Annotated in this window: 56 protein-coding genes (1 of these 56 cut by a window edge); 33 read left to right on the top strand and 23 right to left on the bottom strand. The window is 71.8% G+C overall.

Features of this window, described 5'->3' with window-relative positions; all coding sequences use genetic code 11:
• Positions 1–98 precede the first annotated feature (98 nt).
• Positions 99–755 carry a TetR/AcrR family transcriptional regulator gene (locus GPA10_RS27410; protein WP_058848785.1) on the top strand — a complete coding sequence of 219 codons (657 nt, stop codon included), beginning with the start codon at positions 99–101 and terminating at the stop codon, positions 753–755.
• 43 nt (positions 756–798) lie between these two features.
• Here GPA10_RS27410 and def read toward each other — a convergent pair whose 3' ends face one another.
• Entirely contained in the window at positions 799–1,344 is a 546-nt protein-coding gene (def, locus tag GPA10_RS27405; protein WP_157167806.1) for a peptide deformylase, read from the bottom strand.
• Between the two features lie 148 nt (positions 1,345–1,492).
• Between def and GPA10_RS27400 the strand changes: the two genes are divergently transcribed.
• The 5 genes from GPA10_RS27400 (at position 1,493) to GPA10_RS27380 (ending at position 6,368) form a co-directional block, all read left to right on the top strand.
• Positions 1,493–2,740 carry a MurT ligase domain-containing protein gene (locus GPA10_RS27400; RefSeq protein WP_058848787.1) on the top strand — a complete coding sequence of 416 codons (1,248 nt, stop codon included), beginning with the start codon at positions 1,493–1,495 and terminating at the stop codon, positions 2,738–2,740.
• A 164-nt stretch (positions 2,741–2,904) separates the two neighbouring features.
• Positions 2,905–3,636 carry a type 1 glutamine amidotransferase gene (locus GPA10_RS27395; protein ID WP_058848788.1) on the top strand — a complete coding sequence of 244 codons (732 nt, stop codon included), beginning with the start codon at positions 2,905–2,907 and terminating at the stop codon, positions 3,634–3,636.
• 381 nt (positions 3,637–4,017) lie between these two features.
• Positions 4,018–5,043, top strand: a complete 1,026-nt coding sequence (locus GPA10_RS27390; RefSeq protein ID WP_058848789.1) for a 6-phosphofructokinase — start codon at positions 4,018–4,020, stop codon at positions 5,041–5,043.
• A gap of 112 nt (positions 5,044–5,155) precedes the next feature.
• Positions 5,156–6,115, top strand: coding sequence for a cytochrome c oxidase assembly protein (locus tag GPA10_RS27385; protein WP_058848790.1), 960 nt, complete (start codon positions 5,156–5,158; stop codon positions 6,113–6,115).
• Positions 6,116–6,209: 94 nt separating this feature from the next.
• Positions 6,210–6,368, top strand: coding sequence for a hypothetical protein (locus GPA10_RS27380; protein ID WP_107450297.1), 159 nt, complete (start codon positions 6,210–6,212; stop codon positions 6,366–6,368).
• A 126-nt stretch (positions 6,369–6,494) separates the two neighbouring features.
• On the opposite strand, the gene GPA10_RS27375 is transcribed toward GPA10_RS27380, so the two are convergent.
• Positions 6,495–6,896, bottom strand: coding sequence for a subtilase-type protease inhibitor (locus GPA10_RS27375; RefSeq protein ID WP_157167805.1), 402 nt, complete (start codon positions 6,894–6,896; stop codon positions 6,495–6,497).
• A gap of 332 nt (positions 6,897–7,228) precedes the next feature.
• Here GPA10_RS27375 and GPA10_RS27370 point away from each other — a divergent pair, with 332 nt between their 5' ends.
• Entirely contained in the window at positions 7,229–7,972 is a 744-nt protein-coding gene (locus tag GPA10_RS27370) for a lysophospholipid acyltransferase family protein (protein ID WP_058848792.1), read from the top strand.
• Positions 7,973–8,054: 82 nt separating this feature from the next.
• Here the strand turns inward: GPA10_RS27370 and GPA10_RS27365 are convergent, their stop codons facing one another.
• The 8 genes from GPA10_RS27365 to GPA10_RS27330 all read right to left on the bottom strand — a co-directional run bounded on the left by GPA10_RS27365 (position 8,055) and on the right by GPA10_RS27330 (position 15,304).
• Positions 8,055–9,671, bottom strand: coding sequence for an alpha/beta hydrolase (locus tag GPA10_RS27365; protein ID WP_157167804.1), 1,617 nt, complete (start codon positions 9,669–9,671; stop codon positions 8,055–8,057).
• 191 nt (positions 9,672–9,862) lie between these two features.
• Complete coding sequence (locus GPA10_RS27360) at positions 9,863–10,630, bottom strand: urease accessory protein UreD (RefSeq protein WP_343041380.1); 768 nt, start codon at positions 10,628–10,630, stop codon at positions 9,863–9,865.
• The gene (gene ureG, locus GPA10_RS27355; protein ID WP_058848794.1) at positions 10,627–11,316 is read right to left on the bottom strand and encodes an urease accessory protein UreG; all 690 of its coding nucleotides are present in this window, start codon (positions 11,314–11,316) and stop codon (positions 10,627–10,629) included. Before ureG ends, GPA10_RS27360 begins: the two co-directional genes overlap by 4 nt.
• 145 nt (positions 11,317–11,461) lie before the next feature.
• Positions 11,462–12,136 carry an urease accessory protein UreF gene (locus GPA10_RS27350; RefSeq protein ID WP_157167803.1) on the bottom strand — a complete coding sequence of 225 codons (675 nt, stop codon included), beginning with the start codon at positions 12,134–12,136 and terminating at the stop codon, positions 11,462–11,464.
• A gap of 14 nt (positions 12,137–12,150) precedes the next feature.
• Entirely contained in the window at positions 12,151–13,872 is a 1,722-nt protein-coding gene (locus GPA10_RS27345) for an urease subunit alpha (RefSeq protein ID WP_157167802.1), read from the bottom strand.
• Positions 13,865–14,257, bottom strand: coding sequence for an urease subunit beta (locus tag GPA10_RS27340; protein ID WP_157167862.1), 393 nt, complete (start codon positions 14,255–14,257; stop codon positions 13,865–13,867). Before GPA10_RS27340 ends, GPA10_RS27345 begins: the two co-directional genes overlap by 8 nt.
• Before the next feature lie 108 nt (positions 14,258–14,365).
• Positions 14,366–14,668, bottom strand: coding sequence for an urease subunit gamma (locus GPA10_RS27335; protein ID WP_343041379.1), 303 nt, complete (start codon positions 14,666–14,668; stop codon positions 14,366–14,368).
• 297 nt (positions 14,669–14,965) lie between these two features.
• Positions 14,966–15,304, bottom strand: a complete 339-nt coding sequence (locus tag GPA10_RS27330; protein ID WP_157167801.1) for a type II toxin-antitoxin system Phd/YefM family antitoxin — start codon at positions 15,302–15,304, stop codon at positions 14,966–14,968.
• Between the two features lie 207 nt (positions 15,305–15,511).
• On the opposite strand from GPA10_RS27330, the gene GPA10_RS27325 reads away from it, so the two are divergent.
• From GPA10_RS27325 to GPA10_RS27310, 4 genes are all read left to right on the top strand, one after another.
• Positions 15,512–16,180, top strand: coding sequence for an ATP-dependent Clp protease proteolytic subunit (locus GPA10_RS27325; RefSeq protein WP_157167860.1), 669 nt, complete (start codon positions 15,512–15,514; stop codon positions 16,178–16,180).
• A gap of 7 nt (positions 16,181–16,187) precedes the next feature.
• Positions 16,188–16,517 carry a hypothetical protein gene (locus tag GPA10_RS27320; protein WP_157167800.1) on the top strand — a complete coding sequence of 110 codons (330 nt, stop codon included), beginning with the start codon at positions 16,188–16,190 and terminating at the stop codon, positions 16,515–16,517.
• A gap of 799 nt (positions 16,518–17,316) precedes the next feature.
• Positions 17,317–17,802: a C40 family peptidase gene (locus GPA10_RS27315; protein ID WP_058848798.1), complete on the top strand. Its 486-nt coding sequence runs from the start codon at positions 17,317–17,319 to the stop codon at positions 17,800–17,802.
• A 100-nt stretch (positions 17,803–17,902) separates the two neighbouring features.
• Complete coding sequence (locus tag GPA10_RS27310; RefSeq protein WP_246259835.1) at positions 17,903–18,541, top strand: DUF6328 family protein; 639 nt, start codon at positions 17,903–17,905, stop codon at positions 18,539–18,541.
• Positions 18,542–18,584: 43 nt separating this feature from the next.
• Here GPA10_RS27310 and GPA10_RS27305 read toward each other — a convergent pair whose 3' ends face one another.
• The gene (locus GPA10_RS27305; protein WP_058848800.1) at positions 18,585–19,016 is read right to left on the bottom strand and encodes an ATP-binding protein; all 432 of its coding nucleotides are present in this window, start codon (positions 19,014–19,016) and stop codon (positions 18,585–18,587) included.
• A gap of 262 nt (positions 19,017–19,278) precedes the next feature.
• Here GPA10_RS27305 and GPA10_RS27300 point away from each other — a divergent pair, with 262 nt between their 5' ends.
• Together GPA10_RS27300 and GPA10_RS27295 are read left to right on the top strand one after the other, a co-directional pair.
• Entirely contained in the window at positions 19,279–20,139 is an 861-nt protein-coding gene (locus GPA10_RS27300) for a helix-turn-helix domain-containing protein (protein ID WP_157167799.1), read from the top strand.
• Between the two features lie 9 nt (positions 20,140–20,148).
• Entirely contained in the window at positions 20,149–20,373 is a 225-nt protein-coding gene (locus tag GPA10_RS27295; RefSeq protein WP_157167798.1) for a DUF397 domain-containing protein, read from the top strand.
• A gap of 57 nt (positions 20,374–20,430) precedes the next feature.
• Here GPA10_RS27295 and GPA10_RS27290 read toward each other — a convergent pair whose 3' ends face one another.
• Positions 20,431–21,567: an 8-amino-7-oxononanoate synthase gene (locus GPA10_RS27290; RefSeq protein WP_157167797.1), complete on the bottom strand. Its 1,137-nt coding sequence runs from the start codon at positions 21,565–21,567 to the stop codon at positions 20,431–20,433.
• 196 nt (positions 21,568–21,763) lie between these two features.
• Between GPA10_RS27290 and bioB the strand changes: the two genes are divergently transcribed.
• The 4 genes from bioB to GPA10_RS27270 all read left to right on the top strand — a co-directional run bounded on the left by bioB (position 21,764) and on the right by GPA10_RS27270 (position 25,868).
• Complete coding sequence (gene bioB / locus GPA10_RS27285) at positions 21,764–22,918, top strand: biotin synthase BioB (RefSeq protein ID WP_058848804.1); 1,155 nt, start codon at positions 21,764–21,766, stop codon at positions 22,916–22,918.
• 133 nt (positions 22,919–23,051) lie between these two features.
• Entirely contained in the window at positions 23,052–24,299 is a 1,248-nt protein-coding gene (locus GPA10_RS27280; RefSeq protein ID WP_246259871.1) for an adenosylmethionine--8-amino-7-oxononanoate transaminase, read from the top strand.
• A complete protein-coding gene (gene bioD, locus GPA10_RS27275; protein WP_343041378.1) occupies positions 24,296–25,003 on the top strand; it encodes a dethiobiotin synthase in 708 nt (235 codons plus the stop codon). Before GPA10_RS27280 ends, bioD begins: the two co-directional genes overlap by 4 nt.
• A gap of 163 nt (positions 25,004–25,166) precedes the next feature.
• Positions 25,167–25,868 (top strand): class I SAM-dependent methyltransferase, encoded by a 702-nt coding sequence (locus GPA10_RS27270; protein WP_157167796.1) that lies wholly within the window; start codon positions 25,167–25,169, stop codon positions 25,866–25,868.
• Positions 25,869–25,877: 9 nt separating this feature from the next.
• Here the strand turns inward: GPA10_RS27270 and GPA10_RS27265 are convergent, their stop codons facing one another.
• The 3 genes from GPA10_RS27265 to GPA10_RS27255 form a co-directional block, all read right to left on the bottom strand.
• The gene (locus tag GPA10_RS27265) at positions 25,878–26,240 is read right to left on the bottom strand and encodes a VOC family protein (protein WP_157167795.1); all 363 of its coding nucleotides are present in this window, start codon (positions 26,238–26,240) and stop codon (positions 25,878–25,880) included.
• A gap of 123 nt (positions 26,241–26,363) precedes the next feature.
• A complete protein-coding gene (locus GPA10_RS27260) occupies positions 26,364–26,702 on the bottom strand; it encodes a fic family toxin-antitoxin system, toxin component (protein ID WP_157167858.1) in 339 nt (112 codons plus the stop codon).
• Between the two features lie 36 nt (positions 26,703–26,738).
• Entirely contained in the window at positions 26,739–26,966 is a 228-nt protein-coding gene (locus GPA10_RS27255; protein WP_058848807.1) for a hypothetical protein, read from the bottom strand.
• Between the two features lie 187 nt (positions 26,967–27,153).
• On the opposite strand from GPA10_RS27255, the gene GPA10_RS27250 reads away from it, so the two are divergent.
• The 6 genes from GPA10_RS27250 (at position 27,154) to GPA10_RS27225 (ending at position 34,964) form a co-directional block, all read left to right on the top strand.
• Positions 27,154–28,152, top strand: coding sequence for an ABC transporter ATP-binding protein (locus GPA10_RS27250; RefSeq protein ID WP_246259833.1), 999 nt, complete (start codon positions 27,154–27,156; stop codon positions 28,150–28,152).
• Between the two features lie 11 nt (positions 28,153–28,163).
• Complete coding sequence (locus tag GPA10_RS27245) at positions 28,164–30,731, top strand: ABC transporter permease (RefSeq protein WP_343041377.1); 2,568 nt, start codon at positions 28,164–28,166, stop codon at positions 30,729–30,731.
• Positions 30,732–30,894: 163 nt separating this feature from the next.
• The gene (locus GPA10_RS27240) at positions 30,895–31,845 is read left to right on the top strand and encodes a TIGR03621 family F420-dependent LLM class oxidoreductase (protein ID WP_157167794.1); all 951 of its coding nucleotides are present in this window, start codon (positions 30,895–30,897) and stop codon (positions 31,843–31,845) included.
• Positions 31,846–31,933: 88 nt separating this feature from the next.
• On the top strand, positions 31,934–32,359 hold the full coding sequence (locus tag GPA10_RS27235; protein WP_157167793.1) for a GNAT family N-acetyltransferase: 426 nt from the start codon (positions 31,934–31,936) through the stop codon (positions 32,357–32,359).
• A 254-nt stretch (positions 32,360–32,613) separates the two neighbouring features.
• Complete coding sequence (locus GPA10_RS27230) at positions 32,614–33,954, top strand: hemolysin family protein (protein ID WP_058848811.1); 1,341 nt, start codon at positions 32,614–32,616, stop codon at positions 33,952–33,954.
• Positions 33,951–34,964 carry a hemolysin family protein gene (locus GPA10_RS27225; protein ID WP_058848812.1) on the top strand — a complete coding sequence of 338 codons (1,014 nt, stop codon included), beginning with the start codon at positions 33,951–33,953 and terminating at the stop codon, positions 34,962–34,964. The genes GPA10_RS27230 and GPA10_RS27225 overlap by 4 nt, the downstream gene beginning before the upstream one ends.
• Positions 34,965–35,172: 208 nt before the next feature.
• Here the strand turns inward: GPA10_RS27225 and GPA10_RS27220 are convergent, their stop codons facing one another.
• Complete coding sequence (locus tag GPA10_RS27220; protein ID WP_058848813.1) at positions 35,173–35,421, bottom strand: holin; 249 nt, start codon at positions 35,419–35,421, stop codon at positions 35,173–35,175.
• A gap of 42 nt (positions 35,422–35,463) precedes the next feature.
• A complete protein-coding gene (locus tag GPA10_RS27215) occupies positions 35,464–36,489 on the bottom strand; it encodes a LysR family transcriptional regulator (protein ID WP_157167792.1) in 1,026 nt (341 codons plus the stop codon).
• 70 nt (positions 36,490–36,559) lie between these two features.
• Here GPA10_RS27215 and GPA10_RS27210 point away from each other — a divergent pair, with 70 nt between their 5' ends.
• Complete coding sequence (locus GPA10_RS27210) at positions 36,560–37,261, top strand: maleylpyruvate isomerase family mycothiol-dependent enzyme (RefSeq protein WP_157167791.1); 702 nt, start codon at positions 36,560–36,562, stop codon at positions 37,259–37,261.
• On the opposite strand, the gene GPA10_RS43465 is transcribed toward GPA10_RS27210, so the two are convergent.
• Entirely contained in the window at positions 37,248–37,373 is a 126-nt protein-coding gene (locus GPA10_RS43465; protein WP_281364846.1) for a hypothetical protein, read from the bottom strand. The two genes, GPA10_RS27210 and GPA10_RS43465, sit on opposite strands and share 14 nt — an antisense overlap.
• A gap of 23 nt (positions 37,374–37,396) precedes the next feature.
• Between GPA10_RS43465 and GPA10_RS27205 the strand changes: the two genes are divergently transcribed.
• Both GPA10_RS27205 and purB read left to right on the top strand, forming a co-directional pair.
• Positions 37,397–38,242, top strand: a complete 846-nt coding sequence (locus tag GPA10_RS27205; protein ID WP_058848815.1) for an SGNH/GDSL hydrolase family protein — start codon at positions 37,397–37,399, stop codon at positions 38,240–38,242.
• Between the two features lie 318 nt (positions 38,243–38,560).
• Complete coding sequence (gene purB / locus GPA10_RS27200; RefSeq protein WP_343041376.1) at positions 38,561–40,003, top strand: adenylosuccinate lyase; 1,443 nt, start codon at positions 38,561–38,563, stop codon at positions 40,001–40,003.
• 224 nt (positions 40,004–40,227) lie between these two features.
• Here the strand turns inward: purB and GPA10_RS27195 are convergent, their stop codons facing one another.
• Positions 40,228–41,028 carry a DedA family protein gene (locus GPA10_RS27195; protein ID WP_157167790.1) on the bottom strand — a complete coding sequence of 267 codons (801 nt, stop codon included), beginning with the start codon at positions 41,026–41,028 and terminating at the stop codon, positions 40,228–40,230.
• A 221-nt stretch (positions 41,029–41,249) separates the two neighbouring features.
• Between GPA10_RS27195 and GPA10_RS27190 the strand changes: the two genes are divergently transcribed.
• Positions 41,250–42,401, top strand: a complete 1,152-nt coding sequence (locus GPA10_RS27190; protein ID WP_198351719.1) for a sensor histidine kinase — start codon at positions 41,250–41,252, stop codon at positions 42,399–42,401.
• Complete coding sequence (locus GPA10_RS27185) at positions 42,401–43,036, top strand: response regulator (RefSeq protein ID WP_198351725.1); 636 nt, start codon at positions 42,401–42,403, stop codon at positions 43,034–43,036. The genes GPA10_RS27190 and GPA10_RS27185 overlap by 1 nt, the downstream gene beginning before the upstream one ends.
• Positions 43,037–43,118: 82 nt before the next feature.
• Here GPA10_RS27185 and lysA read toward each other — a convergent pair whose 3' ends face one another.
• Complete coding sequence (lysA, locus tag GPA10_RS27180; RefSeq protein ID WP_425505820.1) at positions 43,119–44,540, bottom strand: diaminopimelate decarboxylase; 1,422 nt, start codon at positions 44,538–44,540, stop codon at positions 43,119–43,121.
• A 260-nt stretch (positions 44,541–44,800) separates the two neighbouring features.
• Positions 44,801–45,238 (bottom strand): SAV_915 family protein, encoded by a 438-nt coding sequence (locus tag GPA10_RS27175; RefSeq protein WP_058848819.1) that lies wholly within the window; start codon positions 45,236–45,238, stop codon positions 44,801–44,803.
• A 396-nt stretch (positions 45,239–45,634) separates the two neighbouring features.
• Here GPA10_RS27175 and GPA10_RS27170 point away from each other — a divergent pair, with 396 nt between their 5' ends.
• Positions 45,635–46,468 carry an endonuclease/exonuclease/phosphatase family protein gene (locus GPA10_RS27170; RefSeq protein WP_343041375.1) on the top strand — a complete coding sequence of 278 codons (834 nt, stop codon included), beginning with the start codon at positions 45,635–45,637 and terminating at the stop codon, positions 46,466–46,468.
• A gap of 251 nt (positions 46,469–46,719) precedes the next feature.
• Here the strand turns inward: GPA10_RS27170 and GPA10_RS27165 are convergent, their stop codons facing one another.
• Positions 46,720–47,409 (bottom strand): response regulator transcription factor, encoded by a 690-nt coding sequence (locus tag GPA10_RS27165; RefSeq protein ID WP_157167787.1) that lies wholly within the window; start codon positions 47,407–47,409, stop codon positions 46,720–46,722.
• An 877-nt stretch (positions 47,410–48,286) separates the two neighbouring features.
• Between GPA10_RS27165 and GPA10_RS27160 the strand changes: the two genes are divergently transcribed.
• From GPA10_RS27160 to GPA10_RS27145, 4 genes are all read left to right on the top strand, one after another.
• Positions 48,287–50,248 (top strand): methylmalonyl-CoA mutase family protein, encoded by a 1,962-nt coding sequence (locus tag GPA10_RS27160; RefSeq protein WP_157167786.1) that lies wholly within the window; start codon positions 48,287–48,289, stop codon positions 50,246–50,248.
• Positions 50,245–52,566: a methylmalonyl-CoA mutase gene (gene scpA / locus GPA10_RS27155; RefSeq protein WP_157167785.1), complete on the top strand. Its 2,322-nt coding sequence runs from the start codon at positions 50,245–50,247 to the stop codon at positions 52,564–52,566. The genes GPA10_RS27160 and scpA overlap by 4 nt, the downstream gene beginning before the upstream one ends.
• 12 nt (positions 52,567–52,578) lie before the next feature.
• A complete protein-coding gene (gene meaB / locus GPA10_RS27150; RefSeq protein ID WP_157167784.1) occupies positions 52,579–53,586 on the top strand; it encodes a methylmalonyl Co-A mutase-associated GTPase MeaB in 1,008 nt (335 codons plus the stop codon).
• A 274-nt stretch (positions 53,587–53,860) separates the two neighbouring features.
• Positions 53,861–54,934 carry an enoyl-CoA hydratase/isomerase family protein gene (locus GPA10_RS27145; protein WP_157167783.1) on the top strand — a complete coding sequence of 358 codons (1,074 nt, stop codon included), beginning with the start codon at positions 53,861–53,863 and terminating at the stop codon, positions 54,932–54,934.
• Here GPA10_RS27145 and GPA10_RS27140 read toward each other — a convergent pair.
• Positions 54,912–55,317, bottom strand: partial view of a hypothetical protein gene (locus tag GPA10_RS27140; protein ID WP_157167782.1) — the 3' portion only. The gene runs 107 nt beyond the window's last position; the window shows 406 of its 513 coding nt (coding positions 108–513); the start codon falls outside the window, past its right edge; it ends in the stop codon at positions 54,912–54,914. The two genes, GPA10_RS27145 and GPA10_RS27140, sit on opposite strands and share 23 nt — an antisense overlap.

The following is a 55,317-nucleotide window of genomic DNA, read 5'->3' as shown; positions in this document are numbered from 1 at the left end:
GCCGATGTCAACTCCCGGCAGCCCGTTCGATGCGCACCCGCGCGCGAGTGTTACGTTGCGCGTGCGTCAGGCAACTGGACGGGCGGAGAGAGCACCTCATGGAGACCACGCAGCGGACCGATCAGCAACGGTCCGCCGAGCAACGGCGGCGCGAACTTCTCGAGGCGGCCGACCGCGTCGTCCTCCGTGAGGGACCCGGAGCCTCGATGAACGCCATCGCCGCCGAGGCGGGCATCACCAAGCCCATTCTGTACCGGCACTTCGGCGACAAGGGCGGCCTGTACGCGGCCCTGGCCAAGCGGCACACCGACGCGCTGCTCGCCTCGCTGCGGGACGCCCTGGACGCCCCCGCGGAGCGCAGGGAGCGGGTGGAGGCGACGCTCGACACCTACCTCGCGGCCATCGAGGCCCGTCCGCAGGTCTACCGCTTCCTGATGCATCCTTCGGAGGCCGCCCAGCCCGGCGAGCAGAGCGGCGAGAGCGGCTTCGACGTCGGCCTGCACTCCGCGCCGCTCCTGCGCAGGCTCGGCGAGGAGCTGGCCGAGGTGATCGAGGAGCGGGTCGACCTCGGCCCGCAGAGCACCCAGCTCGCGCGCGTGTGGGGGCACGGCATCGTCGGCATGATGCACGCGGCCGGGGACTGGTGGCTCGGCGAACGGCCCTGCTCCCGCGCCGAATTGGTGCAGAGCCTCGCCGACCTGCTCTGGGGGAGGCTCGCGGCGGCGGGCAACCGCGTGGGCGGGCCCGGCTTCTGAACCGGCACCGGCGCCGCCCGACGCCGTGGCAGCCGCGCGAAGCTCAGGCGGTCGCCGCCCAGGGCGCCCGCGCCGCCTGCCGCAGCACCCTGCGCCGGCGCCACCCGGTGACGTGGTCGGTGTACACGCCGCCCTCCAGGTGGTCGTACTCGTGCTGGAGGCAGCGCGCGAAGAACCCGGTGCCGTGCACCCGCACGGCCTCCCCGCGCAGTGTGACTCCTTCGAGGACCGCGTGGTCGAAGCGCGGGGTCGCCGCCTCCAGACCGGGCAGCGAGAGACACCCCTCGGGACCGCGGACGCTCACGCCGTCCACGTCGACGAGGCGCGGGTTCACGAGGTGCCCGAGGTGGCGCACGTCCTCGTCGTCCGGGCAGTCGTACACGAACACCCTGAGGCCCTCGCCGATCTGGTTGGCCGCAAGGCCGACGCCGTTCGCCGCGTACATCGTGGCGAACATGTCCTCCACGAGCGCGGCGAGGCCCGGACCGAAGTCGGTCACCTCGTCGCAGGCGGAGTGCAACCCGGGGTCGCCGAGCAGGGTCAGGGGTCGTACGCGCCCTGAGGCGCCCGGGATCGAGCCGTGTCGCATGGCGGCAAGAGTACGGTCCAGAGGACACCAGGGGGCATTCGCGCCCGTGCACAGGAGGTGTGATTCGGGCTTGTCAGTCGATCTCGATAGGCTGGCCCGACACGATGCCGGGCAGGCGCGGTGCCGTACGCAAGGAGGATCCAGAACGATGGCAGGACACCCTGGCAGTGGAGACCCGCTGTCGCCTCGGGCCAAGCTGGCCGTGACGGCGGGCAAGGCGGCCGCGGCGGTGTCGCGCGTGGCAGGCCGCGGCAGCGGTTCGGTGATCGGCGGCAAGGTGGCCCTCAGGCTCGACCCGGAGCTCCTGGGACGCCTGGCCACGCACCTGGACGTGGTGCTCGTCTCGGCCACGAACGGCAAGACGACCACGACGCGGTTGATCGCCGAGGCGCTGCGGGCCAGCGGCCCGGTCGTCTCCAACGCCCTCGGCGCGAACATGCCCGCCGGGATCACCTCCGCGCTCGCCGGCGGCTCCGACGCCCGGTTCGGCGTGATCGAGGTCGACGAGAAGTACCTCGCGGGTGTCGCCCGTGACGTCTCGCCGAAGGCGATCGCGCTCCTGAACCTCTCCCGCGACCAGCTCGACCGCGCCGGTGAGACCCGCATGCTCGCCGAGAAGTGGCGTGAGGGCCTCGCCGGTTCCAAGGCTGTCATCATCGCGAACGCCGACGACCCGCTGGTCGTCTGGGCCGCCTCCTCCTCGCCGAACGTGGTGTGGGTCGCCGCGGGCCAGGCGTGGAAGGACGACGCCTGGTCCTGCCCGGCCTGCGGCGGCGTCATGCAGCGCCCCGGCGACGACTGGTACTGCGGCGAGTGCGGCTTCCGCCGCCCCCAGCCGAGCTGGGCACTCTCCGGGGACTACGTACTCGATCCGCACGGCTCGGCCTGGCCGATCCACCTCCAGCTCCCCGGCCGCGCGAACAAGGCGAACGCCGCCTCGTCCGCCGCCGTCGCCGCCGTCTTCGGGGTGCCCCCGCAGGTCGCCCTGGAGCGGATGTACCAGGTGCAGGCGGTCGCGGGCCGCTACGACGTCGTGCAGTTCCAGGGCCGCGATCTGCGGCTGCTCCTCGCGAAGAACCCGGCGGGCTGGCTCGAAACGTTTTCGCTGATCGACCCGCCGCCGGCCCCGGTGCTCCTGTCGGTGAACGCCCGCGGCGCGGACGGCACGGACACCTCCTGGCTGTGGGACGTGGACTACACCCGGCTCGCCGGGCACCCGATCTTCGTCCTCGGCGACCGCAAGCTGGACCTCGCGGTCCGCCTGGAGGTCGCGGGCCTCGACTTCCGGGTGTGCGAGACCCTCGACGAGGCCGTGCAGCTCGCTCCGCCCGGCCGCATCGAGGCGATCGCGAACTACACCGCGTTCCAGGACCTGCGCCGCCGCGTCGGCAACTGACGCCACGGAACACCTCGGAGCACCACGGAGCACCGCGGAATGCCACCGCGGAGCACCGCGGACCTCCCGGTACTCCGAGCACGTCATCCGGCACTCCGAGATCTTCGTCCGCCACTCCGAGACCTTCGTCCGGCACTTCGAGACCTTCGTAGGGACCAATGAGCATGAGCGACAACAGCCTGCGGCTGGTGTGGGTCTACCCCGACCTGCTGAGCACGTACGGCGACCAGGGCAACGCCCTCGTGGTGGAGCGGCGCGCCCGCCAGCGCGGTTTGCAGGTCGAGCGGTACGACGTCCGCAGCGACCAGCCCGTGCCGACCTCCGGTGACATCTATCTCATCGGCGGCGGCGAGGACCGTCCGCAGCGTCTGGCCTCCGAGCGGCTGCGCCGCGACGGCGGCCTCCAGCGGGCCGTGGGCAACGGCGCCATCGTCTTCTCGGTGTGCGCGGGCTACCAGATCCTCGGCAACGAGTTCATCAACGACCTCGGCCAGCGCGAGCCCGGCCTCGGCCTGCTCGACGTGGTGTCCACGCGCGGCGAGGGCGAGCGCTGCGTGGGCGACGTCCTCGGGGACATCGACCCGCAGCTCGGCCTGCCCGAGCTCACCGGCTTCGAGAACCACCAGGGCATCACGCATGTCGGCCCCGGCTCGCGCCCCTTCGCCCGGGTCCGTCTCGGCAAGGGCAACGGCACCGGCGACGGCACGGAAGGCGCGTACAACGGCACGGTCTTCGGGACGTACATGCACGGTCCCGTGCTCGCCCGCAACCCGCTCGTCGCGGACCTGCTCCTGAAGCTGGCCCTCGACGTGAACGCGCTGCCGCCCACGGACGACCGCTGGTACGAGGCTCTGCGCGGGGAGCGGATCTCCGCCGCCCAGCAGCAGCCCGCGTAGCGCCTCCGGCGGGGTGGGCGGTCCCTTGGTTGTGCGGGGCGGGCGGCTTGCCGTTTGTCGCGCTGCGCGCTCGTCCTCAAACGCCGGACGGGCTGGAATCTCCCGTCCGAACGCCGGACCGGCTGGGATCCCCCGTCCGAACGCCGGACCGGCTGGAATGCTCGTGCACCGTCCGCCGGACGGGCTGGAAGCTCGTGCACCGTCCGGCGGGTGGCTGCGGGACCGAAGGGAGTGCACGCCGTCCGGCGGTCGGCTCCAGCGATGCTCTGTCCACCTGGCGGGCGGGCCTGTGGCTGTGGGGCTCCCGCCGGTAGGGTGGGCGAGATCCAGCCGGACGACGTGGTCCGGTCACCGGCCCACGTAGCAAAGGTATTCCGCGCTATGCGCATTGGTGTCCTGACCTCCGGCGGCGACTGCCCCGGCCTGAATGCCGTCATCCGCTCGGTCGTCCACCGCGCCGTCGTCGACCACGGCGACGAGGTCATCGGCTTCCACGACGGCTGGAAGGGCCTGCTGGAGTGCGACTACCGCAAGCTGGACCTGGACGCGGTCGGCGGCATTCTGGCGCGCGGCGGCACGATCCTCGGCTCCTCGCGGGTGCAGCCCGCCCACCTTCGTGACGGCGTCGAGCGCGCCAAGGGCCATGTCGTCGACCTCGGCCTCGACGCGATCATCCCGATCGGCGGCGAGGGCACGCTCAAGGCCGCCCGGCTCCTCTCGGACGCGGGCCTGCCCATCGTCGGCGTGCCGAAGACCATCGACAACGACATCGCCGTCACCGATGTGACGTTCGGCTTCGACACGGCGGTCGGTGTCGCCACCGAGGCCCTCGACCGCCTCAAGACCACCGCCGAGTCCCACCAGCGCGTCCTGATCGTCGAGGTCATGGGCCGGCACACCGGCTGGATCGCGCTGCACTCCGGCATGGCGGCAGGCGCCCACGCCATCGTCGTACCGGAGCGGCCCTTCGACATCGAGGAGTTGGCGGCGAAGGTCGGCGAGCGCTTCGAGGCGGGCAAGAAGTTCGCGATCGTCGTGGCCGCCGAGGGCGCCAAGCCGCGCGAGGGCACCATGAAGTTCGACGAGGGCGCCAAGGACGTCTACGGCCACGAGCGGTTCGCGGGCATCGCCCGCCAGCTCTCCCTCGAACTGGAGCAGCGCCTCGGCAAGGAGGCCCGCCCGGTGATCCTCGGCCACGTCCAGCGCGGGGGCACGCCGACGGCGTACGACCGGGTGCTCGCCACCCGCTTCGGCTGGCACGCCGTGGAGGCCGTGCACCGCGGCGAGTTCGGCAACATGACCGCGCTGCGCGGCACGGACATCGCGATGGTGCCGCTCGCCGAGGCCGTCGAGACGCTGAAGACGGTGCCCGACGAGCGGTACGCGGAAGCGGAGTGCGTGCTCTGACGCCCGCCCCACCGAAGCCCTGGAACCGCCCCCGGTCGCCGACGCGGCCGGGGGCGGTTCTACGCTGGTGCCGACACACAGCGCACAATCGGCACGAAACAGGAGCCAGCGGATGGATCACAGCGGGCACGGCATGCATGGCATGAACATGGATCTGCCGCCGTTCACGCTGGGGCGCGGGCTCGAACCCTCGGCCGACCCCTTCTTCCTCATCGGCTGCCTGGTGGCCCTCGCCCTGTACGGGTGGGGGGTCGTGCGCCTGGTGCGGCGCGGCGACAAGTGGCCGGTGGGCCGCACGGTGTCCTTCGTCATCGGCGTCCTGACCGTGCTGCTCGTGATGTGCACCAAGCTCAACGATTACGGCATGGTCCTGTTCAGCGTGCACATGGTGCAGCACATGGTGATCAGCATGCTGTCGCCGATCCTGCTGCTCATGGGCGCGCCGATCACGCTCGCGCTCAGGGCGCTGCCGGTGGCGGGCCGCGGCCGCAAGGGCCCGCGCGAGCTGCTCCTCGCCCTGCTGCACAGCCGGTACGTACGGATCATCACGCATCCGGCGTTCACCATTCCGCTGTTCATCGCGAGCCTCTACGCGCTCTACTTCACCCCGCTGTTCGACACCCTGATGGGCTCCAAGGTCGGCCACATCGGCATGATGGTCCACTTCCTCGCCGTCGGCCTGGTCTTCTTCTGGCCGATCATGGGTGTGGACCCGGGGCCGCACCGCCCCGGCTATCTGATGCGGATGCTGGAGCTGTTCGCGGGCATGCCGTTCCACGCGTTCTTCGGCATCGCCCTGATGATGGCGTCCGAGCCGATGGTGGGAACGTACAAGAATCCCCCGGCGTCCCTCGGTGTCGAGGCGCTGGCGGACCAGAACGCCGCGGGCGGCATCGCCTGGGCGTTCAGCGAGATCCCCTCGGTGCTCGTCCTGCTCGCTCTGCTCTTCCAGTGGTACCGCTCCGACCAGCGCGAAGGCCGTCGCAAGGACCGTGCGGCGGACCGGGACGGAGACAAGGAGCTGGAGGAGTACAACGCCTATCTGGCCTCACTGGCGGCACGCGGACGCTAGCGGCAGAGCCGCATCGCGGGTGAGGATGGCCTCAGGCCACGGTCACGGCGCTCCGGGAACCGGACGCCCGACCTGCGTTTGAGGAGGCAGGGCGATGCCTGGTTCTACGAAGACGATGGGCGCGTTCACCATCGGGGGTCTGGTGATGGTGACCGCCTACACGGTGGTGCTCGGGAGCAACGGCTGGCTGTGGTTCGGCTGGGTGGTGCTCGGGCTGCTCACGGTGGCGATGGTGTTCGCGCGGGCGTCCTGAGGTGGGCGCGCGCGGGAGTCCGGAAGCGGGCGCGCGCGGGCGTCCGGAGGGGGCGCGCGCCGGAGGGGCGTGGTTGAGCGGCGGGGACAGTGGCAGCGGCAGCCCCAGCCGCAACCGCGAACGGGCTCAGAAGCGGAAGACGTGCCCCGTGCTCGCGCCCAGCTCGCACGCGTTGCCGTAGGTCTTGCGCCACCCCACGGGCCTGCCGCGGTGCTCCCCTTCGGCGGTGACGGTGACGGGCGCGTACTCCTTGGTGCAGAGCTGGTCCCGTGCGACCGGCAGGGAGTCGAAGTCACCGCCTGCCGCGTCCAGCTCGGCGCAGGCGCGCGCCGCGTGCGGGTGATGCCCCGACGGCTCGGGCGCGCACCGCAGCACGAGGCCTCGGATCCAGGTGTTCGCGTCGCCGGAGACGGTGAGGAGGAGGCCGCCCCGCCGCTCCGGGGCCCCGGTGCCGGGAGCCGCCGCGGCCGGCGCGACGGCCGCGGCGAGCGCGAGCAGGGTGGCCGCGGTGACAGTGATCGGGCGCATGGGACCTCCGGGGGCAGCGACGGCCGCCGGTCACGGACGGTGGTGTAGGGAGCGTCGGCGGTGACGTCGGGCGATTGACAGCGGGCACGGGCCAGAGCACCCGCACGGCCCCGGCTCGGGCAAGCCGCCACGCCGCCGGTTCCCCCACATGGGCGCACGAGGCCCACAAGCGTCCGTACACCTCACCCGTATACGCCGCACCCGTACGGGCCATCGGCCCGCCGGGGATCACATGCACGCACGATCGACAAGGACCCGAACGGGCTCTCGCGTCCGCGCCGCCGATTGACTACTGTGCGTGGGCACCACCCCCGGGGGAAGGCGGCGCCCGCATGTTCTACCTACTGCTCAAGTATGTGATCCTCGGGCCACTGCTCCGGTTGATGTTCCGGCCCAGGATCGAGGGCCTGGAGCACATCCCGGAGCACGGCGCGGCCATCGTGGCCGGCAACCATCTGTCGTTCTCCGACCACTTCCTGATGCCCGCCATCATCAAGCGGCGCATCACGTTCCTGGCGAAGGCCGAGTACTTCACGGGCCCCGGCATCAAGGGCCGGCTCACCGCCGCGTTCTTCCGCAGTGCCGGGCAGATCCCGGTCGACCGCTCCGGCAAGGAGGCGGGCCAGGCCGCGATCCGCGAGGGCCTCGGTGTGCTGCGCAAGGGCGAGCTGCTCGGCATCTACCCCGAGGGCACCCGCTCGCACGACGGGCGCCTGTACAAGGGCAAGGTCGGGGTCGCCGCGATGGCGCTGCGGGCGCAGGTGCCGGTGATCCCGTGCGCCATGATCGGCACGTTCGAGGCGCAGCCGCCGGGGAAGGTCGTACCGCGCTTCCGGCGTGTGACGATCCGCTTCGGCGAGCCGCTGGAGTTCTCCCGCTATGCCGGGATGGACGGCGAGAAGGCGGTCCTGCGCGCGGTCACGGACGAGCTGATGTACGCGATCCTCGGCCTGTCCGGACAGGAGTACGTGGACAAGTACGCCGCCGTGGTGAAGGCGGAGGAGGAAGCGGAGCGGGCGGCGGACGGCGGACGCCGCGTACAGGACCGGAAGTTCCCGAGGATGCCGCTCAGCTGAGCCCCCGTACTCCTGCTGCTGGGGGATCGCACCAGACCGGGCCTGGTGCGATCCCCCAGCAGCGAGGGTTGTCAGTCGCCTGTTACGGCTTGGGGGTGGCGTGCGGGGCGCACGTCACGTCGCGGCTGTCCAGCTTGCCGTCGAGCAGGTAGGAGTCCACGCGCTCGTTGAGGCAGGGGTTCACCAGGTTGGTGATGCCGTGCGACCCCGCGTCCTTCTCCGTGATCAGACGCGAGCCCTTGAGGCGCTTGTGCAGCTCGACCCCGCCCGGGTACGGCGTGGCGGCGTCACGGGTGGCCTGGGCGATGAGGACGGGCGGCAGGCCCTTGCCGGTCCTGACCTCGACGGGCTTGTGCTGCTTGCTCTTCCAGGTCGCGCACGGCAGGTTCATCCAGGCGTTGGCCCAGGTCATGAACGGGTGGTCCTTGTGGATGCGGGTGTTGTCCCGGTCCCACTTCTTCCAGCTCGTGGGCCACTTGGCGTCGGCGCACTCGACGGCGGTGTACACGGCGTTGCTGTTCTCCGACGCCTTGTTGCCCGCGATGTCGGACAGGTCGGGGCTCGCGGCCTCGATCAGCGGCTTGGTGTCACCGGCGACGTACTTGCTCCAGTTGGTCGCGATGGAGACCCAGGTGGAGTCGTAGTAGGGCGCGTTCTGGAAGTAGGCGACGAGCTCGGCCGGGCCGACGACGCCGTTCAGCGGGTTCCGCTTCGCCGTCGCGCGCAGCTTCTCCCACTGTCCGCGCACCTTGTCGTAGGTGTCGCCGAGGTGGAAGGTCGCGTCGTACTTGGCGACCCAGGTCATCCAGTCCTTCAGCCGCGTCTCGAAGGCGACGTCCTGGTCGAGGTTGGCCTCGTACCAGATCTTCTCCGTGGACGGGTTCACGACCGAGTCGAAGACCATGCGGCGCACGTGTGAGGGGAAGAGGGTGGCGTAGACGGCACCGAGGTAGGTCCCGTACGAGACACCCACGTAGTTGAGCTTCTTCTCACCGAGCGCGGCGCGGATGACATCCAGGTCACGGGCGGTGTTGGGCGTCGTCATGTGCGGCAGCATGGCGCCGCTGCGCTCCTTGCAGCCCTCCGCGTACTCGGCGGCGAGCTTGCGCTGGGCGCGCTTGTCGGCCGCGGAGTCGGGGACCGGGTCCAGCTTGGGCGCCTTCACGAACTCCTGCGGGTCGACGCAGGAGATGGGCGCGGAGTGGCCGACGCCGCGCGGCTCGAATCCGACGAAGTCGTAGGCCTTGGCGGCCTTCTCCCACAGCTTGTTCTTCGCGGTGACGCGGGTGGGGAAGCGCAGGCCGGAGGCGCCGGGGCCGCCGGGGTTGTAGAGGAGCGCGCCCTGGCGCTCGTCCTTGCTCCCCGTGTTGCCGATGCGGTCGACGGCGAGCTTGATCTGCTTGCCGTACGGCTTGGCGTAGTCGAGCGGCACGGTGACCCAGCCGCACTGGATGGGCTTGGCGAGCCCCCAGTCCTCCGGACAGTCCGCCCAGTCGATGCCCTTCTTGGCGGCCCGCAGAGCGGCGACGGCGGCACCGGCCTGCTCCCGGTCCTTGGCGGACGCGGCATGGCCGCGCCCCTGCTCAGCACTGGCATCGGCGCTCGCGGCCGGCGCGGCGAGCGCCCCCGCTATCAGCGTCGCCACGACGAGTGTGCCCGCGGATCCGAACGTCACCGTCCGTCTGGTCCGCGTGGTCATCGGGGTACGACTCAAGTGGGGCCTCCCGCACATCGATTCGGTCGTTCGCTCGGTACGGGGATACTTGCGTCTGCGTGGTCCCTGACAACAGGGGGGTCGGCTGTTTTTTGCCAATCCGATAAACGGATCGGCCAGTACCGGTGAGCGGCGCGGAGCGAGGCGGTAGGGGTTGGCCCGGGGGCGTGGGGCGGTCAGGGCAGGTGGTGGAGGGCCTCGTCGAGGGTGTGGCGGAGGTGGAGGGCGTTCGGGGAGAGGGCGGTGATCAGGGCGCCGGGGCCGGGGAGGGGGGTCAGGGACGCGTGAGGGGTGAGCATCGTGGGCGTGGGGGGCTTTTCGGTGAAACCGGGGTCGATCAGGATCAGTTGGCCGAGGGCTCTGTGGCCGCCCAGGACCGCCGGGCCGTCCCAGCCGCCAGGAGCGCCTGGGCCGCACGTCAGCTCCTGGTCCAGGAGGGGGCGGCCCCCAACGCGTACCGTGAGGCGGCTGCGGAGCAGGCCGGGGTCCTCGTCGGCCCGGCCGAGGACCTGCTCCTCACGCAGGACGAGGCGTCCGCCGGCCTCGACGTCCGCCACCGTCGTGACGCGCAGCTCGCTGCCCTGTACCGAGATCAGCTGTTCCGGTAGCCAGCGCAGCTCCGCCCCCGCGGCCACGGTCAGGCGCACGTCGTACGCGGCCGGCGCCCCGTCCTGGCCCGGCAGCGCGATCGTGGCCGCCGCCGAGCCCACGCCCAGGCTCGCGCCCGCGCCGACGTCCGCTTCGACGGTGAGACGGTCCCCGCCGAGCGGGCCGCTCATCGCCCCCACCAGCGTCACCTGCGCCGCGCGACCCGTCGCCCGCGTGCGGCGCAGGGCGAGGGGTGCCTCTCCCTCCAGGACCGGCAGAACCGTACGCCCGTAGCGGTCTGAGCGGGCACCGATGCGGGCACGGGCCCGCACCCCCGCCGGACTCGCCGGGTTCACTTCGCCGGTGCTCCCGCCCACGCCGCGAGCTGCTCGCGCACCCACTCCGCGACCGCGGACACATGCTCGTCGGACCGCAGCGACTGGAACACCACCGGGAGTTCCGCGCGCTGCGCCTTCGCGTCGGCGGCCATCCGGGCCAGGTCCGAGCCCACGTACGGGGCAAGGTCGGTCTTGTTCACCACCAGCAGGTCCGCCGTCGTGACACCGGGGCCACCCTTCCGCGGGATGTCGTCGCCTCCAGCTACGTCGATGACGAAGATCTGCGCGTCCACCAGGCCCCGGGAGAACGTCGCCGTGAGGTTGTCGCCGCCCGACTCCACCAGGACCAGGTCGAGCGGGCCCACCTCGTCCTCCAGGTCCTCCACCGCCTCCAGGTTCGCCGAGATGTCGTCCCGGATCGCGGTGTGCGGGCACGCGCCCGTCTCCACCGCGGTGATGCGCTCCGGCGGGAGTACGGCCTCACGGAGCAGGAACTCCGCGTCCTCACGGGTGTAGATGTCGTTCGTCACGACAGCCAGTGACAGTTCGTCGCGCAGGAGGCGGCAGAGCGCGGCCACCGTGGCCGTCTTCCCCGATCCCACCGGGCCGCCCAGACCGATGCGCAGGGCCCTGCGGGTGCCGTCGGCGCGGTGTGCGTCCGCGCTGACGGCGGCCGACTCGTCGTGGGTGTGGTCTAGGTGCATGACTCTCCCCTTGTGTTCGTGTGATGAGTTTTGCGATTTTTGGTGGATTGTGGAGGTTGTGACGATTACGGGGCTTGTGCCGATTACAGAGGTTGTGGGGGTTGTGGGGTTCTTTGTGGTCTTTGGGGTTCGTGGGGTGGCTCGGCTATGACGCGAACAACCGCACGTCCCACCCGGCGTGCCCCTCCGCCCCCACCTCGAGGAGTGGCGCCGACGCCGCGGGCAGTGTCTCGGGGCCCTCGTCCCGAGCCCGACGTGCCGCCTCCGCCGCCTTGCGGGCCACCTTGTCCATGTCGGGGGCGAGCCGGGCCAGCACGGCCGTGGCTTCGAAGGGGTCGAGGCTCAGGAGGCGGACCACCGCGGTGGCGGGGCCGCTGACGTTCTCGTACGCCGCGCAGTGGGCGGCGTCCTCCGCGCCGAGGCCGGCCGCCCGCGCCGCCGTGCCGAGGACGACCGGCTGGTGCGCGCCCTTGGGGAACCGCGCCGCCAGGGCGTCCAGTTCGGGCGAAGGCCAGGCCACCCGCGCGGCCCGCAGCAACTGCCGCCCGAGCTTACGGGCCGCCGTGCGCAGCGCGACGGACGGCGTGCGCGCGTCCGCCGCCTCGTCCAGGGCCACCGGGTCGACGCCGAGCGCGGCCGCACCCGCGAGCGCCGCGGACACCGCGCCCGTCGTGTGCAGCCGTCCCCGGCAGAACTCCTCCAGGGACCGCGCCCCGGTGATCCGGCCCGCCTTGACGGCCGCCTCCGCGCCCCCGGAGTGCGCGTGTCCGCCCGCGGGGAAGCGCCCGTCGGCGAGGACCAGCAACGCGGCCCGTGACATGTTCGCTCACCGCCTCAGAACAGGAAGTACCGCTGGGCGAGCGGAAGTTCGGCTGCTGGTGACGGTTCGACGAGTTCGCCGTCGATCCGGACGGCGAAGCTGTCGGGGGCGACCTCGACCCGCGGCAGCGCGTCGTTCTCGCGCATGTCGGCCTTCGTGCGCCCCCGAGTGGATTCGATCGCCACGAACGGCCGCTCCAGTGCGAGGCGTTCGGGCAGCCCGTCATCCAGCGCGGACCGCGTCACGAAGTTGAGGGAGTTGCGGGCGGGCGCTTGGCCGTGGGCGCCGAACATCCGGCGCGGCAGCACCGGCTGCGGTGTGGGGATCGAGGCGTTGGCGTCGCCCATCTGCGCGTACGCGATCTGCCCGCCCTTTAGCACCACCTGCGGCTTGACGCCGAAGAACGCGGGGTCCCACAGCACCAGGTCGGCGAGTTTGCCGCTCTCCACGGAGCCGATCTCCCGCTCGACGCCCTGGGCGATCGCCGCGTTGATCGTGTACTTGGCGACGTACCGCCGTGCCCGGTGGTTGTCCGCCCTGCCGTCCCCGGGGAGCGCGCCGCGCCGTCGCTTCATCACGTGCGCCGTCTGCCACGTACGCAGGACGACCTCGCCGATGCGCCCCATGGCCTGCGAGTCGGACGACATGATCGAGATGGCGCCCAGATCGTGCAGGATGTCCTCCGCGCCGATCGTGGTCGGCCGGATGCGGGACTCGGCGAAGGCCAGGTCCTCCGGTACCGCCGGGTTGAGGTGGTGACAGACCATCAGCATGTCGAGGTGCTCCTCGACGGTGTTGACGGTGTGCGGGCGCGTCGGGTTGGTCGAGCTGGGGAGCATGTTCGGCAGCGAGACGGCCGTGATCATGTCGGGGGCGTGGCCGCCGCCGGCGCCCTCCACGTGGAAGGCGTGCATGGTGCGTCCCGCGACGGCCTTGAAGGTGGCGTCGACGAAGCCCGCCTCGTTCAGGGTGTCGGTGTGCACCGCGAGCTGCGCGCCGGTGTCCTCGCACACGTTCAGACAGGCGTCGAGCACCGCCGGTGTCGCGCCCCAGTCCTCGTGGATCTTGAAGCTGACGGCGCCCGCGCGCAGCTGGGCGTGCATCGACTCGGCGGACGTGGTGTTGCCCTTGCCGAGGAACCCGATGTTGACCGGGGCGTTCTCCATCGCCGCGAACATCCGGGCCAGGTGCCAGGCGCCGGGCGTGATGGTGGTGGCCTTGCTGCCCTCGGCCGGTCCGGTGCCGCCGCCGATGAGGGTGGTGACACCGGAGGCGAGTGCCTCGTCGACGATCGTCGGCGAGATGAAGTGGATGTGCGTGTCGATGCCGCCGGCCGTGAGGATCTTGCCGTTGCCCGCGAGAATCTCGGTCTCCGGGCCGATGACCAGGTCGGGGTGGACGCCGTCCATCGTGTCCGGGTTGCCGGCCTTGCCGATGCCGGTGATCCTGCCGTCGCGGATGCCGACGTCCGCCTTGACCACACCCCAGTGGTCGATGATCACGGCGCCGGTGATCACGGTGTCGGGCGCGCCTTCGGCCCGTGTCGTACGGGACTGCCCCATCGACTCGCGGATGACCTTGCCGCCGCCGAACACGGCCTCGTCGCCGGAGCGTCCGGGGCCGCCGGAGCGGTCCTCCTCGATCTCGACGAGCAGGGCGGTGTCGGCGAGCCGGATACGGTCCCCGGTGGTGGGGCCGAAGAGGTCCGCGTACGCGGCGCGGGAGAGGTCAGGCATCGAGGGCACCCCGGGATTCGTCGGAGGGATCGGGGGCCGCGGTTCCGGTCGTGGGAGTGCCGGTGCCCGGCCCGCCGGGGTCCAGCGCTCCCCCGGTCTCACCGCGCAGTCCGGGCACCACCCGTGCCCCGGCAAGCGGCACCAGCTCGACATCCACCGGGATGCCGGGCTCGAAGCGCACGGCCGTGCCCGCGGCGATGTTGAGCCGCAGGCCGTGGGCGGCGGCCCGGTCGAAGTCAAGGCCGGGGTTGGCCTCGGCGAAGTGGTAGTGGGAGCCGACCTGGACGGGGCGGTCGGCGGCGTTCAGGACCGTCAGCCGGGTGGTGACGCGGCCTTCGTTGTAGGAGACGGGTTCGTCGGCGAAGAAGATCTCACCCGGCACCAGGTCGGGGCCGTCACCGAGGGTGTCGAGGGCATCGAGGGCGCTGCGGGCGTTCCGGCCGCCGATGGCACCGGACCCGTTGTCCACGGAGGACATTCGACTCACTCCCCGTCAGACGATCGGCTCGTGAACGGTGACGAGCTTGGTCCCGTCCGGGAAGGTCGCCTCGACCTGGACGTCGTGGATCATCTCGGGGATGCCCTCCATGACGTCGTCCCGCGTGAGCACCCTGCGGCCCGACGCCATCAGGTCCGCGACGCTGCGGCCGTCACGGGCGCCTTCGAGGATGTGGGACGTGATGAGCGCGATCGCCTCGGGGTGGTTGAGCCGCAGCCCGCGCGCCCGGCGCTTCCCGGCCACGTCGGCGGCCACATGAATGAGCAGTCTCTCCTGCTCGTGCGGGGTCAGTTGCACGTCCCACCTCACAGTCCTCACTCCGGACCGTGCGGGGTCCGGCTGCCGCGGCCACCACGACGGGCGTAGATGTAACGCGCAGGAATGTGCGCGCCGAGGTACACCTTGGCTTACGGAATCCCCAGGTGGCGTGGCCGAGCAGGCTAGTTGGACGGAGTTTCAGCGAGGTTAACCAGCCTTTGACCGCGTCATGACCGTTCCTGGGGCTGCCCCATACACAGCTGGGCTCCGAAGCCCTCGCGGAACGGACGGCGCGGCGCGCCCGCCTCATGGCGCGATATGCGGCGCGCCACGCACCTACCTCATGTCGGTGCCGCGGTGCTCCGCCGCGATGCCGAACCGCTGACGCCCACCGCTCCCCGGCACCGATGAGCCGGAACCGAGCGACGAGACGGAACTGATGACCTGCTCCTCCGCCGTGTCGGCGCCCCCACCGGACGCACCGGACGCACCGGCGCCACCGGCGGCTTCCGCGCGGTCGAGTTCGTCGAGTCGGCGCAGGTCGTCGGCGGACACGAGGGCCACGAGCGGCTTGCCGTGACGGGTGACGACCACGCGCTCGCTGCCGTAGACAACGCGGTTGATCAGATCCGCGAGCTCTGCGCGGGCTTGCGTCACCGGAATCTCGTAGGCCATACGTCCATCATAACGTCACGTACATCCTGTACATTTTTTACAGAGGTCGCCGCCCACAGCGGCGCCCCTCGCATGCCCGTGCGTACGCCCGCACGCATGCCGTACTCAAAGGGGAGGCGCGTCATGAGGCAGGACACGAAGCAGTTCACGGAGCACTTCACGAGGCAGGGCACAAGGCATGCCACGGGACAGGACACGAGCCATGCCATGGGGCAGGACACGCACACCGAAAAGCACACCCCGCAGCCGGGGCCGCCGCACGCCCGCCACGTCCTGCCGGAGTTCACCGAGCGCACCAGCTCAGGACCGCGCACCCTCGACCCCTACTCCAAGCTCCTGGAGGAGCGAATCGTCTTCCTCGGCACACCGGTCGACGACGTCTCCGCGAACGACGTGATCGCCCAGTTCCTGCACCTGGAACATCTCGCGCCCGACCGGGACATCTCCCTCTACATCAACTCCCCCGGGGGCTCGTTCAGCGCGACCACGGCGATCTACGACACGCTGCGGTTCACGACCTGCGACGTGGAGACCGTCTGCCTCGGCCAGGTCGCCTCCGCCGCGGCGGTGCTGCTCGCCGCCGGCACCCCGGGCAAACGCTCCGTCCTTCCCGGCGCCCGGGTCCTGCTCCAGCAGCCGACACTGACGGAGGAGCTGCGGGGCCGCCCGGCCGACCTCGCCATCCAGGCGGAGGAACTGCGCCGCTCCCGCGCGCTCCTGGAGGAGATGCTCGTACGGCACACCGGTCGCGACGCCGAGCAGATCGCGGCGGACATCGAGCGCGACACGGTGCTCGACGCCGCGGGCGCGGTCGCGTACGGCCTGGCCGACCGCGTGGTGCCGAGCCGCAAGGCCTCGCGCACCGCCGCCGGGTGAGGCCGCGATGCTGCCGGACCTGCCGCCGCTCCCCGCCCTGACGCGCGCCGAGGGCGACGTCGTCGACGCCTATCTGGCGGTGGTGGACCTCCTCGGCCGGATCAACCCGGCGCGCGCGGAGCTCACGTACGGGGGCCTGCGCGCGGCCCAAGCCCTCGTCAGCCGGGCGGCCGAGCTGCGCGACGCGCTGGCCCTGATGCATACGCGAGGCGAAAGGGAGCTGCAAGCGGCAACATTGACCAGGGCACTGCGGACCCTGGACGGGGAGCGCCGCGCCGCTCGCGTGACCCTGCCGTCCACCACGGTGGGCGAGGACGCCCCACCGACGACAGGGTGACCGGGAACCTGGAACGGGGTGACCGGGAACAGGTCGGCCGTGGACGAGGTGACCGGAACGAAGCGGCCGGGGCAGGCGGAAGACGCGAGACAGACGGGGCGAGCGTTATATTCGGCGCAGGCAGTGCAAGCAGCGCAGACAGTACAGACGGGCAGTGAGCGCATACCGCGCATTCGCGCCGAGAGTACGCCGTCGCACCGACCCCCCACGGAAGCGCCACGGCCGCAGCGCGCCCGCGCCGCCCGTCCGTTGAGCGGTCGGACGGGTTCCGGCGCAGGAGCGTCCGGATCCGGCGCAACACCTCACACGACCAGACGTGGTAGCTCTTTCAGCGTACGAATCGCTCGTACGCTCGATCCTCTCGAGTTGCGCAACTCCCTTACGCGCCACGCGGAACAGGACGTTCCAGTGCTGTTCGGGCAATCGTCCCCGACTGTGACCTGAGCCCCATTCGGGCTCTGTCCACCCGAATGGATCAGTCGTGAGGAGCCTCACATAAGGCCGTTTCGGCTCGGCTTTTCGGCCACTTCCGGGTGAAGATCCCTTCCGACGACAAGCCCCCGCCACAAGCGGCGGGGCGGTCCGGGCGGACGCCGAGTCCTGCCGCCACCCGGATGACCGGTCGACATGTGTGCATTCGGCAGGAGTGGAGGACCCAGCAAGGCGGGCCGTCCGGGAGACCGGCGGTCCTTGGGGTGAAGCCGTGGCGCGACGGAGCGACGTCGTGACACGACCGGGCATCTTCGCCTGCCCGAACCCGACAGGTCATCCTTCACAGGCGGCTGACGAAGGGTTGCGCATGACTGCGCTGCATCGTGCTCCGTCGCGCGTTCCGTCACTCCTCACGAGGGCCGGTACCGCATCGGCTCTCACTCTCGCCGCCGTCGGCGGCACCCTCGTGGCCCCCGGGCTCGCGTCGGAGGCAGAGGCCGCGACACACGGAACGAAGGCGCTCAACATCGCGGCTTCCAAGAAGGGCTCACCGTACCGCTACGGAGCCTCTGGGCCGCACCGGTTCGACTGCTCGGGTCTCACGCTCTACTCGTTCAAGCGTGTGGGCAAGAAGCTGCCGCGGACCGCCGCACAGCAGTACAACAAGACCCGCCATGTCTCCGCCGCCAACCGCACCCGCGGCGACCTGGTGTTCTTCCACTCGGGCCGGAACGTGTACCACGTCGGCATCTACGCCGGTAAGAACAAGATCTGGCACGCGCCGAAGCGGAACACCGTGGTGCGGCTCGAGAAGATCTGGACCAGGAGCGTCTGGTACGGCCGGGTCCGCTGACCCGTGGGACGGCGGCGCGCGCGGCGGCGCGCACCGCCGTCCGGGCGCAGCGCGCGCGGCGCGGGGAGTGGAACGCGCCGGCGCGGGAACCCCGTAGTGCATGTCCGAAAACGGTCCACCCGCAGCGGGCGTCCCCCTCCACGACGGCCGCAACGAGACTTCGCTGGAGCGCGCCGACCGCAACTTCGGTGAGCTCCTCCAAGAGCTGAGGGTCACTCAGACCGGGGTGCAGATCCTCTTCGCCTTTCTGCTCACCCTCGCCTTCACGCCCCGCTTCCCGTCGCTCGACACCGTTCAGCGGGCTACGTACGTGACCACGCTGCTGCTCGCCGTCCTGGCCGCCGCCCTGTTCACCGCTCCCGCGGCCCTGCACCGGGGGCTCTTCCAGCGGGGGGCGAAGCCATTGATCGTCCGGGTGTCGTCACGTCTGGCCGCGGCCGGGCTCGGCGTCCTGGTCCTGGCGCTCACCGGTTCGGTCCTGCTGGTGGTGGACGTGGCGGCGAGCCGCACCGGCGCGCTGATCTCCGCCGGGTGCACGCTGCTGGCGTGCGGCGGGCTGTGGTGGGTGCTCCCGTGGGCCGTCGCCCGAGCGGGGATGCGGTCCGGCACGCTGCCCTCGCCCCTCGGGAACGGAAACGGGAACGGGAACGGGAACGGGAACGGGAACAAGGACGCAAACGGGAACGGGAACGGTGTCAGGGACAGGGACAGGGACAGGGACAGTAATAGGGGACAGTAGTAACGCGGAGGCGGACGACGCGGACGCGGACGACGCCCCGGCGTCAACCCTGCACAGGCACCGACCACGGCAGGGTGATCCATACCGTCTTGCCCCCCTCCCGCGTGGGGCTGACCGAGAGCCGGCCGCCGCACTCGGCGGTCAGCCAGCGGATGATGACCATGCCGCGGCCGTTGTCCTGCTGGACGGCGGCGGGCAGGCGCTTGGGGTAGCGGGGGTGGCTGTCGGTGACACCGATGCGCAGCCGTTCGTCCCGGTCGAGCTGCACGTCGACGGTGAAGGTGGGCGACTGGCCGAGGGTGTGCTGAACCGCGTTCGTGGCGAGTTCGGAAACGATGAGGCGCACCGTGTCGGCGACGTCCGCTTCGGGTGGCAGGCCCCACTCCGACAGGACATTTCCCACATACCTGCGGGCCGCAGCTACCGAGACGGGATCGCTCGGCAGAGTGACTGACGCTTCCTGGTGATCTGCCATGACGTGGCCGTCCCTTTCCCAACGGGACCGGGCTCCGACGCGCGGCGGAAGAACTCGAGAACGGTCCCGGAACTGGTGCTTTGCGCCAGACTGCCACTCCGGGGCCAATGACGCGCGGCGATCCACCAAGATGTGCATATATCTGTCGCTCGAAGCGGTGAACTCTCCGACGGCAGACCGTATTTGGGCGTAACCCCGGCACTTCCTCTACTGTCTCCCTCTGTCCCGTACGGTTGGCGCGGACGTCCGGAAGGAGACGGACATGCAGTACGGCCCGGCGGTGCGCCGCCGCAAACTCGGCGCTGAGTTGCGGGCGCTGCGCGGACAGGCCGGGCTCACCAGTGGCGAGGCGGCCGCGCGCGTGGGCTGGCACCAGTCGAAGGTGAGCCGGATCGAGACCGGGCGCTCCGGCGTGCGCGCCTCGGACGTACAGCTGCTCCTCGACGCGTACGAGGTCGGGGACCCGCAGTTGCGGGAGCTCCTGGTCGTGCTCGCGGGCGGCGACGAGGAGAACGGGCGGCACCACTGGTGGCACGCCTACCGGGGTCTGCTGCCGCCCGCCTACCGCGACTTCATCAGTCTGGAGTCGCAGGCCTGCCGGGTGCGCACCCTGGAGACCACGGTCGTGCCGGGCCTTCTGCAGACACCGGACTACGCCCGCGCGGTGACACGTGCCGCGCTCGGCAAGCTGCCCCCGGAACAGGTGGAAGCCCTGGTGCAGGTACGGCTCGCCAGGCAGGACGTGCTGCGCAGCGAGTCGCCGTTGCGACTGAGCGTGATCCTCGACGAGGCGGTGCTGCGGCGCCAGGTCGGCGGACCCGAGGTTCTCGCCGGGCAATTGCGGCGGCTGCGGGAGGCGTCACGGCTTCCCCAAGTCCGCATCCAGGTGCTGCCGTTCGCCGCAGGCGAGCACATCGGGCTGATCGGATCTTTCGTTATTCTCTCCTTTCCGAACATTTCTGATCTGGATGTGGTTGTTCTCGACCACTTGACGAGTAGCCTCTACCTCGAACGGAAAGAAGACCTCAAGGCGTACACCGACGCCTTCAACTCTCTTCAGGGACAGGCGCTTTCCGTTCACGATTCAATGGATTACATCGCCGAGTTAGGTGACGGCGCGTAAGGAGGCACTATGACTGCACTGCCTCGGTCCGTTCCCTCCAGCACGTCCCTCAGGGACGCGCGGTGGCGGCGCAGCAGCCGCAGCAACGGAATGAACAACTGCGTGGAAACGGCGACGCTCGGATCGGGACCGCTCGCCGGTCTGCTGGCCGTGCGCGACTCGAAGGACACGGCCGGACCGGCCGTGCTCTTCTCCCCCGCCGCCTGGGAGGACTTCACCGGCGCCCTTCGGTGAGGTCCGAGTGACTGCGCCGGACCCTGGACCCAGGTCTCAGGTGCCAGATCTCAGGAGTCAGGGTGCGGTGCGGCTGATCACATGGACGGCATCGGCGATCTGTGCGCCGGTCAGGTCGGCTCGTGCGGTCAGCCGCAACCGTGAGACGCCGTCGGGAACCGACGGCGGACGGAAACAGCCGACGGCGAGGCCCGCGGCCCGGCAGTCGGCCGCCCAGCGCACCGCCGCTTCCGGCGACGGCGCGCGCACCGAGACGACGGCTGCGTCGGGACGCACCGCCGAATGTCCCTCATCGGTGAGGAGTTCATGCAGCTCGGAGGCCACCGCACGCACGCGCGCGGACCGTTCCGGCTCCCTGCGCAGCACCCGCAGGGCCGCGAGCGCGGCGCCTGCCGCGGCCGGGGCGAGTCCCGTGTCGAAGATCAGCGTCCGGGCGGCGTTGACCAGGTGGTCGACGACCCTGGCCGGGCCGAGCACGGCACCGCCCTGGCTGCCGAGCGACTTCGACAGCGTCACCGTGACGACGGTGTCGGCGCTGCCCGCGAGACCGGCGGCCCGCGCGGCACCGCGCCCGCCCGCGCCGAGCACACCGAGGCCGTGCGCGTCGTCGACGACGAGCCCCGCCCCCGCCTGCCGGCACACCGCGGCCAGGCCGCGCAGCGGTGCGGCGTCCCCGTCGACGGAGAACACCGAGTCCGTCACCACCACGGCCGGGCCCTCATGAGCGGCGAGCGCCTTGCGCACCGCGTCCGGATCGCGGTGCGGCACGACCTGCGTCGTTCCGCGGGCGAGACGGCAGCCGTCGATCAACGAGGCGTGGTTGCCCGCGTCGGAGACGATCAGCGAGCCGTGCGGGGCGAGCGCCGTGACCGCCGCGAGATTCGCCGCGTACCCCGACGACAGCACGAGGGCCGCCTCGAAACCGCAGAACGCGGCCAGTTCGTGCTCCAGTTCGGCGTGCAGTTCGGTGGAGCCCGTCACCAGCCGGGAACCGGTCGCGCCGCCGCCCCAGCGCCGGGCCGCGTCGGCCGCGCCCGCGGTCACCTCCGGGTGCCGGGTGAGCCCCAGATAGTCGTTGCCCGCGAGGTCGAGCAGTCCCGATTCGGCCGGACGCGGGCGCAGCGTACGCACCAGGCCCGCCCGCTCGCGCTGCCGCGCCTGCTCGTCGATCCAGTCGAACGGCGAGCTCGCCATGGGACCTCCGGGGCCTCGTGGGTCGGCGCACGAAGGCCGCGGGCACGGCTCGTACGGACCGGGTGTTTGTAGACAGTGCACAGACCCTAGCGGCCACGCCACCCGGCCATGGTGTGGCAATACCCACACCTCTCATCGCTTCTGTTGTTCAGAATCTCCATGGTCATAGCGACCGGGGTACGTCAGGATCAGCGCCATGGATCTGCTGAACACGCTGCTGGACAAGGGGCTTCGGCGCGAGCTGCCGAGCCGTGAAGAGGCACTCGCCGTGCTCGCGACCTCCGACGAGCAGCTGCTCGACGTGGTGGCGGCGGCCGGAAAGGTACGGCGTCAGTGGTTCGGGCGGCGGGTGAAACTCAACTATCTGGTCAACCTCAAGTCCGGTCTGTGCCCCGAGGACTGCTCGTACTGCTCGCAGCGGCTCGGCGCGGACACCGGGATCCTCAAGTACACCTGGCTGAAGCCGCAGGAGGCGTCCGAGGCCGCGGCCGCCGGGCTCGCCGGCGGCGCCAAGCGGGTGTGCCTGGTGGCGAGCGGCCGGGGCCCGACCGACCGGGACGTCGCCCGTGTCTCGGACACCATCAGGACGATCAAGGAACAGAACGAGGGCGTCGAGGTCTGCGCCTGCCTCGGTCTGCTCTCCGACGGCCAGGCGGAGCGGCTGCGCGGCGCCGGTGCCGACGCCTACAACCACAACCTGAACACGTCCGAGGCGACGTACGGCGACATCACCAAGACGCATACGTACGCCGACCGCGTCGACACCGTGCAGAAGGCACACGCGGCCGGGCTCTCCGCCTGCTCGGGCCTGATCGCGGGCATGGGCGAGACGGACGAGGACCTGGTCGACGTGGTCTTCGCGCTGCGCGAGCTCGACACCGACTCGGTGCCGGTGAACTTCCTCATCCCCTTCGAGGGCACCCCCCTCGCCAAGGAGTGGAACCTCTCCCCGCAGCGCTGTCTGCGCATCCTCGCCATGGTCCGGTTCGTCTGCCCGGACGTCGAGGTCCGCATCGCGGGCGGACGCGAACTGCACCTGCGCACCATGCAGCCGCTCGCCCTGCACCTCGCCAACTCGATCTTCCTCGGCGACTACCTGACGAGTGAGGGCCAGGCCGGCAAGGCCGACCTGGAGATGATCGCGGACGCCGGTTTCGAGGTGGAGACCACGGACCAGGTGACGCTGCCGGAGCACCGCAGGGGCGGTGGCTGCGGGTCGGTGTGCGGGTCCGAGGGGTCGGCGCCCGGTGCGGGGGGTGCTGGGGCCTCCGCGGACGAGGCCGGTGCGCGCACTGACCTGGTCGCGGTACGCCGCCGCGGCGCCGGCACGGACCTGGCTCCCAATGCGTGACGGCGGGACGGCCGCCGGTATGCGTGACGGCGCCGCGGCCACCGGTACGCGCGACGCCGCGACGGCCCCCAGCCTGGGCCTGCGGGAGATCCTGGACCTCGACCGCGCCCACGTCTGGCACCCCTACGGCCCGATGCCGGGGCGTCAGGAACCGCTGGTCGTGGAGTCGGCCACCGGGGTGCGGCTGAGCGTCGCCGGGGTGGGCGAGCTGATCGACGGCATGTCGTCGTGGTGGTCGGCCATCCACGGCTACAACCACCCCGTCCTCAACGAGGCGGTACGCGACCAGCTGGACCGCATGAGCCATGTCATGTTCGGCGGGCTCACCCACGAACCCGCCGTGAGCCTGGCGAAGCGACTTGTCGACATCACTCCGGACGGCCTGGAGCATGTCTTCCTGGCCGACTCCGGATCGGTGTCCGTGGAGGTCGCGGTCAAGATGTGCCTCCAGCACTGGCGTTCACTCGGCAGGCCCGAGAAGCGGCGCATGCTCACCTGGCGCGGCGGTTACCACGGCGACACCTGGCAGCCGATGGCCGTGTGCGACCCGCAGGGCGGCATGCACAGCCTGTGGCAGGGCGTACTTCCCGAGCAGGTCTTCGCCGACCTGCCGCCCGCCGGGTTCGACGCCTACGACGAGGCGTACGCGCGGCATCTGCACGACCTGATCCAACGGCACGCCGATGAACTCGCGGGCGTGATCGTGGAGCCGGTGGTGCAGGGCGCGGGCGGCATGCGGTTCCACTCCCCGCGGTATCTGCGGGCCCTGCGGGAGGCCTGCGACACACACGGCGTGCTGCTCGTGTTCGACGAGATCGCGACGGGCTTCGGGCGCACGGGCGCCCTGTTCGCGGCGGACCACGCGGGTGTCACACCCGATGTGATGTGTCTGGGCAAGTCCCTGACCGGCGGCTATCTCACGATGGCGGCGACGCTGTGCACCGCGCGGGTCGCGGACGGCATCGCGCGCGGCGAGGTGCCGGTGCTCGCGCACGGGCCGACGTTCATGGGCAATCCGCTGGCGGCGGCGGTCGCGAACGCCTCCATCGACCTGCTGCTCGGGCAGGACTGGGCGACCGAGGTCAAGCGCGTCGAGACGGGTCTGCGGGCGGCACTCGCTCCGGCGGCCGAGCTGCCCGGCGTCCAGGACGTACGGATACTCGGCGCACTCGGTGTCGTACAACTCGACCACCAGGTCGACATGGAAGCGGCGACGCGCGCCGCCGTACGGGCGGGCGTGTGGGTGCGGCCGTTCCGCGATCTGATCTACACGATGCCGCCCTTCGTCACCGGCGACGACGACATCGCCCGGATCGGCCGCGCGGTGTGCGCGGCGGCGGCCGCGAGCACGGCCGCGAACCGCGAGGAGGTGCGCGCGTGAGCGTGCTCGTGGTGTCGGGTACGGGCACGGAGATCGGCAAGACGGTGACGACCGCGGCGGTGGCCGCGCTCGCCGTCGCCGCCGGGCGCAGCGTCGCCGTCCTGAAGCCCGCCCAGACGGGGGTCGGGCCCGGCGATCCCGGCGATGTCGCCGAGGTGCGGCGGCTCGCGGGCGACCGGGTGACCGGGGTCGAACTCGCCCGCTATCCCGAGCCGCTGGCACCGGCGACGGCGGCCGCGCGGGCCGGGCTCGCGCCGGTCACGCCCGCCGAGGTCGCCGAGGCCGCCGCGAAGCTGGCGGCCTCGCACGATCTGGTCCTGGTGGAGGGGGCCGGCGGTCTCCTCGTCCGCTTCGACGGGGCCGGGGCGACGCTCGCGGACGCGGCCCGGCTGCTCGACGCGCCCGTCCTCGTCGTGGCCACGGCCGGGCTCGGCACCCTCAACATGACGACGCTGACCGGCGAGGCCCTGCGCGCCCGGGGCCTGGCCACCGAGGGCGTCGTCATCGGCAGCTGGCCCGCCGTCCCGGACCTGGCCTCCCGCTGCAACCTCGCCGAACTGGCCGACGCCGCGGGGGCTCCCCTGCTGGGGGCGGTGCCCGAGGGCGCGGGGGCACTGGACGCGTCCGTGTTCCGCGACCGCGTGGCGGGGTGGCTGGGGCCGGGCCTCGGGGGTCGGTGGGATGTGCGGGACCTGAGGGGGTAGGCCCACCGACCTCCAGGGCCGGGACGGTGACGGCGTGAGCCGGGACGGTTTCGGAGCGGGACGGGAGGGTTTCGGAGCGGGACGGGAAGGTTTTGGGGCGGGTCTGAACGGTTTCGGCGTGGGCGGGGACGGGGGAAGTACCAGCCAGACCCCTGGAGGCACCATGCCCCCGCCCTCCGCCAGACCCGCCCCGCGCGACGCGGTCCACCACCCGGTGTTCGCCCGCTTCTACGCCCGCCAGAGCGTGGCGGCCGAACGCGTCGTCGCCCCGCACCGCACCGAACTCCTGCACGGCGTCGGCGGCCGTGTGATCGAGGTCGGCGCGGGCAACGGCCTGAACTTCGCACACTATCCGGCCACGGTCGCCGAGGTGGTGGCGATCGAACCGGAGCGCCTCCTGCGCGGCCTCGCCGTGTCGGCGGCGCTGCGCGCGGAGGTTCCCGTCGACGTGGTGCCGGGCGCCGCGGAGGCCCTGCCCGTCAAGAGCGAGGCGTTCGACTACGCCGTCACCTCGCTCGTGCTGTGCAGCGTACGGGACGTGCCGCGAGCGCTCGCCGAGCTGCGCCGGGTCCTCCGTCCCGGCGGCGAGCTGCGGTTCTTCGAGCACGGCAGGGCCCCGGGCACGGCGATGGCGACCGCCCAGCGCGCCCTGGACCGTACGGTGTGGCCGCTGCTGTTCGGCGGCTGCCACGTGGGCCGCGACACGGTGGGCGCGCTGCGTGCCGCCGGATTCGAGCTGAGGCCGTACCGGCAGGTCATGGTGCCCGCGCACGGGCCGCGGCTGCCCACGTCGTACTGCGTACTGGGCTCGGCGCGCCGCCCTCCTGAGGCCGGTCCCGCCGACCTCGCCGGGCAAGGCGTCTGAGCGGCGCCGTCAGATCGGCTGGGCGAGGTTCACCGCGTTGCCGTCCGGGTCCTTGATGTGCGCGACCCGCTGGCCCCACGGCATGTCGTTGGCCGGGCCGAGCACCGTGCCGCCGAGCGCTTCGACGCGTGCGAGGAGATCGTCCACGGATGCGACCGTCACGCTCAGGAGCGAGCGCTGCGGCGTGCCCGGTTCGACGTTCCTGTCGGCGACGATGCCGAGGTCCGAGTCCTTGACCCGCAGGTTCAGGAAGAAGACGGGACCTTCGTCCGGCACCCGGTCGGTCTCCTCCGCGGCGAGCAGCTCCGTGTAGAAGGCGACCAGGCGGTCCAGGTCGGGGGTGATGAGCATGGGCTGGATGGTGGCGGGCATGGCCGTACTCCCGGGGGTCGTGAGGGCGCGTGCTGACTGCTTGCCCTGTGTTGACCGGTACGCGGGCCACAACTCATCGGTGCCCGTCCACCGAGGGAGGCCACGGCCCCGTGCAAAGCCCCGTCAGAGGCTCCACTGCCGCAGCTCACGCGCTATGGCGTCGACGCCCGCCCCGTCCTCCTTGATCAGCCGGGCCAGGTCCCGTACCTGCTCGGGCGATGTCACCACCTTCACACCGCTGGCGACGAGATAGGCGTACGCGACCGAGGAGGCGAAGAGCGCGTTGGAGCGTTCGAGGGCGGGCAGGTGCAGCAGGAGCTGGAGCAGCGCGGCGGCACGGTCGTGCGGTCCCTCGTAGACGGGTACGCCGAAGATCTCCGCCTCGTGCCGTGCGACGGCGGCGACCAGGGCTCCCCAGTCGGTGACCTGCGGGTCGCCTGGCGTCTTGTGCTCGGCCACCATGAGGAGCCAGGCGAGGTCGATGCTGAGATTCAACGGTCAGCGACGACCCTCGCGCTCCGCGCCGAACTCCTCGGCGAAGACGGACTCGTACTGCTTCATGAAGTCGGCCGCCGCCTCCACGAAGGTGTGGCCGAGCTCGCCCGCGTCCTGCTTGACGAGCTCTTCGATGTAGCGATTGACGCTCATACCGCGGGCCGTGGCGCGTTCGCGCGCGGCCCGAGCGGTGTCCACGTCCACCCGCACGTTCAGCTGAGTCTTCGCCATGCCCACAAGCTAGCGCCGATGCGCTAGCACCGGCAAGGGGCTCACACGGGACGCGTCAAGTGCCCCTTACACGCGCCCGATCGACCGACTTGCGAGGGATACCAGCCCCCCGGTGCGAGCGTCTACTCTCTGCTGGACTCTCCGCTGGCATACGCGAGTCGGGGCGCCCACGACTTGGGAGGCGGCCTTGTCCACATCAGCTTCGGCACCGCACACCGAGCGCACCGAGCCCGTCGGCGTCGCCGCCCGTGCCCGCGGCCTGACGAAGGCGTACGGGTCCGGCGAGACGGCGGTGATCGCTCTGGACGCGGTGGACGTGGACATCGCGCGGCAGCGGTTCACGGCCGTGATGGGGCCCTCCGGTTCGGGAAAGTCCACGCTGATGCACACCCTGGCCGGGCTCGACTCGGTCTCCGCGGGCCAGGTGTGGCTCGGCGAGACCGAGATCACCGGGCTGAAGGAGCGTGAGCTGACGCAGCTCAGGCGGGACCGGGTGGGGTTCATGTTCCAGTCGTTCAACCTCATCCCGACGCTGAACGCGCGCGAGAACATCACGTTGCCGATGGACATCGCGGGCAAGCGGCCCGACGCCGAGTGGCTGGAGCACGTCATCGACACGCTCGGTCTCCGCGACCGGCTGCGGCACCGGCCCGCGCAGCTCTCGGGCGGGCAGCAGCAGCGCGTCGCGTGTGCGCGCGCCCTCGCGTCGCGCCCCGAACTGATCTTCGCCGACGAGCCGACCGGCAACCTCGACTCGCGGGCCGGGTTGGAGGTGCTCGGGTTCCTGCGCGAAGCCGTGGACTCCCTGGGGCAGACGGTGGTGATGGTGACCCACGACCCGAGCGCCGCGGGCCACTCCGACCTGGTGCTCTTCCTTGCGGACGGCCGGATCGTGGACGAGATGCCGCGGCCCACGGCGGAGGGGGTCCTGGAGCGGATGAAACGGTTCGACGCGCTCCAGGGGACACGGCCCGATCCCGAAGGCGCCGTCCCGCCCGCGGGACGCGCACCCGGGAGCACCGCCCTGCCGGGACAGCCCGCACCCGACAACGCCGCCCCACAGGGACAGCCCACCCCCGGACCCGAAAGGGCCGTCGCGCCCGCACAGCCCGCACCCGAAGGCACCGTTCCCCCCGCGCGCCCCCCGTCGGGCGAGGCGTCCGGCGACCCGGCCACCCAGGACTGAGGCGGTTACCCGTGCTGAAGGCCACGCTCCGGAGCTTCCTCGCGCACAAGGGCAGGCTGGCCCTGTCGGCGCTCGCCGTGATCCTCTCGGTGGCGTTCGTCGCGGGCAGTCTGATCTTCTCCGACACCGTCGCCCGCACCTTCGACCGGCTCTTCGCGTCCACGTCCGCGGACGTGACGGTCGCGCCCCCGGACGACGACCTCGACGAGAGCATGCCGACGGGCCGGACACCGACGCTGCCCGCCGCGGTGGCACGGCAGGTCGCGAAGGTCGACGGCGTGGCCGCCACGCATGTGGACGCGGAGGTCGAGAACATCACGGTCGTCGACAGCCACAACGACACCGTCGGCCCCACCAGTGGCGCGCCCACCATCGCCTCCAACTGGTACGAGACCGACCGCAGCCCGGTCGAGCTCACCTCGGGCCGGGCCCCGCGCGGCGCCGGTGAGGCGCTGGTCGACGCGGACACCGCCGACAAGAAGGACGTGGTGATCGGGGACACGCTCTCGGTCCTCGCCGCGCCCGGCTCGTTCAAGGTCCGGGTCGTCGGCATCGTCACGTTCACGACCACCAACCCCGGCGCGGCCCTGGTCTTCCTGGACACCCCGACCGCGCAGGCCAGGCTGCTCGGCGACAAGGGCGCGGCGACCGGCATCACGGTCGACGCCGCGCCCGGCGTCACGGACGCCGAGCTGAAGCGGCGGATCGCCACCGAACTGGGCTCCTCCTACGACCTGAAGACGGCGGACGAGCAGGCCGAGTCGGCCGCGTCCGAACTCGGCGGGTTCCTCGACGTGATCAAGTACGTGATGCTCGGCTTCGCCGGCGTCGCGGTCCTCGTCGGCATCTTCCTCATCGTCAACACCTTCTCGATGCTCATCGCGCAGCGCACGCGCGAGCTGGGGCTGCTGCGCGCGCTCGGCGCCGACCGCAGGCAGGTGCGCCGGTCGGTACTGATCGAGGCCGTGCTCCTCGGCGCGGTCGGCTCCACCCTCGGCCTGGCCGCCGGGATCGGGCTCGCCGCCGGACTCATCGAACTGATGGGTCTGCTCGGGATGAACCTCAAGTCCACGGAGATGGTGATCGCCTGGCCGACGCCGGTGGTGTCGTACGTGGTCGGGGTGGGCGTCACCTTCGTCGCCGCGTATCTGCCGGCGCGCCGGGCCGCGCAGGTGTCGCCCATGGCGGCCCTCGCGGACGCCGAGATCGCGGGTGTGGGGCGGCCGTTGCGGACGCGGGCCGTCGTCGGCGGGGTCGTGGCGGCGGCCGGGGCCGCCGCGTTCGCGGGGTGCGCGGTGTCGTCCGACACCTCGACGTCGGCGTCGCTGCTCGGCCTCGGTGTCGTCCTCAGCCTGGTCGCCACCGTCGTGGCGGGCCCGCTCCTGGTACGGCCGGTGATCCGGGTGCTCGGTGGCGCCTTCCCCGCCCTGTTCGGCTCGGTGGGCCGGATGAGCCAGCGCAACGCGCTGCGCAACCCGCGCCGCACCGGCGCCACGGCGGCCGCCCTGATGGTGGGCCTCGCCCTGGTCGGCGGCCTCTCGGTGGCCAGCGCCTCCATGACCAAGTCGTTCGACGAGCAGATCGACAGGACCCTCGGCGCGGACTTCGTCGTGCAGAACAACGCGTTCCTGCCGTTCCCCCTGGAGGTCACCGAGAAGGTCCGGGCGACCGAGGGCACCTCCGACGTCGTACGCAACCGCTTCACGCCCCTGAAGCTGCACATGCCCGACGGCGGGACGACGAAGACGACAGCCGCCGGGTACGGGCCGCAGCTCGACGACGTCGTGAAGATGACGTACGCGCAAGGCAGTTCGGCACGGGCCCTCGCTCCCGGGCGCGTCGCGATGGACCGGGAGTACGCCGAGGACCACGGTGTCCGCGTCGGTTCGGTGTTGCCGGTGGAGTTCCCCGACAAGCGCAGGGCGCGGCTGACCGTGGGCGCGCTCACCGACCTGGAGGGGCCCGAGGGCCCCGGCATGCGGGGCGGGGTGTTCATGGGCCTCGGCACGCTGGAGAAGTACGTGCCCGGCGGGCAGGACTCCGCCGTGTACGTGAACGCCGCGCCGGGCACGGACGCCGACACCCTGCGCGACCGCCTGGACGCGGCGCTCGACCCGTACCCCCAGGTCCAGGTGCGCGACCAGGCCGACTACAAGAAGCTGATCCGCAATCAGATCGCCGTGATGCTGTACCTCGTGTACGCGCTCCTCGGCCTCGCGATCGTCATCGCGGTGCTCGGCGTGGTCAACACCCTCGCCCTGTCGGTCGTCGAGCGCACCCGGGAGATCGGGCTGCTGCGCGCGATCGGCCTCGCGCGACGGCAGCTCCGCCGCATGATCCGCCTGGAGTCGGTGGTGATCGCGGTGTTCGGTGCGGTGCTCGGCCTCGTCCTCGGTCTGGTGTGGGGCGTGTCGATGCACCAGGTCCTGGAGTTGCAGGGGCTGGCCGCGTTCGCGGTGCCGTGGTCGACCGTCGTGGCGGTCGTCGTCGGTTCGGTGGTGGTCGGGATCGTGGCGGCGCTGCTTCCCGCGCTACGGGCGTCGCGCATGAACGTCCTGGAGGCGATCGCCCACGAGTGAGCATGATGAGCTGAAGCGCCTGAGCTGAAGCGCGTGAGCCGGAGCGCATGAACTGGAGCGAGCACGTGCGAGCTGGAGCGAGTACGCATGTGCACGCGTGAGCACGTAGACGTACCCGTGAGCATGCACGCGTACCCGTGAGCACGTCGGACGAGGAGAGTTCATGAGCAGGCCGTTCCGGTTCGGCGTCAACATGATGACCCCCGCGGCGGGGAAGGAGTGGCGTGCGAAGTGCCGCCGGGCGGAGGCGCTCGGCTACGACGTGATCCTGGTCCCCGACCATCTGGGGATGCCCGCGCCGTTCCCGGCCGTCGTCGCGGCGGCGGAGGCGACCGAGCGGCCGCGGGTCGGCACGTTCGTTCTGAACGCCGCCTTCTGGAATCCGACGCTGCTCGCCCGCGAGGTGGCCACCACGGACGCCCTCACCGGCGGCAGGCTCGAGGTGGGTCTCGGCACCGGCTATGTGCAGGCGGAGTTCGACGCGGCCGGGGTGCCCTGGGGCACGCCGGGTGAGCGCGTGTCCGCCCTGGTCGCAGCCGTCGAGGCGGTGGACGGGCTCAGTGCTCCGCCGGGGCAGACACCGGGACCCCCTGCTTCACCGGAGCAGGCACCGCAGCTCCCCGCTTCGCCGGAGCAGGCGCCTGGGCCTCTTCAGCGGCCCCGGCCACCCCTGCTGATCGGTGGCAACGGCGACCGCGTCCTGAAGGTGGTCGCCGAGCACGCGGACATCGCCGCGTTCACCGGCGCACGCGCCGAGCCCGGCGATCCGAACGGCGCGCTGACCGTCCTCACCGCGGAGGCCCTCGACGACCGCGTCGCCACCTACCGGCGTCTCGCCGCGGCCCGCCCCGCGCCCGCGGAGCTGAACGTCCTGGTCCAGCTGGTCGAGGTGACCCCGGACCGGCGAGCCGCGATCCGGCCCTCGCTGGCGCTCGTCCCGCACCTCACCGAGGACGAGGCCCTGGACCTGCCGATCCTGCTGATCGGTACGGTCCGGCAGCTGGCCGAGCAGTTGCGCGCCCAACGGGAGCGGTACGGGTTCTCGTACATCACCGTCCTGGAGCCGGCCATGGAGGCGTTCGGTCCGGTCATCGAGGAGCTGGCCGGGAGCTGAGGAGCCGTTCCGGCGGCACTCCCTGTGGGCCTGGTCCACATCCCGGAAATCCCCGCATGCGGGCCCGGCGCGGTGATGGGATGCCGCCATGAGCGATCTACGCACAAGGGCCGCGGGCCCCGACGACCTCGACGCCGTGCTGGCCTTCTGGAAGACGGCCGCGGAGGGCACCAGCATCAGTGACGACCGCAGTGGCGTGGAGCGCCTGGTCGCCCGGGACCCCGAGGCCCTGCTCGTCGCGGAGCGTGACGGTGAGCTCGTCGGCACGGTGATCGCCGGTTTCGACGGCTGGCGGGCGTCGCTGTACCGCCTCGCGGTGCACCCCGACGCACGGCGCACCGGGGTGGCCACGGCCCTGCTGCGTGCGGCCGAGGAGCGCTTCGCCGCACTCGGTGGGCGCCGCGCCGACGCCATGGTCCTGAACCGCAACGAACTCGCCCACCTGGCCTGGCACGCCGCGGGCTACGCACCGCAGCCCGAGTGGAGCCGCTGGGTGAAACCGCTCACCGACTGAGGCGGTGTGCCCGGGAGCAGCCGGGACGGCTGGGGATAGCCGGAGGCAGCAGGGGTAAGCGGCATAGCGAGGATCACATCATGTCACGCAGAGTCACATGGGGTCCAGTGTTTTGCCGGTCCTTTAACATGGTCGGATCATTCGAATTCGAACCTTACGGAAAGGTGTGAGCGTCCGCCCATGGGCGAGCCTCCCAGTACCCGACATCGCGCATTCGCCCCGCCCGTGGCCGATCATGGGACGGAGGTGACCCGATGACCGAAGTGCTCCTGCTCCTCGTGGCGGTGCTGCTCTCGCTCGCGTGCGGCGTCTTCGTCGCGGCGGAGTTCTCGCTCACCACCGTGGAACGCAGCGACCTGGAGCGTGCCGTCGAACGCGGCGAGCGGGGCGCCGCCAGCGCCCTCAAGGCCGTCAAGAACCTCACCTTCCAGCTCTCCGGCGCGCAGCTCGGCATCACCGTGACCGGCCTGGTCGTCGGCATGCTCGCGAAACCGGCGATCGGCGACCTCATCGAGGGCCCGCTGAACGCCGCGGGCGTGCCCGACTCGGCGTCCTCGACCGTCGCCCTCATGATCGGTACCGCCCTGTCGACCGTCTTCCTGATGGTCGTCGGCGAGCTTGTGCCCAAGAACTGGGCGATCTCCTCACCGCTGGCCATCGCCAAGCGCGTGGCGACGCCGCAGCGCTTCTTCAGCGCCGCGTTCCGCCCCTTCATCAGGCATCTGAACAACACGGCGAACCGCGCCGTGCGCCGCATCGGCATGGAGCCCACCGAGGAGCTCGCCTCCGCGCGCGGCCCCAAGGAGCTGGTCGCCCTGGCCCGGCACTCCGCCAAGGAGGGCGCCCTGGAGCCGGACACCGCCGAGCGGTTCATGCGCACGCTGAACCTGGCCGACCTCACCGCCGAGAACGTCATGACGCCGCGCGTGCAGGTCGTCGCCCTGGACGTGCAGGCCACCTGCGAGGACGTCGCCAACGCCACCCGGGCGACCGGCCTGTCCCGGTTCCCGATCTACCGCGGCAGCCTCGACTCGGTCGTCGGGGTCGTCCACATCAAGGACATCCTGGCCGTGCCCGCCGAGCGCAGGCCGCGCCAGTCCGTGCACGAGCTGATGCGCGAGCCGCTGCTCGTACCGGAGTCGCTGACCGTCGAACGCCTCCTGGACCGGCTCTCGGGCAAGCGCACGATGGCCGTCGTCATCGACGAGTACGGCGGTACGGCGGGCGTCGCGACCCTGGAGGACATCGTCGAGGAAGTCGTCGGCGAGGTGCACGACGAGCACGATCCGCACGAGACGCCCGACCTTGCTCCGGCCGGCACCGACGAGGACGGCCGCGCGCTGTACTCGGCGGACGGCGCGGCCCGCACCGACCAGCTCGCACGCGTGGGCCTGCGGGCGCCCGACGGCCCCTACGAGACCCTCGCGGGCCTGGTCGCCACCGAACTCGGCCGCATTCCCGCCGTCGGCGACACGGTCGAGGTGGCCGACTGGCGCCTCGACGTCGTGGACGCCACGGGCCGCCGCGCCGCCCGCGTGCTGCTGCACGCCCCCGCCGAAGCCGCCGGTGACGAGCCGGAGGAGGACGACCGATGACCGTCATACAGCTCCTGATCGGCCTGGCGACGCTCGTCGTCAACGCCTTCTTCGTGGGCGCGGAGTTCGCCCTGATCTCCGTACGGCGCAGTCAGATCGAGCCGTACGCCGAGGACGGCGACCGGCGCGCCAAGAGCGTCCTGTGGGGTCTGCGGCACGTGTCCGTGCTGATGGCCGCCGCGCAGCTCGGCATCACGCTGTGCACCCTGGTCCTCGGTGTCGTCGCCGAGCCCGCCATCGCCCACCTCCTGGAGCCGGTGTTCGACGGTGTGGGCGTGCCGCACGGCCTGGTCCACCCGATCTCGTTCGTCATCGCGCTGGCCGTGGCGACGTATCTGCACATGCTGCTCGGCGAGATGATCCCGAAGAACATCGCCCTGGCCGAGCCGGTGCGCAGCGCGCTGCTGCTCGGGCCGCCCCTGGTGACCTGCGCGCGGGCGCTGCGCCCCCTGGTCTTCGCGATCAACGCGTTCGCCAACGCGATCCTGAAGCTGCTGCGCGTCGAGACCAAGGACGAGGTCGCGGCCACCTTCTCGGACGCCGAGCTGGCCCGTCTTGTGCAGGACTCCAGCGACGCGGGCCTGATCGACGACCGGGCCCAGGAGCGGCTGCACGAGGCCCTTGAGCTGGGCCGCCGCCCCGTCCGTGACGTGGTCCTGCCGCTGGAACGCGTGAAGTACGCGCGCGTGGGCGTCACCCCCGAGCAGTTGGAGGCGCTGTCGGCCGAGACCGGCTTCTCGCGCTTCCCCGTCGTCGACGAGGGGCGCCGCATCGTCGGCTACCTCCACGTCAAGGACGCCCTCGATGTCAGCCCCCGCGACCTGCCGTTCCGGGTGGCGGACATGCGGTCCATCGCCCGGGTACGGGAGACCACCCCGCTGGACGACGTCCTGACCGCCATGCGGGGCAGCCGCACCCATGTGGCCGCCGTACTCGGCGAGGACGGCAGGCTGGCCGGGATGGTCACCATGGAGGACGTGCTGCGGGAGCTGTTCGGCCAGCCTGTGTGAGGTGCCCGCCGGGAGTGGGACGGGGCCGCCCCACCGGGGTGGGGCGGGTCTGCCGCTTAGGCGGGGCGGAGCCTGTCATCCGGACGGGGCGGAGTTTTACCGGGGTAGGGCGGAGCCGAGACCGCCGCCCGGGTGGGACGGAGTGCACCCGGGTGGGCGGAGTGCCTCCCGGGCGGGGCGGAGTGTCACCCGGGCGGGGCGGAGCCTGTCACAGCGCAGGGCCGTGTCCCCGGCCGCCCGGGATCTCGGTGAGGCCCGGTCCAGGAGGGCCCACCTTCGCGGAGCCCAGCGCCGTCAGGACGGCGAGAAGCGCGGCCATGCCGGCCGTGCCGATGGCGGCGAGCCACTCCACGTCGAGGAGGTTCGTCGCCCCGGCGACCAGCACGGCGGCGAGTGCCTGCGCGAATGTGCGGATCGCGCGTTCGGCCGTCGCTTTCCAGAAGGCAGCGGTCCACATGGCGGACCCCTCTCCGGTGACGCGGAGCTCGTCGATGAGCCCTCAACTACCGTTATGTTCGCGCTGGTTGCGAAGCGGCGTCGAGACTCTCGCGGGCCCTTCTTCGCCGTCCCCGATTCCTGCGACAGCTGCGATGTCCCCTGTGGCCGCGGTGTCCTCGCATGGGGGCAACGCGACACGCAGCCGAGCGAGGAACGCACGGGCGGCCGGGCTCGCGGGACCGTCCGACCGCCACACGAGACCGATCCGGCCGCGAGGGCACGGCTCCTCGAACCGGACCACCCGCAATCCGCGCGCGGCGGCGGCCTCCGCCCCCGGCGCGGGGAAGACGGCCACGCCGAGGCCACGTACGGCCAGCTGCACCAGCAGGTCGGGCGCCGCGGCCTCGAAGGCCACCCGCGGCGCGAACCCTGCTCGCGCACAAGCCCGTTCGAGCACCGCCCGCAGCCCCGTCCCGCGCGGAAGGCTGATGAGAGGGCGATCGGCGAGGGCAGCCAGGGGTACGGTCCGGCCGGGCTCGGCGTGCCGCGCCAGCGGGTCGTCCACTGCCACCAGCGCCGCCAGCGGCTCGTCGATCACGAGCTGCCAGGTGACACCCTGCGGCGGGGCGCCGTCGGTGAGACCGGCCAGAGCGATGTCGAGCCGCCCCTCGCGGACGGACGCGAGCATCCGGTCCGACGCGTCCTCGGTCAGCGCGATCTCGACGTGCGGATGGGCGTCGTGGAAGTCGGCGAGCACCGACGCCATGTCGTACTCGTGCGTCGCCGCACCCGACACCAGGCCGATCGTGACGCGCCCCCGCAACAACCCCGTGAACTCGTCGGCGGTCTGCCGCATGCCGTCGACGGCCGCCAGGGCGGCCCGCGCATACGGCAGCACCGCCGCACCCGCTTCCGTCACGGTCACCGACCGCCCCGAACGGTCGAGGAGCCGCTGCCCCAACTCCCGTTCCAACCGGCGGACCTGTGCGCTCACACCGGGCTGCGCCACATGCAGGACGACCGCCGCCCGCGTGAAGTTGGCCTCCTCGACGACGGTGAGGAAGTAACGGAGCTGGCGAAGTTCCATAACTGAGGATGCTAGCCACGAGACGTACTGGCTCTTGGACTTCTGACAGCTCCGCGACGATCTTTGAACCATGGGGAACACACCGACTGCGACGGACCTCACGACCCAGCACCTCCGCTCCGAGATCGCCGCCGAACGCCGCGCCCTCGCCGACCTGCTGGAGCACCTCGCACCCGAACAGTGGGAGGCACCCTCCCTGTGCTCGGGCTGGCGCGTCCGCGAGGTCGCCGCCCATATGTCTCTGGGCTTCCGCCGCTCCCTCCCCCGGGTCCTGTGGGAGCTGGCGAAGGCGGGCGGGAGCCTGCACCGCATGACGGACCGCACCGCCCGCGCCGACGCGGCGGCCTTCCCAGCGGGCGACCTCGCACGCTTCCTGCGGGACCACGCCGACCACCCCTGGACCCCGCCGGTGGGCGGCTACATCGGTGCCCTCGGTCACGACGTCGTCCACGGCCTCGACATCACCGTCGCCCTCGGCCTCCCCCGCCATGTGCCGGATCCCCGCCTTCGTATCCTCCTCGACCATGTGACACCGAAGTCGGCGAAGTTCTTCGGCGCCGACCTGGACGGCGTCGAACTGCGCACCACCCCCGGCATCGCCGCCGCCGACGCCCCGGCCCCTGCCGCCTCCTCCCCTGGCATCTCCTGGTCCTTCGGTTCGGGCTCTTCCCTGACCGGGTCCGCGCAGGACCTGCTGCTCGTGGCGTTCGGCCGGAAACTGCCACCCTGCCGCCTGCATGGCGCACACGCAGCCCGCTTCACCCACCCTTGATCCCACCGGCCCACCCCGGCAGCTCCGGCAGCTCCGGCAGCTCCGGCAGCTCCGGCAGCTCCGGCAGCTCCGGCAGCTCCGGCAGCTCCGGCAGCTCCGGCAGCTCCGGCAAGGGCGGGATACCATCACATCGCCATGCAGATCGATCCCCGCCACACCAGCCTTGTCGCGATCGGCGACTCCTTCACCGAGGGCATGTCCGACCTGCTGCCGGACGGCACCTACCGCGGCTGGGCCGATGTGCTCGCCGAGCGCCTCGCGACCCGCACCCCCGGCTTCCGGTACGCCAATCTCGCCGTACGCGGCAAGCTCATCGGACAGATCGCCGAGGAGCAGGCCCCGATGGCCGCCGCGCTGGGCGCCGACGTGATCACCCTTGTCGGCGGTCTCAACGACACCCTGCGGCCCAAGTGCGACATGGGCCGGGTGCGCGGCCTGCTGGAACACGCGGTGGAGACCCTCGCCCCGGCCTGCAAGCAACTGGTCCTGATGCGCAGCCCCGGCCGCCAGGGCCCGGTCCTCGAACGGTTCCGCCCGCGCATGGAGGAGCTCTTCCACCACGTCGACCAGCTCGCGGCCCGGCACGGAGCCGTCGTCGTCGATCTGTACGGGTCCGCGGCGCTCGGCGACCAGCGGATGTGGGACGTGGACCGGCTGCATCTGACGGCTGAGGGCCACCGCCGGGTCGCCGAAGCGGTGTGGCAGACGCTCGGCCACGAACCGGTGGAGGACTGGGGCACACCGCTGCCGCCCGCGGTCCGCGCCGCCTGGGCCGCCCGCCGCGCGAGCGACCTGCGCTTCGCGCGGCGGCATCTGGGCCCCTGGATCGGCCGCCGCCTCACCGGCCGCTCCTCCGGCGACGGCCGCGTGGGCGCCCATGTCGACCCGGAGACCGGCCGCGCGTTCTGGGTCACGCCGGACGACCCGACGGCCCCCGGCCCCGTCCAGACCTGGCACCGCGTGGAGCCTGAGACGGCCTGAGAGCTGGCGGAGTCCGCTTACCCGGCACAGCCTGAGCACCGGGCCCAGCCTGAGAACGGAGCGCCGCCCGGGAGCCGGATGCGATGCGGTCCGGGAACTGTATGTGGTCCGAGAACTGCAAGCGATCCGGGAATTGGGTGCGGTCCGGGAGCCGGATGCGGTCCGGGAGCCGCCTGCGGTCCGGAAGTCGGCTGCGGTCCGGGAGTCGGCGCCGGTGCGGGCGTCGGTGCGGGCGTCGGCGCCGGTCCGGCTCTTGTAGCTTCCGACGATCCGACCCATGGCGCTGGCCTGCAGAAACCGACAGTAGAATGGCCCACTGTGACTGCTGCGCCTGCAAAGCCCCGTATCCCGAACGTCCTCGCCGGGCGTTACGCCTCCACCGAGCTCGCGACGCTCTGGTCGCCCGAGGAGAAGGTGAAGCTGGAGCGCCGCCTCTGGCTCGCCGTTCTGCGCGCCCAGAAGGACCTCGGCATCGACGTGCCGGACGCGGCGATCACCGACTACGAGCGCGTGCTCGACCAGGTCGACCTGGCCGCCATCGCCGAGCGCGAGAAGGTCACCCGGCATGACGTGAAGGCCCGCATCGAGGAGTTCAACGCCCTCGCTGGTCATGAGCACGTCCACAAGGGCATGACCTCCCGCGACCTCACCGAGAACGTGGAGCAGCTGCAGATCCGGCTCTCCCTCGAACTGGTCCGGTCCCGTACCGTCGCCGTCCTCGCTCGCCTGGGCAGGCTCTCCGGCGAGTACGCCGAGCTGGTCATGGCCGGCCGCTCCCACAATGTCGCCGCCCAGGCCACCACCCTCGGCAAGCGCTTCGCCACGGCCGCCGACGAACTGCTCGTGGCCCACCGCCGCCTGGAGGACCTCCTCGGCCGCTACCCGCTGCGCGGCATCAAGGGCCCCGTCGGCACCGCCCAGGACATGCTCGACCTGCTGGGCGGCGACGCCGGCAAGCTCACCGAGCTCGAGGACCGCATCGCCTCCCACCTCGGCTTCGAGCGCGCCTTCACGTCCGTCGGCCAGGTCTACCCCCGCTCCCTCGACTACGAGGTGGTGACGGCGCTCGTGCAGCTCGCCGCCGCCCCCTCGTCGCTGGCCAAGACGATCCGCCTGATGGCCGGGCACGAGCTGGTCACCGAGGGCTTCAAGCCCGGCCAGGTCGGCTCGTCCGCCATGCCGCACAAGATGAACACCCGCTCCTGCGAGCGCGTCAACGGCCTGACCGTCATCCTCCGCGGCTACGCGTCGATGACCGCCGAGCTGGCCGGCGACCAGTGGAACGAAGGCGACGTCTCCTGTTCGGTCGTGCGCCGCGTGGCCCTGCCCGACGCGTTCTTCGCGCTGGACGGCCTGCTGGAGACGTTCCTGACGGTCCTGGACGAGTTCGGCGCGTTCCCCGCGGTCGTCGCCCGTGAGCTGGACCGCTATCTTCCGTTCCTCGCCACCACGAAGGTGCTCATGGCGTCCGTGCGGGCCGGTGTGGGACGCGAGGAGGCCCACGAGGCCATCAAGGAGAACGCTGTCGCCGCCGCCCTCGCCATGCGCGAGCAGGGCGCCGAGCGCAACGAACTCCTGGACAAGCTGGCCGCCGACTCCCGCATTCCGCTGGACCGCGTCCAGCTCGACGAGCTGATGGCCGACAAGCTGTCGTTCACCGGTGCCGCGAGCGACCAGGTCGCCACGGTCGTCGCCCAGGTCGAGGCCGTCCTCAAGGAGCACCCGGAGGCGGCGGCCTACAAGCCGGGCGCGATCCTCTGAGTTCGGCAGTCTGCTCGGCAGTCCGTGCGACGGTCCACACGGCGGTCCATGTGGTGGTCCATGTGGTGGTCCATGCGGCGACCCGGTCGGCAGTCCGGTCATGACGGTCCTCTGATCGATTTCGGCGTTCGGTCTCGACGTCTGGTCTCTGTGTCCGGTACAGGCGTCGGTCGGGTCCTTCGTTCTTCTCGCGGGCGGGTCGCGGCTCGCGCATCGAGGTGGGGTCAGTCCCTCGCCCGGTGCGAGCCGCGGCCCGCCTTGTGCGTGCGGCCCTCCTTGCGTGTACGGCCCGCCTTGCTTGCGCGGCCCGCCTTGCGTAGGCGGATGACCACGAACGCCAGGACCACCAGGGCGACGACGCCGAGCACGGCCTTCGAGTACAGGCCGACTACGTCGGTGACCTCGTGCCAGCGGCTGCCGAGGCCGTAGCCGAGCAGCACGAACACGCTGTTCCACAGCAGGCTGCCGAGTGTCGTGAGACCCAGGAACACCGGCAGCGGCATCCGCTCGATCCCGGCCGGTATTGAGATCATGCTGCGGAAGATCGGGATCATTCTGCCGAAGAACACGGCCTTGGTTCCGTGCCGCGAGAACCACGTCTCCGTCTTCTCTATGTCGGACGTCTTGACCAGCGGCAGGCGTGCGGCGACGGCGACCGTGCGGTCACGGCCGAGCAGTGCGCCGACCCAGTACAGCGCGAGGGCTCCGACGACCGAACCGGCCGTCGTCCACAGCAGGGCGGACAGCAGGCTGAACTTGCCATGGCTGGCGGCGAACCCGGCCAGGGGCAGGATCACCTCGCTGGGCAGGGGCGGGAACAGATTCTCCAGCGCGATCGCCGCGCCGGCGCCGACCGCGCCGAGCGAGTCCATGAGGTCGGCCGCCCACCCCGCTATACCGCCCGCGGGGGCGTCGGTGGAAGCGGCCGCGTACACCGCGTGCCGGGCGGAACCGGCGACGGGCGAGGCCGTCGCCGCTGCGGACTCGGCTGCGGCAGCGAGCGTGTGCTGAGCGGTGAGGATCATGTCTTCGACGGTACGAAATCGCAGGCCACCGCGGTATGAGGGCTGCCGCACAGTTGAGCTGCTGGACGCCGCAAGCGCTGCTGTGGAACGCCGCAGGCACTGCTGTGGCGCGCCATAGGAACCGCTGCGGAACGCCTTAGGCATCCCCTGCGGGCTACCGCAGACAGCTTTGCGGTTTTCCGCAGTCCGCTCCGCGCACCGCTCGGCTAGCGTGATTGATCATGCGAAACTTCCTCGTCCGCCGACTGCGCGTCGCCGCCGGAGTCCTCCTCGGATTCCTCAGCGCCGCCGTCGAGCTGGTCCTGACGCTGGCGTCCGGGCTGTGGCTGCTCGCCACACTCGGGCGCTCCGCCGACGAGCGCCGCGGCGAGACTCCCATACTCGCGGGCGCCCGCTGGTGGGCAGGACTGCAGCGGCGCCGGATGACCCTCTGGTACGGCCAGGATCCGGCGGGCGTCGCCGCGCCGCTGACCGGCATGCCCGCCCTGGCCTATGTGTCCACGCGCTGGACCGTTGGTGTTCTGGGCGGCGTGGTGCTCCTGGCCGCGCTCTCCGGCGCCGCTTATGCGTCGCTGCTGGTGTGGGGCTGGTTCTGGGTCGACCTCGACCGATGGCCGGTGACCATGGTCATTTCCGCGTTCGGTGGGCTGTTCCTCCTCTTTCTGAGCATGCAGGGCGTGCATGCCGTGGCGTTGATGGACGAGCAACTGGCCCGCCACTTCCTCAGCCCCAGCGACCGCATGAGCATGCAGCGCCGCATCGGGGAGCTGGCGGAGAGCCGGGCCGGAGTGGTGCAGGCCGTCCACGACGAGCGGCGCCGCATCGAGCGGGATCTGCACGACGGCGTCCAGCAGCGGCTGGTGGCCCTCGGCATGCTGCTCGGCAGGGCCCGCCGCGCGCCGGACCCGGGCAAGTCCGCCGAGTTGCTCCGGCAGGCCCACGAGGAGTCGCAACAAGCACTGGTGGAACTGAGAGACGTGGCCTGGCGCGTGTATCCGGCGGCGCTCGACGAGGGAGGACTCGCCGCCGCCCTGGAGTCGGTCGCCGAGCGGGCCGCGATACCCGTCCGGCTCTCCTGCGATCTGCGGGACATACCGCCGCCGACGGCGCAGGCAGTGGCGTACTTCGTCGCGGCCGAAGCGGTGACGAACGCCGTCAAGCACTCCGGCGCCGCCATGGTGGCGGTGCGGGCCGACCGCACGGGCGCGCTGCTCCGGCTGTGCGTGGAGGACGACGGTCGCGGTGGCGCCGACCCGTCCGGGAGCGGGCTGCTGGGCCTGGCCCGCAGGGTCGCGGCGCTCGACGGTACGTTGACGGTGGCCAGTCCGGCCGGAGGTCCCACCGTCATCACCGCGGAGTTGCCATGCGTGTAATGCTCGCCGACGACTCGACGCTGCTGCGCGAGGGCCTGGCCCGACTGCTCGCCGACGAGGGGCACGAGGTGACGGCGTCCGTCGGGGACGCGGGGGCCCTGCTCGACGCGATCGCCGCCGATCCGCCGGACGCCGCCGTGGTGGATGTGCGCATGCCGCCGACGCACACCGACGAGGGGCTGCGGGCCGCCCTGGAGATCCGGCGGACCTGGCCGGACACGGGCGTGCTCGTGCTGTCGCAGTATGTCGAACGGCGTTATGCCACCGACCTGTTGACCACGGCCACGGAAGGAGTGGGGTATCTGCTCAAGGACCGGGTCGTCCAGATCGACGAGTTCCTGGACGCGCTCGACCGTGTCGGTGCGGGGCGGACCGCGTTCGACCCGGAGGTCGTACGCCAGTTGCTGACGTTCAGCAGCCATGTGGACCCCTTGCAGCGGCTGACGGAAAGGGAGGGGGAGGTGCTCGCCAAGATGGCGCAGGGGCATACGAACGCTGCCATCGCGGAGCAACTGCATGTCTCGCAGAGCGCCGTGGAGAAGTATGTGAACGCGATCTTCGACAAGCTGGAGTTGTCCGGCTCCACGGGCTACAGCCGTCGGGTGCTGGCGATCCTGCGCTTCCTCGGTTCGTGAGGGGCCGTCGGGGCAGCGCGTCGTGTGGGGGTGTGCCCGGGGGCAGCGTGAGCCAGTGCGGCGGCGTCGGCCGCCGGGGTGGTCAGAGGCCGACGTCCCGGTTGCGGAAGTCCTCCAGGGACTCGCGCCGCACGAGGAGGCGGGCGTGGCCGCCGGCGACGGCGACGACGGGAGGGCGGCCGACGAGGTTGTAGCCGGAGGCCATCGACAGGTGGTAGGCGCCGGCGACGGGGACGGCGAGCAGGTCGCCGGGGCGGATGTCGGACGGCAGCGCGGTGTCGGCGGCGAGCACGTCGCCCGCCTCGCAGTGGCGGCCGACGACGGTCATGGGTGCGGGCGCCGCAGTGGAGCGGCGGCCGATGAGGCGCGGCAGGTAGCGCACGCCATAGAGGGCGGGCCGCGGGTTGTCGCTCATGCCGCCGTCGACGGCGACGAAGGTGCGGTCGCCGGTGCGTTTGACGGAGAGTACGTGGTAGAGGGCGACGCCCGCGGGCCCGGCGATGGCGCGCCCGGGTTCGACGACGAGGTGGGGTACGGCGAGTCCGGCGGCGGCGCAGCTCTCGGTGAGTTCGGCGCGTACCTTGCGGGCGAGGGAGGGGATGTCGAGGGAGTGCTCGTCCGGGTGGTAGGCGATGCCGTGGCCGCCGCCGAGGTCCAGTTCGGGGAGGGTGATGCCGTGGTGGTCCTTGATGCGTGCCATCAGGCCGACCAGTCGGCGCACGGCACACAGGAACGGCTTCTCGGCGGTGATCTGTGAGCCCAAGTGGCAGTGCAGGCCCACCAGTTCCAGGCCGGGTTGGTCGAGAATGCGGGCGATGGCGTGCTGGGCGGAGCCGTCCGTGATGCACAGGCCGAACTTCTGGTCCTCGGTGCCCGTCTGGATCTTGCTGTGGCCGCCGGCGGCGATGCCGGGGACAACTCTGACGAGGACCTTCTGGCGGCTGCCGGGCGGCACTGCCGCGGCCAGGCGTGCGATCTCGGAGGCGCTGTCGATGACGATGCGTCCGACGCCGAGGCGTAGCGCGGCGCGCAGGTCCTCGGGGCTCTTGGCGTTGCCGTGCAGGACGATGCGGGAGGCGGGGAAGCCGGTGGTGACGGCCAGTTCGAGTTCACCGGCGGAGCAGACGTCGAGGCCGAGGCCTTCTTCGCCGACCCAGTGGGCCATGGCACGGCAGAGGAACGCCTTGGCGGCGTAGAGGACGTCGGTGTCGGGGAAGGCCTGCACGTAGGTGCGGCAGCGGCCGCGGACCTCGGCCTCGTCGAGGAGGTAGGCCGGGGTGCCGAAGCGGTCGGCGATCTCGGTGAGCGGGACGCCGCCGACGGCGAGGTCACCGTCCGAGAGGCGGGTGGTGGAGTGCGGCCAGACGGACAGGTCGTCGTCGGCCGGGCCGGTGCAGTTGGCGGCACCGGCACCGGCCCCGGTCCCGGCGCCGGTGCCGGGGGCGTCCCCGGGGGGAGCAGCAGGTGCGGCGGTGTCCGGGGCCGCGACACGGTCGCCAGTCACCTGGGGCACCGGGGACGCCGGGGCCACAGGTGGTACGAGGGGCGTAGGGGGCACCGGGGGCATGGGGGTCACCGAGGTTGCCGGAATCGTCGGTGTCGCGGGGATGTCCGCAAGCGTCATGGCTGGCTTCTCGTTTCGCCTCGTCGTCGTCTTCACAGTTGTCTGCGCGGCCCTATGACCGGTCGCCGTACGCACGTCGCGTCCACCACTCGGAGTTCCGGGCAGCGGCACCCGCGCTGGCGCCCTCGCCCACGGCCGGCTCAGCCGAGCCACACGGTCAGGGCGCCGGCCAAAGCCGCTACGCCCGCGGTACGCAGGGCTCCGGCGAGCCGGGGGTCCCCCTCGCGCTGCCGCGCGGCGCGCCGCGGAGTGCGCCGGGGCGGGGCCACGGAGGCGGCGACGGGCAGGCGCGGGGCGGGGGCGAGAAGGGGGTCGACGGTGACCGCGGCGAAGCCCAGGGGTTCGGTGAGGGCGCGCAGGGCGGGCTCGGAGAGCCGGATCCAGGGCTGCCGGGCACCGAGCGCGTCGGTGAGACGTTGAGCGGTGGTGAAGGCGACGGCGGTGCGGCCGCCGACGGGAGTGCGGAACAGGCGGGCGACACAGCCCGCGGGTCCCGGCCGGACGGGTACGAACAGCGGCCCGGCCGGGCGGCGTTCGGAGGGCTCGGGGTCGTCTCCGTACACCAGTTGCTGCGTCATGGAATTCCTCCCTTTGGGAAAAGCGGCGGGGATTTGAAGCGTTTTGCGGAGGAGTCGGTGACCTCGGGGCAGGCCTTCGTCGACCGGCGACAACTCGGGTGGCGGCCCAGGCACTGCCCCGGCCGACAACTCGGGTGGCGGCCCAGGCACTGCCCCGGCCGACAACCCGGGCGACGACCCGGGCGACGACCCGGGCGAATGCCCAGGCACCGACCCGGGCGGCAACCGGATGGATCACCGGGTGTCGAGCGGCCAGTGCCGGGCACACAGTGACGGTATGCCCGGCACGGGGTGTCATCCGACCGTTCATGACGCGCCGTTGACGGCAAAAGGGCACACGCTGACATTCTGCTGACGCGCGGCCCGGCTCACGGGCCCGAACGAGTGAGGACTCGCGTGCGGATACTGACGTGGAACGTGTGGTGGCGTTTCGGACCGTGGGAGCAGCGCAGGAAAGCGATCCGCACGGTCCTGCGCCAACTGCGACCGGACGTCGTGGGCTTGCAGGAGGTGTGGGAACGGGACGGCGAGAACCTCGCGGAGTGGCTGGCGAAGGATCTCGGCCTGTACTGGACGTGGGAGCCGTCGCGGACGCCCGAGCGGTGGCAGCGGCGCATCGGCGATCCGACGGTGGCCTTCGGCAACGCGGTCCTCAGCCGCTGGCCCATCGCCGAGCGCGCCGTGTCCCAGCTGCCGCCGCTCGACGAGGCGGACGACGGTCGCCTCGCGCTCCACGCGCGCATCGCCGCCCCCGGGCAGGACGTGCCTTTCTTCACCACCCATCTGTCGTCCCCGCCGCACGCGTCGGCGGTCCGGTGCGCCCAGGTCGCCGCGCTCGCGGAGTTCGTCGCGAAACACCGGGGCGGCACGGACTTCCCGCCCGTGGTCACGGGGGACTTCAACGCCTGGCCGGACTCGGAGGAGATGCGGCTGCACGGCGGGTACCGGACGGCGCCCGCCGTGCCGGGGCAGGTGCTCCTGGACGCCTGGGAGTACGCCGGGCCGGGCGCGGCGTCCGCCACCTGGGACGTCGCGAATCCGTACGTGGCGGCGACGTTCGAGCCGAGCGCCCGGATCGACTACATCCACGTCGGCGCGCCGGGACCCGGCGGTCTCGGCGCGGTGCGCGGGGTAAGGCGCGCGGGTGACGGGCCGGTCGGCGGAATCTGGCCCTCCGACCACGCCGCGGTGGTCGCGGACCTGCTGGACGCCGCGCAGCCCTCCGGCTGACTCCGGCCCCCTGACCGGCCCAGGCCTGCCCCTGCGCCCAGGGCCACGCCTCGCAACCCGGGGACACGCCTCGCTACCAGGGGCCACACCTCGCATGCCCGGGGTCGCGCCCCGCAACCCGGGGCCGCACCTACACACGCCCGGGGTCACACCTCGCAACCCGGGGCCGCACCTACACACGCCCGGAGTCACGCCCCGCAACCCGGGGCCGCACCTACACACCCCCGGGGCCACACCTCACACGCCCGGGGCTACGCCTCGAACCGATACCCCATCCCCGGCGCCGTGATCAAATGCCGCGGATGGGCCGGATCGGGCTCCAGTTTGCGGCGCAGCTGGGCCATGTACACCCGCAGGTAGTTGGTCCGCGCGCCGTGGGTCGGCCCCCACACCTCCGCGAGGAGCTGTTGCCGCCCCACCAGGCGGCCGCGGTGGCGGGCCAGGACCTCCAGGAGGTGCCACTCCGTCGGTGTGAGCCGTATCGCCCGGCCGTCCCGTAACGCCTTCTTGGCGGCCAGATCGAGGGTGAACCCGTCGGTCTCGACGACGGTGGCGACGACGGCCTCGTCGCGCCCCGCGGGGCGGGGCCTGCGGGCCGCGGCCCGCAGCCGGGCGAGGAGTTCGTCCATGCTGAACGGCTTGGTGATGTAGTCGTCGGCACCCGCGTCGAGCGCCGCGACCTTCTCGTCGGAGGCCTGGCGGGCGGACACGACGAGGATGGGCGCGCGGCTGAAGCCGCGCAGCCACCGGATCACGTCGATGCCGTCCATGTCGGGCAGCCCGAGATCAAGAAGGACCACGTCCGGCGGTCGCGCCGACGCAAGACGCCGGGCCGTGCCCCCGTCGACCGCCGCGTCCACCTCGTACTTGCGTGCCTTGAGGTTGATCTCCAGAGCCCGTACGAGCTGCGGGTCGTCCTCGACCACCAGCACCCGGGTCATCGGTTGCCGCCTCCTGGGTGTACGTGCGGGCCTGCGCGCGCAGTGCGGTCGCGGGCCCACGAGAATGTTCCGTCCCGTGAAGCAAAGCGCCCACCAGCGGATTCGCCGTCGCTCCTGACGCCTCTCATACGGCAGCCGGGACGGACTTGACGACACCCTGACGGCGCATCTGCCACCCTGCCCTGACGGGACGTCCCACGCCCCCTGACGGGGTACCCCCACGACACTCCGACGGAGCACCCCACGGCACCCGCCCGTACCTGCCGCGGATGTCCCTGCCCGCAGCACCTCATGGCGGCGGGCAGGGACCCCTACGGACGGACGATCGAACCCGTACATGGCAGTCGCACCAGACACGCCGGACGCACCAGACACGCCGATCGCGCCGGACACACCAGTCGCGCCGGACGCACCGGACACACCGGTCGGGATGGCCACAGCCCCGCCCCCCAGCGGAACTGCGCGCGCCGCCGTCGGCGTGCGGCACGCGCCCCCCGGGCAACAGCCCTCCGTCACGGGTTCGTTCATCCGTTCCCCCGTGATGATCAGTCTTGGTCCCGTCGCAGGTCGTCCCGGTTTTCTTGACACCTTCCTGACGCCTGAGCCGATCTTCTTGACGTCTCCTTGACGCGGGCGTGGGAGGGACGCGGTGGGAGCGTGCGAGGGGTCCGCGAGAGGTCTGTGAGGGGTCCGCGAGATGGCCGCGAGGGGCCCGCCAAGGAAACGTGCCCACATCGGCCCACACCACCCCACACTCCCCCCCTTATTACTCACGGGTAATACCGGGCCGCCCGTCCGAGTTCAAGACCGATCCGGAGAGTGCAAGGTCACAGCGTCGCCCCAGCACGGGGAAGGGTTTCCGCCCTAGCATCGGAATATGACGGTCCTGCCTGATGACGGGCTTTCGCTGGCCGCCGAGTTCCCTGATGCGACCCATGAGCAGTGGCAGCGCCTGGTGGAAGGCGTACTGCGCAAGTCGGGTAAGGACGTATCGGGGCCCGCGGCCGAGGAAGCACTGTCCACCGCGCTCGAGGACGGGCTCAGCACCCGTCCCCTGTACACCGCACACGACGACGACGCAGGATCGCTGGCCGATGTGGGCCAGCCGGGTTTCGCCCCGTTCGTACGGGGCGGCCGAGCCGCGGGCAGCGCGGCCGCGGGCTGGGACGTACGGCAGCGGCACGCCACGGGCGATCCCGTCCGCACGAACGAGTCCGTGCTCGCCGACCTCGAGAACGGCGTGACGTCGCTGTGGCTGACCCTGGGGCCTGACGCCCTGCCGGTCTCCGGTCTTGAGCGGGCGCTCGACGGCGTGTATCTGGACCTGGCTCCCGTCGTCCTCGACGCCGGCGCCGATGTGGAGCCCGCCGCACGGGAGTTGCTGCGCCTGATCGAGGCCGCGGGGGTCGCGAAGGACGCGGCGCGCGGCACCCTCGGCGCGGACCCACTGGCGTACGAGGCGCGCACGGGCACGGAGACCGGGACCGAGGCAGCCGTGGAGCTCGCGCGGCTGTGCGGCCGGGAGTACGGCGGCCTGCGCGCGCTCACGGTGGACGCGCTGCCCTATCACGAGGCGGGCGGCTCGGCGGCACAAGAACTCGGCGCGTCCCTCGCCACCGGCGTCGCCTACCTGCGGCTGCTGACGGGCGCGGGGCTCACGCTCCAGGAGGCCTGCGCGCAGTTGGAGTTCCGGTACGCGGCCACGGCCGACCAGTTCCTGACCATCGCCAAACTCCGTGCGGCACGGCGCCTCTGGGCACGGGTCGCGGAGGCGAGCGGTGACGCCGACGCGGGCGCGCAGCGCCAGCACGTGGTGACGTCACCGGTGATGATGGCGCGCCGCGATCCGTGGGTGAACATGCTCCGCACGACCGTGGCGTGCCTGGGTGCCGGTGTGGCCGGCGCGGACGCGGTCACGGTGCTGCCCTTCGACCACTCCTTGGGACTGCCGGACGCCTTCGCCCGGCGCATCGCCCGCAACACCTCGACGATCCTCCTGGAGGAGTCGCACCTGGCGCGGGTCATCGACCCGGCGGGCGGCTCCTGGTACGTGGAGCGGCTCACCGACGAACTCGCGCACAAGGCCTGGGAGTTCTTCCAGCAGATCGAGGGCGCGGGCGGCCAGGCGGCGGCCCTGCGCTCCGGCATGCTCGGCGACCGCCTCGCGGCGACGTGGGCGGAGCGTTCGAAGAAGCTCGCCAAGCGCCGCGAACCGATCACCGGCGTCAGCGAGTTCCCGAACCTCGCCGAGAAACCCGTACAGCGGGAGCAGCCCGTACGGGGCGAGAAGTCCGTACATGGCCAGCAGCCCGTACAGAACGAGAAGCCCGTACAGGGTGAGCAGCCCGTAAGGGGCGCGACCCCCGCGGCTCCGGGGCGCGGCCTGCCGCAGGTGCGCCGCGACGAGGCGTACGAATCCCTGCGTGCCCGCTCCGACGCGCATCTGGAGCGGACCGGCGCCCGTCCGAAGGTGTTCCTGGCCGCGCTCGGCCCGGCCGCCGCGCACACCGCGCGGGTCTCGTTCGCCTCGAACCTCTTCCAGGCGGGCGGGATCGAGGCCGTGCACGACCCGGTGACGGTGGACGCGGCGGGTGCCGCCGGCGCCTTGAAGGCCAGCGGGGCGCGCGTGGCCTGCGTGTGCTCCAGCGACGCGCTGTACACGGCCGAGGGGGCCGCGGTCGCCGCGGCGCTGGCGTCGGCCGGCGCCGAGCACGTGTTCCTCGCGGGGCGGCCCGGCACCGACGCCGACCTCGACGCGGCCGTCACCCACGTCTTCGCCGGCTGCGACGCCGTGGCCGTACTCTCCTCCACCCTCGACCTCATGGAAGTGGCGCCATGACGATCCCCGACTTCTCCGGCATCGGCCTGGAGACCGGCGCGCCCCCGCGGGGTTCCGCGGAGCAGTGGCGCGCCGCGGTGGAGAGCGCCACCGGCAAGGACGCCGACGACCTGCTGTGGGAGACCCCGGAGGGCATCGCGGTCAAGCCGCTGTACACGGGCGCCGACCTGGAGGGCCTGGACTTCCTCGGCACCTACCCGGGCGTCGCGCCGTATCTGCGCGGCCCCTATCCGACGATGTACGTCAACCAGCCCTGGACGATCCGGCAGTACGCGGGATTCTCCACCGCGCAGGAGTCCAACGCCTTCTACCGCCGCAACCTCGCGGCAGGCCAGAAGGGCCTGTCCGTCGCGTTCGACCTGCCCACGCACCGCGGTTACGACAGTGACCACCCGCGGGTGACGGGCGACGTCGGCATGGCGGGTGTGGCGATCGACTCGATCTACGACATGCGTCAGCTGTTCGACGGGATTCCGCTGGACAAGATGACGGTGTCGATGACGATGAACGGCGCGGTGCTGCCCGTCCTCGCGCTGTACATCGTCGCCGCCGAGGAACAGGGCGTGCCGCCTTCGAAGCTGGCGGGGACCATTCAGAACGACATCCTCAAGGAGTTCATGGTCCGCAACACCTACATCTATCCGCCGAAGCCCTCGATGCGGATCATCTCCGACATCTTCTCGTTCACGTCGCAGAAGATGCCGCGCTACAACTCCATCTCGATCTCCGGGTACCACATCCAGGAGGCCGGGGCGACGGCCGATCTGGAGCTCGCGTACACGCTCGCCGACGGCGTCGAGTATCTGCGGGCGGGCCGTGCGGCGGGCCTGGACGTGGACGCGTTCGCGCCGCGGCTGTCGTTCTTCTGGGCGATCGGCATGAACTTCTTCATGGAGGTCGCCAAGCTGCGCGCGGCCCGCCTGCTGTGGGCGAAGCTGGTCAAGCAGTTCGAGCCGAAGAACGCCAAGTCGCTCTCCCTGCGCACGCATTCGCAGACGTCAGGCTGGTCGCTGACGGCGCAGGACGTGTTCAACAACGTGACGCGTACGTGCGTGGAGGCGATGGCCGCGACCCAGGGGCACACGCAGTCGCTGCACACGAACGCCCTCGACGAGGCCCTCGCGCTGCCCACGGACTTCTCGGCGCGCATCGCCCGCAACACCCAGCTCCTGCTCCAGCAGGAGTCGGGCACGTGCCGGGTCATCGACCCGTGGGGCGGCAGCGCGTACGTGGAGAAGCTGACGTACGACCTGGCGCGCCGCGCCTGGCAGCACATCCAGGAGGTCGAGGCGGCGGGCGGCATGGCGCAGGCCATCGACGCGGGCATCCCGAAGCTGCGCGTGGAGGAGGCGGCGGCCCGGACGCAGGCGCGCATCGACTCCGGGCGGCAGCCGGTGATCGGCGTGAACAAGTACCGGGTGGACAGCGACGAGAAGATCGAGGTCCTGAAGGTCGACAACTCCTCGGTGCGCACCCAGCAGATCGACAAGCTGCGGCGGCTGCGCGAGGAGCGCGACGACGCGGTGTGCCAGGACGCGCTGCGGCAGCTGACGGCCGCGGCCGGGAGCGGCTCGGGCCCGGGGCTCCAAGGCAACCTCCTGGCCCTCGCGGTGGACGCGGCCCGTGCGATGGCGACGGTCGGTGAGATCTCGGACGCGCTGGAGAAGGCGTACGGGCGGCACGCGGGCCAGATCCGTACGATCTCCGGTGTGTACCGCACCGAAGCAGGCCCCTCGCCGTCCGTGGAGCGCACCCGTGCGCTGGTCGCGTCCTTCGAGGAGGCCGAGGGTCGGCGTCCTCGGATCCTGGTCGCCAAGATGGGTCAGGACGGCCACGACCGCGGCCAGAAAGTGATCGCGACCGCCTTCGCCGACCTGGGTTTCGACGTCGACGTCGGCCCGCTGTTCCAGACGCCCGCGGAGGTGGCGCGGCAGGCCGTCGAGGCGGACGTGCACATCGTCGGCGTCTCCTCGCTGGCGGCCGGACACCTCACGCTGGTCCCGGCCCTGCGCGCGGAGCTGGCCGCCGAGGGCCGCGAGGACATCATGATCGTCGTGGGGGGTGTGATCCCGCCGCAGGACGTGGACGCCCTGCACGAGGCGGGTGCGGCGGCGGTGTTCCCGCCCGGCACGGTCATTCCGGACGCTGCGTACGACCTGGTGCGGCGGCTTGCCGCCGGGCTCGGCCACGACGACGTGGCGGGCTCCCCGGACACCGGTTCCGGGCCTGGCTCCGGTCCCGGCTCCGACCCGGAGTCCGAGTCCGACCCCGAGTCCGATCCTGACTCCGGCCCCGACTCCGGCAGTGCCGGGCTGTGAGCCGGTGAGCCCATGGCACCGAGGATCGATCTCGACACGTATGTGAAGGGTGTGCTCGACGGCAAGCGTGCGCACATCGCGCGCGCGATCACGCTCGTGGAGTCCACCCGGCCCCAGCACCGCGTGCTCGCGCAGCAGTTGCTGACGGAGTTGCTGCCGCGCTCGGGACGGGCACGGCGGATCGGCATCAGCGGGGTGCCGGGCGTGGGGAAGTCCACGTTCATCGACGCGCTCGGCACGATGCTGACGTCGCTCGGCCACCGCGTGGCCGTGCTCGCCGTCGACCCGTCGTCGTCGCGGACGGGCGGCTCCATCCTGGGCGACAAGACCCGCATGGAGCGCCTGTCGGTGGATCCGGCGGCGTTCGTGCGGCCATCGCCCACCGCGGGCACCCTCGGCGGGGTGGCGAAGGCGACCCGCGAGTCCATCGTGGTGATGGAGGCGGCAGGGTACGACGTGGTGCTCGTGGAGACCGTCGGTGTCGGCCAGTCCGAGACGGCCGTGGCCAACATGGTCGACACGTTCCTGCTGCTCACCCTGGCCCGCACCGGCGATCAGCTCCAGGGCATCAAGAAGGGCGTCCTGGAGCTGGCGGACGTGATCGCGGTCAACAAGGCGGACGGCCCGCACGAGCGGGACGCGCGCGCGGCGGCGCGGGAGCTGGCGGGGGCCCTGCGGCTCATGCACCCTTCCGACGCGGCGTGGACACCGCCCGTCCTGAGTTGCAGCGCCCGCGAGTCGAAGGGCCTCGACACTCTCTGGGAGCGGCTCGAACAGCACCGCGAGCTGCTCGACTCCACTGGCCGCCTCGCCGCCAAGCGGCGCGACCAGCAGGTCGACTGGACGTGGACGATGGTCAGGGACGAACTCCTCGGCCGCCTGCACGCCCACCCCGACGTGCGGCGGCTCGCGCCCGAGCTGGAGCAGCGGGTGCGCGAGGGGACTCTGACGGCGACCGTGGCGGCGGAGCAGATCCTGGACGCGTTCCGGCGTCCCGACGGCGACCCCCCGGACGCCTAGTCGCGTCCCGCCACGAGACGGACGCACAGCCGCGTCACGAGACGGACGCACAGCCGCGTCACGGAACGGCGAAACGGACGGCGTCACACGACAGAGAAACGGACGCGCATCCGCGTCGCCGCGTCGCACGACAGAGAGGCGGACGCGCACACCGCGTCACACGACAGAGAAGCGGACGCGCACACCGCGTCACGGCGGAGAAAGGGACGCGCAGCCGCGTCACGACAGTGGTCCGGACGCTCGCGGCGTCCCGAAGGCGAGAGGGAACAGTTCATTGAGTCACGACGAACCACCGGTCCTCACGCGGGTCGAGGGCCGCGTCGGCCACATCGTCCTGAACCGTCCGCGCGCCCTCAACGCGCTCAACCATCCGATGGTCCGGCTCGTCGACGAGGCGCTCACCGCGTGGGAGCACGACGAAACAGTCCGTACGGTCGTCGTCAGCGGGGCGGGTGAGCGCGGCCTGTGTGCGGGCGGCGACATCCGGGCCGTACGGGACGACATCGTCGCGGGTGGCGGCGCGGCGTCGGCGGCGTACTGGCGCGACGAGTATCTCCTCGACGCGCGGATCGCCCACTACCCGAAGCCGTACGTCGCGCTGATGGACGGCTATGTGATGGGTGGCGGTGTCGGCATCGCGGCCCATGGCGACGTACGGGTCGTCACGGAGCGGTCCCGGGTGGCCATGCCCGAGACGATCATCGGCTTCGTCCTGGACGTGGGCGCCTCGTTCCTCCTGACGCGGGCGCCGGGCGAGCTGGGCACGCATCTGGCGCTGACCGGCACGACGGCGTCAGCGGCCGACGCGGTGCTGTGCGGCCTCGCCGACCACTATGTGCCGTCGGCGCGCCTCGCGGAGTTCACCGCGGACCTCGCCGACGCGGACCCGGCCGACGTCGTCCCGCGGTATGCCGGGACGGCGCCCGAGGGGGAACTCGCCGCGCACCGTGCCTGGATCGACTCCTGCTACGCCGCCGACTCGGTGGAGGAGATCGTCGACCGTCTCCAGTCCTGCGGCGAGCGGGCGGCCAAGGAGGCGGCCGACGTCCTGCTGTCGCGCTCCCCCACCGCGCTGAAGGTCACGCTCGCCGCCCTCCGCAGGGCGCGCCGCCTGCCCACTTTGGAGGAGGCGCTCGACCAGGAGTACCGCGTGTCGTGCGCGTGCCTGACGGCGCCGGACTTCCCCGAGGGGGTGCGGGCCCAGGTCGTCGACAAGGACCGGACGCCCCGGTGGTCCCCGGCCGACCTCGCGTCGGTCACGGAGGCCGATGTGGAGCGCTTCTTCGCACCGTGTGCGTACGGGGAGTTGGGGCTCGGCGCCGGGCCTACGGAGGGTCGACTTCCGTGACGACGGCGACGAGCTGGAGCGCCCGCCGCTCGCCCCAGCGGGCCACTCCCAGGGCTATCCAGTGCTCGTCGGCCCGCCACAGGTGCAGATCGGGGACGGATTCGCTGAGCGTCGCCCATGGGTCGGGCACCGCGGCCTCCTGCGGATCGGCCCCCGCCGCTTCCCGGGCCTCGGAACTCGCCGCGTCCCGGGCCTCGGGCCCCGCCGCTTCCCGAGCCATGGCACGGAGCTGGACGCCGGCGAGGCTGAAGTGCTGCGGCTCGCCCCAGCGCTCGGCCAGGAGCACGGTCAGGGCGTCGCGCTCGGCCTCGTACTGCTCCTCCGTCTCCTCGTGGGCCGTGCCGTCGTCGTCCCACAGCTGGTCCTGCGTCGATAACTCCGCC

The organism is Streptomyces typhae, assembly GCF_009755605.1.
GTDB classification, from domain to species: Bacteria; Actinomycetota; Actinomycetes; order Streptomycetales; family Streptomycetaceae; genus Streptomyces; species Streptomyces typhae.
This window is presented reverse-complemented; position numbering and strand designations above follow the sequence as displayed.

Bases quoted from the DNA above. Each gene is read 5' to 3' on its own strand.
- GPA10_RS27325 (WP_157167860.1), top strand. From the start codon at position 15,512: ATGGGGCAGGACACGCACACCGAAAAGCACACCCCGCAGCCGGGGCCG.
- GPA10_RS27270 (WP_157167796.1), top strand. From the start codon at position 25,167: ATGCCCCCGCCCTCCGCCAGACCCGCCCCGCGCGACGCGGTCCACCAC.
- ureG (WP_058848794.1), bottom strand. From the start codon at position 11,316: ATGCACCTAGACCACACCCACGACGAGTCGGCCGCCGTCAGCGCGGAC.
- bioB (WP_058848804.1), top strand. From the start codon at position 21,764: ATGGATCTGCTGAACACGCTGCTGGACAAGGGGCTTCGGCGCGAGCTG.
- GPA10_RS27410 (WP_058848785.1), top strand. From the start codon at position 99: ATGGAGACCACGCAGCGGACCGATCAGCAACGGTCCGCCGAGCAACGG.
- GPA10_RS27255 (WP_058848807.1), bottom strand. From the start codon at position 26,966: ATGGCGAAGACTCAGCTGAACGTGCGGGTGGACGTGGACACCGCTCGG.
- GPA10_RS27315 (WP_058848798.1), top strand. From the start codon at position 17,317: ATGACTGCGCTGCATCGTGCTCCGTCGCGCGTTCCGTCACTCCTCACG.
- GPA10_RS27160 (WP_157167786.1), top strand. From the start codon at position 48,287: ATGACGGTCCTGCCTGATGACGGGCTTTCGCTGGCCGCCGAGTTCCCT.
- GPA10_RS27310 (WP_246259835.1), top strand. From the start codon at position 17,903: ATGTCCGAAAACGGTCCACCCGCAGCGGGCGTCCCCCTCCACGACGGC.
- GPA10_RS27375 (WP_157167805.1), bottom strand. From the start codon at position 6,896: ATGCGCCCGATCACTGTCACCGCGGCCACCCTGCTCGCGCTCGCCGCG.
- GPA10_RS27220 (WP_058848813.1), bottom strand. From the start codon at position 35,421: ATGTGGACCGCTGCCTTCTGGAAAGCGACGGCCGAACGCGCGATCCGC.
- GPA10_RS27185 (WP_198351725.1), top strand. From the start codon at position 42,401: ATGCTCGCCGACGACTCGACGCTGCTGCGCGAGGGCCTGGCCCGACTG.
- GPA10_RS27370 (WP_058848792.1), top strand. From the start codon at position 7,229: ATGTTCTACCTACTGCTCAAGTATGTGATCCTCGGGCCACTGCTCCGG.
- GPA10_RS27165 (WP_157167787.1), bottom strand. From the start codon at position 47,409: ATGACCCGGGTGCTGGTGGTCGAGGACGACCCGCAGCTCGTACGGGCT.
- GPA10_RS27210 (WP_157167791.1), top strand. From the start codon at position 36,560: ATGGGGAACACACCGACTGCGACGGACCTCACGACCCAGCACCTCCGC.
- GPA10_RS27305 (WP_058848800.1), bottom strand. From the start codon at position 19,016: ATGGCAGATCACCAGGAAGCGTCAGTCACTCTGCCGAGCGATCCCGTC.
- GPA10_RS27330 (WP_157167801.1), bottom strand. From the start codon at position 15,304: ATGGCCTACGAGATTCCGGTGACGCAAGCCCGCGCAGAGCTCGCGGAT.
- GPA10_RS27320 (WP_157167800.1), top strand. From the start codon at position 16,188: ATGCTGCCGGACCTGCCGCCGCTCCCCGCCCTGACGCGCGCCGAGGGC.
- GPA10_RS27365 (WP_157167804.1), bottom strand. From the start codon at position 9,671: ATGACCACGCGGACCAGACGGACGGTGACGTTCGGATCCGCGGGCACA.
- GPA10_RS27215 (WP_157167792.1), bottom strand. From the start codon at position 36,489: ATGGAACTTCGCCAGCTCCGTTACTTCCTCACCGTCGTCGAGGAGGCC.
- def (WP_157167806.1), bottom strand. From the start codon at position 1,344: ATGCGACACGGCTCGATCCCGGGCGCCTCAGGGCGCGTACGACCCCTG.
- GPA10_RS27385 (WP_058848790.1), top strand. From the start codon at position 5,156: ATGGATCACAGCGGGCACGGCATGCATGGCATGAACATGGATCTGCCG.
- meaB (WP_157167784.1), top strand. From the start codon at position 52,579: ATGGCACCGAGGATCGATCTCGACACGTATGTGAAGGGTGTGCTCGAC.
- GPA10_RS27395 (WP_058848788.1), top strand. From the start codon at position 2,905: ATGAGCGACAACAGCCTGCGGCTGGTGTGGGTCTACCCCGACCTGCTG.
- GPA10_RS27205 (WP_058848815.1), top strand. From the start codon at position 37,397: ATGCAGATCGATCCCCGCCACACCAGCCTTGTCGCGATCGGCGACTCC.
- GPA10_RS27235 (WP_157167793.1), top strand. From the start codon at position 31,934: ATGAGCGATCTACGCACAAGGGCCGCGGGCCCCGACGACCTCGACGCC.
- GPA10_RS27300 (WP_157167799.1), top strand. From the start codon at position 19,279: ATGCAGTACGGCCCGGCGGTGCGCCGCCGCAAACTCGGCGCTGAGTTG.
- scpA (WP_157167785.1), top strand. From the start codon at position 50,245: ATGACGATCCCCGACTTCTCCGGCATCGGCCTGGAGACCGGCGCGCCC.
- GPA10_RS27195 (WP_157167790.1), bottom strand. From the start codon at position 41,028: ATGATCCTCACCGCTCAGCACACGCTCGCTGCCGCAGCCGAGTCCGCA.
- GPA10_RS27175 (WP_058848819.1), bottom strand. From the start codon at position 45,238: ATGACGCAGCAACTGGTGTACGGAGACGACCCCGAGCCCTCCGAACGC.
- GPA10_RS27350 (WP_157167803.1), bottom strand. From the start codon at position 12,136: ATGTCACGGGCCGCGTTGCTGGTCCTCGCCGACGGGCGCTTCCCCGCG.
- GPA10_RS27345 (WP_157167802.1), bottom strand. From the start codon at position 13,872: ATGCCTGACCTCTCCCGCGCCGCGTACGCGGACCTCTTCGGCCCCACC.
- GPA10_RS27280 (WP_246259871.1), top strand. From the start codon at position 23,052: ATGCCGGGGCGTCAGGAACCGCTGGTCGTGGAGTCGGCCACCGGGGTG.
- GPA10_RS27260 (WP_157167858.1), bottom strand. From the start codon at position 26,702: ATGGTGGCCGAGCACAAGACGCCAGGCGACCCGCAGGTCACCGACTGG.
- GPA10_RS27240 (WP_157167794.1), top strand. From the start codon at position 30,895: ATGAGCAGGCCGTTCCGGTTCGGCGTCAACATGATGACCCCCGCGGCG.
- GPA10_RS27230 (WP_058848811.1), top strand. From the start codon at position 32,614: ATGACCGAAGTGCTCCTGCTCCTCGTGGCGGTGCTGCTCTCGCTCGCG.
- GPA10_RS27380 (WP_107450297.1), top strand. From the start codon at position 6,210: ATGCCTGGTTCTACGAAGACGATGGGCGCGTTCACCATCGGGGGTCTG.
- GPA10_RS27295 (WP_157167798.1), top strand. From the start codon at position 20,149: ATGACTGCACTGCCTCGGTCCGTTCCCTCCAGCACGTCCCTCAGGGAC.
- GPA10_RS27190 (WP_198351719.1), top strand. From the start codon at position 41,250: ATGCGAAACTTCCTCGTCCGCCGACTGCGCGTCGCCGCCGGAGTCCTC.
- GPA10_RS27265 (WP_157167795.1), bottom strand. From the start codon at position 26,240: ATGCCCGCCACCATCCAGCCCATGCTCATCACCCCCGACCTGGACCGC.
- GPA10_RS27290 (WP_157167797.1), bottom strand. From the start codon at position 21,567: ATGGCGAGCTCGCCGTTCGACTGGATCGACGAGCAGGCGCGGCAGCGC.
- GPA10_RS27400 (WP_058848787.1), top strand. From the start codon at position 1,493: ATGGCAGGACACCCTGGCAGTGGAGACCCGCTGTCGCCTCGGGCCAAG.
- GPA10_RS27390 (WP_058848789.1), top strand. From the start codon at position 4,018: ATGCGCATTGGTGTCCTGACCTCCGGCGGCGACTGCCCCGGCCTGAAT.
- GPA10_RS27225 (WP_058848812.1), top strand. From the start codon at position 33,951: ATGACCGTCATACAGCTCCTGATCGGCCTGGCGACGCTCGTCGTCAAC.